This is a genomic window from Clostridium ganghwense (genome assembly GCF_026735165.1).
In the GTDB taxonomy this organism is placed as follows: domain Bacteria; phylum Bacillota; class Clostridia; order Clostridiales; family Clostridiaceae; genus Clostridium_H; species Clostridium_H ganghwense.
The window spans coordinates 1,211,096-1,268,766 of record NZ_JAPQES010000001.1 but is presented as its reverse complement, the minus strand read 5'-3'; the positions used below and the strand labels follow the sequence as shown (position 1 = coordinate 1,268,766).

At 28.5% G+C, this 57,671-nt stretch carries 52 protein-coding genes, 2 pseudogenes and 1 other annotated feature (2 of these 55 running past the window's edge); of the genes and pseudogenes, 44 read left to right on the top strand and 10 right to left on the bottom strand.

Going from position 1 to position 57,671, the window contains the following annotated elements; genetic code table 11:
- Positions 1-179 carry the 3' end of an SNF2 helicase associated domain-containing protein gene (locus OXH55_RS05735; RefSeq protein ID WP_418921829.1) on the top strand. It extends 3,046 nt beyond the left edge of the window, so the window shows 179 of its 3,225 coding nt (coding positions 3,047-3,225); its start codon lies beyond the left edge, outside the window; the stop codon is at positions 177-179.
- Between the two features lie 107 nt (positions 180-286).
- Positions 287-748, top strand: coding sequence for a hypothetical protein (locus tag OXH55_RS05730; protein ID WP_268048710.1), 462 nt, complete (start codon positions 287-289; stop codon positions 746-748).
- Positions 749-776: 28 nt separating this feature from the next.
- Here OXH55_RS05730 and OXH55_RS05725 read toward each other — a convergent pair whose 3' ends face one another.
- From OXH55_RS05725 to OXH55_RS05715, 3 genes are read right to left on the bottom strand one after another with little or no spacing between them, the layout of a single operon-like run.
- Entirely contained in the window at positions 777-2,369 is a 1,593-nt protein-coding gene (locus OXH55_RS05725; protein WP_268048708.1) for a hypothetical protein, read from the bottom strand.
- 21 nt (positions 2,370-2,390) lie between these two features.
- Positions 2,391-3,779: a sensor histidine kinase gene (locus OXH55_RS05720; RefSeq protein ID WP_268048706.1), complete on the bottom strand. Its 1,389-nt coding sequence runs from the start codon at positions 3,777-3,779 to the stop codon at positions 2,391-2,393.
- A 1-nt stretch (position 3,780) separates the two neighbouring features.
- Entirely contained in the window at positions 3,781-4,470 is a 690-nt protein-coding gene (locus OXH55_RS05715) for a response regulator transcription factor (protein ID WP_268048704.1), read from the bottom strand.
- Between the two features lie 459 nt (positions 4,471-4,929).
- Here OXH55_RS05715 and OXH55_RS05710 point away from each other — a divergent pair, with 459 nt between their 5' ends.
- From OXH55_RS05710 to OXH55_RS05650, 14 genes and pseudogenes are all read left to right on the top strand, one after another.
- Positions 4,930-5,409, top strand: coding sequence for a hypothetical protein (locus OXH55_RS05710; protein ID WP_268048702.1), 480 nt, complete (start codon positions 4,930-4,932; stop codon positions 5,407-5,409).
- A gap of 66 nt (positions 5,410-5,475) precedes the next feature.
- Positions 5,476-5,725 (top strand) — a binding site (T-box leader).
- A gap of 53 nt (positions 5,726-5,778) precedes the next feature.
- Positions 5,779-7,710 (top strand): methionine--tRNA ligase, encoded by a 1,932-nt coding sequence (gene metG, locus OXH55_RS05705; RefSeq protein ID WP_268048700.1) that lies wholly within the window; start codon positions 5,779-5,781, stop codon positions 7,708-7,710.
- Positions 7,711-7,832: 122 nt separating this feature from the next.
- Positions 7,833-8,270, top strand: a complete 438-nt coding sequence (locus OXH55_RS05700) for a DUF5684 domain-containing protein (RefSeq protein ID WP_268048699.1) — start codon at positions 7,833-7,835, stop codon at positions 8,268-8,270.
- Positions 8,271-8,498: 228 nt separating this feature from the next.
- Positions 8,499-10,022, top strand: coding sequence for a DUF445 family protein (locus OXH55_RS05695; RefSeq protein ID WP_268048697.1), 1,524 nt, complete (start codon positions 8,499-8,501; stop codon positions 10,020-10,022).
- A 17-nt stretch (positions 10,023-10,039) separates the two neighbouring features.
- A complete protein-coding gene (locus OXH55_RS05690; RefSeq protein WP_268048695.1) occupies positions 10,040-10,807 on the top strand; it encodes a TatD family hydrolase in 768 nt (255 codons plus the stop codon).
- Positions 10,808-11,085: 278 nt separating this feature from the next.
- Positions 11,086-12,123 (top strand): 3D domain-containing protein, encoded by a 1,038-nt coding sequence (locus tag OXH55_RS05685; protein WP_268048693.1) that lies wholly within the window; start codon positions 11,086-11,088, stop codon positions 12,121-12,123.
- A 206-nt stretch (positions 12,124-12,329) separates the two neighbouring features.
- Complete coding sequence (rnmV, locus tag OXH55_RS05680; RefSeq protein WP_268049029.1) at positions 12,330-12,872, top strand: ribonuclease M5; 543 nt, start codon at positions 12,330-12,332, stop codon at positions 12,870-12,872.
- A 1-nt stretch (position 12,873) separates the two neighbouring features.
- Positions 12,874-13,722, top strand: a complete 849-nt coding sequence (gene rsmA, locus OXH55_RS05675) for a 16S rRNA (adenine(1518)-N(6)/adenine(1519)-N(6))-dimethyltransferase RsmA (RefSeq protein ID WP_268048691.1) — start codon at positions 12,874-12,876, stop codon at positions 13,720-13,722.
- A 209-nt stretch (positions 13,723-13,931) separates the two neighbouring features.
- Positions 13,932-14,306: pseudogene (locus tag OXH55_RS20245) on the top strand (DUF7922 domain-containing protein); the annotation flags it as partial.
- Positions 14,307-14,877: 571 nt separating this feature from the next.
- Positions 14,878-14,919 (top strand): annotated as a pseudogene (locus tag OXH55_RS05670) (hypothetical protein).
- A 526-nt stretch (positions 14,920-15,445) separates the two neighbouring features.
- On the top strand, positions 15,446-16,027 hold the full coding sequence (locus OXH55_RS05665; protein ID WP_268048689.1) for a hypothetical protein: 582 nt from the start codon (positions 15,446-15,448) through the stop codon (positions 16,025-16,027).
- A 107-nt stretch (positions 16,028-16,134) separates the two neighbouring features.
- Positions 16,135-16,893 carry a prolipoprotein diacylglyceryl transferase gene (locus OXH55_RS05660; protein ID WP_268048687.1) on the top strand — a complete coding sequence of 253 codons (759 nt, stop codon included), beginning with the start codon at positions 16,135-16,137 and terminating at the stop codon, positions 16,891-16,893.
- Positions 16,894-16,923: 30 nt separating this feature from the next.
- The gene (locus OXH55_RS05655) at positions 16,924-17,748 is read left to right on the top strand and encodes a YhfM domain-containing protein (protein WP_268048685.1); all 825 of its coding nucleotides are present in this window, start codon (positions 16,924-16,926) and stop codon (positions 17,746-17,748) included.
- An 83-nt stretch (positions 17,749-17,831) separates the two neighbouring features.
- The gene (locus OXH55_RS05650) at positions 17,832-18,674 is read left to right on the top strand and encodes an Mrp/NBP35 family ATP-binding protein (protein ID WP_268048683.1); all 843 of its coding nucleotides are present in this window, start codon (positions 17,832-17,834) and stop codon (positions 18,672-18,674) included.
- A 58-nt stretch (positions 18,675-18,732) separates the two neighbouring features.
- On the opposite strand, the gene OXH55_RS05645 is transcribed toward OXH55_RS05650, so the two are convergent.
- On the bottom strand, positions 18,733-18,915 hold the full coding sequence (locus tag OXH55_RS05645; RefSeq protein WP_268048681.1) for a hypothetical protein: 183 nt from the start codon (positions 18,913-18,915) through the stop codon (positions 18,733-18,735).
- 118 nt (positions 18,916-19,033) lie between these two features.
- On the opposite strand from OXH55_RS05645, the gene OXH55_RS05640 reads away from it, so the two are divergent.
- The gene (locus OXH55_RS05640; RefSeq protein WP_268048679.1) at positions 19,034-20,149 is read left to right on the top strand and encodes a sensor domain-containing diguanylate cyclase; all 1,116 of its coding nucleotides are present in this window, start codon (positions 19,034-19,036) and stop codon (positions 20,147-20,149) included.
- A complete protein-coding gene (locus OXH55_RS05635) occupies positions 20,149-20,850 on the top strand; it encodes an MgtC/SapB family protein (protein ID WP_268048677.1) in 702 nt (233 codons plus the stop codon). Before OXH55_RS05640 ends, OXH55_RS05635 begins: the two co-directional genes overlap by 1 nt.
- Before the next feature lie 23 nt (positions 20,851-20,873).
- Here the strand turns inward: OXH55_RS05635 and OXH55_RS05630 are convergent, their stop codons facing one another.
- Together OXH55_RS05630 and OXH55_RS05625 are read right to left on the bottom strand one after the other, a co-directional pair.
- Complete coding sequence (locus tag OXH55_RS05630; RefSeq protein ID WP_268048675.1) at positions 20,874-21,971, bottom strand: toxic anion resistance protein; 1,098 nt, start codon at positions 21,969-21,971, stop codon at positions 20,874-20,876.
- Positions 21,972-21,982: 11 nt separating this feature from the next.
- A complete protein-coding gene (locus OXH55_RS05625; RefSeq protein WP_268048673.1) occupies positions 21,983-24,433 on the bottom strand; it encodes a YceG family protein in 2,451 nt (816 codons plus the stop codon).
- A gap of 220 nt (positions 24,434-24,653) precedes the next feature.
- On the opposite strand from OXH55_RS05625, the gene OXH55_RS05620 reads away from it, so the two are divergent.
- The 26 genes from OXH55_RS05620 (at position 24,654) to OXH55_RS05495 (ending at position 55,054) form a co-directional block, all read left to right on the top strand.
- A complete protein-coding gene (locus OXH55_RS05620; RefSeq protein ID WP_268048671.1) occupies positions 24,654-25,313 on the top strand; it encodes an AIM24 family protein in 660 nt (219 codons plus the stop codon).
- Positions 25,314-25,331: 18 nt separating this feature from the next.
- Positions 25,332-26,207 (top strand): TerD family protein, encoded by an 876-nt coding sequence (locus tag OXH55_RS05615; RefSeq protein WP_268048670.1) that lies wholly within the window; start codon positions 25,332-25,334, stop codon positions 26,205-26,207.
- Between the two features lie 274 nt (positions 26,208-26,481).
- Positions 26,482-28,389 (top strand): diguanylate cyclase domain-containing protein, encoded by a 1,908-nt coding sequence (locus OXH55_RS05610; protein WP_268048669.1) that lies wholly within the window; start codon positions 26,482-26,484, stop codon positions 28,387-28,389.
- Positions 28,390-28,743: 354 nt separating this feature from the next.
- Positions 28,744-28,992: a TM1266 family iron-only hydrogenase system putative regulator gene (locus OXH55_RS05605; protein WP_268048668.1), complete on the top strand. Its 249-nt coding sequence runs from the start codon at positions 28,744-28,746 to the stop codon at positions 28,990-28,992.
- Between the two features lie 3 nt (positions 28,993-28,995).
- On the top strand, positions 28,996-30,042 hold the full coding sequence (hydE, locus tag OXH55_RS05600) for a [FeFe] hydrogenase H-cluster radical SAM maturase HydE (RefSeq protein WP_268048666.1): 1,047 nt from the start codon (positions 28,996-28,998) through the stop codon (positions 30,040-30,042).
- Between the two features lies 1 nt (position 30,043).
- Positions 30,044-31,420, top strand: coding sequence for a [FeFe] hydrogenase H-cluster radical SAM maturase HydG (gene hydG / locus OXH55_RS05595; RefSeq protein WP_268048664.1), 1,377 nt, complete (start codon positions 30,044-30,046; stop codon positions 31,418-31,420).
- 15 nt (positions 31,421-31,435) lie between these two features.
- A complete protein-coding gene (gene hydF, locus OXH55_RS05590) occupies positions 31,436-32,659 on the top strand; it encodes a [FeFe] hydrogenase H-cluster maturation GTPase HydF (RefSeq protein ID WP_268048662.1) in 1,224 nt (407 codons plus the stop codon).
- A 298-nt stretch (positions 32,660-32,957) separates the two neighbouring features.
- Positions 32,958-33,674, top strand: coding sequence for a CoA transferase subunit A (locus OXH55_RS05585; RefSeq protein WP_268048660.1), 717 nt, complete (start codon positions 32,958-32,960; stop codon positions 33,672-33,674).
- A 13-nt stretch (positions 33,675-33,687) separates the two neighbouring features.
- Positions 33,688-34,341 carry a 3-oxoacid CoA-transferase subunit B gene (locus tag OXH55_RS05580; RefSeq protein WP_268048658.1) on the top strand — a complete coding sequence of 218 codons (654 nt, stop codon included), beginning with the start codon at positions 33,688-33,690 and terminating at the stop codon, positions 34,339-34,341.
- 233 nt (positions 34,342-34,574) lie between these two features.
- On the top strand, positions 34,575-35,864 hold the full coding sequence (locus OXH55_RS05575; RefSeq protein ID WP_268048656.1) for an NCS2 family permease: 1,290 nt from the start codon (positions 34,575-34,577) through the stop codon (positions 35,862-35,864).
- Positions 35,865-36,055: 191 nt separating this feature from the next.
- Positions 36,056-36,589, top strand: a complete 534-nt coding sequence (locus tag OXH55_RS05570) for a DUF4358 domain-containing protein (protein WP_268048655.1) — start codon at positions 36,056-36,058, stop codon at positions 36,587-36,589.
- A gap of 79 nt (positions 36,590-36,668) precedes the next feature.
- Positions 36,669-38,090: an MBOAT family O-acyltransferase gene (locus OXH55_RS05565; protein ID WP_268048653.1), complete on the top strand. Its 1,422-nt coding sequence runs from the start codon at positions 36,669-36,671 to the stop codon at positions 38,088-38,090.
- Between the two features lie 14 nt (positions 38,091-38,104).
- Positions 38,105-39,229 (top strand): DHHW family protein, encoded by a 1,125-nt coding sequence (locus tag OXH55_RS05560; RefSeq protein ID WP_268048651.1) that lies wholly within the window; start codon positions 38,105-38,107, stop codon positions 39,227-39,229.
- 131 nt (positions 39,230-39,360) lie between these two features.
- The gene (locus OXH55_RS05555) at positions 39,361-40,590 is read left to right on the top strand and encodes a tetratricopeptide repeat protein (RefSeq protein WP_268048649.1); all 1,230 of its coding nucleotides are present in this window, start codon (positions 39,361-39,363) and stop codon (positions 40,588-40,590) included.
- 20 nt (positions 40,591-40,610) lie between these two features.
- Positions 40,611-41,300, top strand: coding sequence for a response regulator (locus tag OXH55_RS05550; protein ID WP_268048647.1), 690 nt, complete (start codon positions 40,611-40,613; stop codon positions 41,298-41,300).
- Between the two features lie 17 nt (positions 41,301-41,317).
- Positions 41,318-42,703, top strand: a complete 1,386-nt coding sequence (locus OXH55_RS05545) for a sensor histidine kinase (RefSeq protein ID WP_268048645.1) — start codon at positions 41,318-41,320, stop codon at positions 42,701-42,703.
- 121 nt (positions 42,704-42,824) lie between these two features.
- Positions 42,825-44,708, top strand: coding sequence for an MASE3 domain-containing sensor histidine kinase (locus OXH55_RS05540; protein ID WP_268048643.1), 1,884 nt, complete (start codon positions 42,825-42,827; stop codon positions 44,706-44,708).
- Positions 44,709-44,822: 114 nt separating this feature from the next.
- Entirely contained in the window at positions 44,823-45,869 is a 1,047-nt protein-coding gene (locus OXH55_RS05535; RefSeq protein ID WP_268048641.1) for a MerR family transcriptional regulator, read from the top strand.
- A 266-nt stretch (positions 45,870-46,135) separates the two neighbouring features.
- Positions 46,136-48,250, top strand: a complete 2,115-nt coding sequence (locus tag OXH55_RS05530; protein ID WP_268048640.1) for a methyl-accepting chemotaxis protein — start codon at positions 46,136-46,138, stop codon at positions 48,248-48,250.
- Between the two features lie 166 nt (positions 48,251-48,416).
- Positions 48,417-49,586: an HpcH/HpaI aldolase/citrate lyase family protein gene (locus OXH55_RS05525; protein ID WP_268048638.1), complete on the top strand. Its 1,170-nt coding sequence runs from the start codon at positions 48,417-48,419 to the stop codon at positions 49,584-49,586.
- An 11-nt stretch (positions 49,587-49,597) separates the two neighbouring features.
- Complete coding sequence (locus tag OXH55_RS05520; protein ID WP_268048636.1) at positions 49,598-51,019, top strand: phosphoribosyltransferase family protein; 1,422 nt, start codon at positions 49,598-49,600, stop codon at positions 51,017-51,019.
- Between the two features lie 17 nt (positions 51,020-51,036).
- The gene (locus tag OXH55_RS05515; protein ID WP_268048634.1) at positions 51,037-52,152 is read left to right on the top strand and encodes a cysteine protease StiP family protein; all 1,116 of its coding nucleotides are present in this window, start codon (positions 51,037-51,039) and stop codon (positions 52,150-52,152) included.
- Positions 52,149-52,949, top strand: a complete 801-nt coding sequence (locus OXH55_RS05510; RefSeq protein ID WP_268048633.1) for an HAD family hydrolase — start codon at positions 52,149-52,151, stop codon at positions 52,947-52,949. The genes OXH55_RS05515 and OXH55_RS05510 overlap by 4 nt, the downstream gene beginning before the upstream one ends.
- 188 nt (positions 52,950-53,137) lie before the next feature.
- The gene (locus tag OXH55_RS05505; protein ID WP_268048632.1) at positions 53,138-53,719 is read left to right on the top strand and encodes a TerD family protein; all 582 of its coding nucleotides are present in this window, start codon (positions 53,138-53,140) and stop codon (positions 53,717-53,719) included.
- 25 nt (positions 53,720-53,744) lie between these two features.
- The gene (locus OXH55_RS05500) at positions 53,745-54,323 is read left to right on the top strand and encodes a TerD family protein (protein WP_268048631.1); all 579 of its coding nucleotides are present in this window, start codon (positions 53,745-53,747) and stop codon (positions 54,321-54,323) included.
- A 125-nt stretch (positions 54,324-54,448) separates the two neighbouring features.
- The gene (locus OXH55_RS05495; protein WP_268048629.1) at positions 54,449-55,054 is read left to right on the top strand and encodes a TerD family protein; all 606 of its coding nucleotides are present in this window, start codon (positions 54,449-54,451) and stop codon (positions 55,052-55,054) included.
- A 24-nt stretch (positions 55,055-55,078) separates the two neighbouring features.
- On the opposite strand, the gene OXH55_RS05490 is transcribed toward OXH55_RS05495, so the two are convergent.
- The 4 genes from OXH55_RS05490 to OXH55_RS05475 form a co-directional block, all read right to left on the bottom strand.
- Positions 55,079-56,020: a MerR family transcriptional regulator gene (locus OXH55_RS05490; RefSeq protein WP_268048627.1), complete on the bottom strand. Its 942-nt coding sequence runs from the start codon at positions 56,018-56,020 to the stop codon at positions 55,079-55,081.
- Positions 56,021-56,116: 96 nt separating this feature from the next.
- Positions 56,117-56,947, bottom strand: a complete 831-nt coding sequence (locus OXH55_RS05485) for a 4Fe-4S binding protein (protein WP_268048625.1) — start codon at positions 56,945-56,947, stop codon at positions 56,117-56,119.
- Entirely contained in the window at positions 56,940-57,098 is a 159-nt protein-coding gene (locus OXH55_RS05480; protein WP_268048623.1) for a CD1871A family CXXC motif-containing protein, read from the bottom strand. Before OXH55_RS05480 ends, OXH55_RS05485 begins: the two co-directional genes overlap by 8 nt.
- Before the next feature lie 106 nt (positions 57,099-57,204).
- Positions 57,205-57,671, bottom strand: the 3' portion of a protein-coding gene (locus OXH55_RS05475) for a TlpA family protein disulfide reductase (RefSeq protein ID WP_268048621.1). 640 nt of this gene lie beyond the right edge of the window; only the last 467 of its 1,107 coding nucleotides appear in the window; the start codon falls outside the window, past its right edge — the gene reads right to left on this strand; the stop codon is at positions 57,205-57,207.

The following is a 57,671-nucleotide window of genomic DNA, read 5'->3' as shown; positions in this document are numbered from 1 at the left end:
GACAGAAAAAGACTGTTGAGGTTATAAAACTCATATCTAGAGGGACTATTGAAGAGAAGATTTATAAGCTGCAAAAAAAGAAAAAAGAGATAATTAAAAATGTTATGGATTCGGAAATTAAAGAGGAAAGCTTAATATCTCAAATGAATGAAGATGAGATTAAAGAACTTTTTATTTAGTAACCAGAGACCAGTAACCAGGTGCTAGGTAGTAGGTACTAGGTGCTAGGAAGAAGGTAAAACTATCTGTAATAAAATTATAGTGTGTAAAGGAGGCATGGGGAAATATGCTTAATAAATTGATTAGTTTTTTTACTAAAAGGAAAAGAACTATACCTGAACAGAGCTTAGTTTATACAAGGAATAGATTAAAGCACCTACTTTATAATGAAGGTAAGATTTTAGACGTAGAGATAAATGAAAGACTTGTTGAATTGGAAAAAAAGATAGAGTATTTAATAGATAAGGATTATCATATACAAATTTTAGATGAGTTAAATGGAGTACTGCTGGCATTGCTAGAGAGTAGTATTCATAAGAATAAAATACTATCAGGGTCAGTTAATAAGATAAAGAAAGCTTTGGATCAGTATGAAAATTTTATAGATGATATGATAAAAAAGTACGAAGAGGAAGAAAACAAAGAAATTGAAATGACAGAAAAAGTTATAAATGAGGAACTAGATAAGTTCAGTACCATTGTGAAAAGTATGAATGATGATATTAAGAAAGGTAAAGGAAGTATTTAAATACTTTCTTTACCTTTAATATAATATATTATTTTATAAGACTTTTTACTTGGTCATCCCATGTTTTAACATATTTACCTAGAGCCCAATGAGACATTATAACTGTTTCATTGTCTTTTAAAACAATTGTTTTTATAGGTTTTGGACTTAGATTATCATTAACGATATCATATATATAAATTTTAGAATTTGTTAATATCATTACAAAGTTTTTATTTGGAGGAGAATATGCATCTAATGCATCAGGAACCCTATGTTTTATTACATTCCAATTAGGACATAAAGAATCGTATGTTACTAGTTCTTTCGAAGCAATTATAGGAATATCAAAATCCCCAAAGCTTTCTTTGTATGTTTTAGAAGAGTAATTTAAACGACCTCTTAAAATCCATTTTCCATTTTTACGTACCACTCCAAAGCTATCAGGACGAGGAGTAGTTTCTAACTTTTGCTTATCCTCGTAGTTTAGTGAGTTTAAGTAAGTAGCTGCCCCTTGCTTTAATGCTTTAAGTCCTTGTTTTCCCATTATTTTATCTAATGAAATAGCAGAAAAATTATCAAGGTTTAAGGTATCTAATGGTTGAACTTGAAGTAAATCATATTTATATGGCTGAGAAGATTCTTTATAACGTCCACTACCATTTAATTCTAAAGATATATAGTCATTTCCGATAAAAGTGATATCTGCTAAATTATGAAATTGACCATCCTTCTTTATAGTACCTGCTCCAGATTTTAACTCAATAGGTTTTTCAAGTGGATATGGAAAGATATAATCTTTTACCCAATTTTCATCAACTTCTCTTTTAGTATCTATTTTCCAGAAACCATTTTGTCTTGGTGCTAAAATAAAAGGAAGTTCATTTACAGACATTACTGAATCACCACTAAAGTTAATCCAAAGTGTTCTATAAACAGGTTCTTTTACAGGTTCATTTGAAGAACTATAAGGCAATTTATATGAAACTGTTTTATAGGATTTCAAACCAAGCAAAATACCTGAATTAAATTGTTGTAAAATTTCAGATTTAGATAAGGGGTTAGTACTATCTTTTATTACTTTTGAGTGTTTTTCACTTTTACTAGCAGTCTCTTTATCATCATTTAATAACTTATTTAAGTTTGTATCTGCAGAACTAAGCTGAGTATTTTTTGATAAATGAAAAAATACTCCGTCTATATAAGTCATAATTTTAGTCTTATCTAATATTACGAAGGAAGCGAAAAAATTTTCGTTACTAGTAATTGTTACAACCTGAACCTCAGTTTTATCTATATCTAAAGTTTTAGGATTAATAGAATAATTTCCAATAAAATAATTTTGAGTGTTTACAGTTTTTATTTTATATTTAGGGGATTCGCAAATATCCTCATATAAAGTTACTTGATTCTCACTAAAAGAAACTGTTTTGCCTATTTTATCTTTTATTTCATTATTATTCATTGCATAAGAAGGACCAGTGTAATATTTGTTTGTCACCCAAACACCATCAAGAGGCATATCATGATTTTCAGGAGGTAAGATTTTAGCAGCATATGACATGTCACTCTTACTGCACCCAGCAAAACCGAAGGTAAAAATAAATATACACATAAATAAAAGAATTTTAAATTGTTTCATATACTACAGCCTCCTAAATTTTTAAGTATTTAAAGGGAACATAAGCTGTATTTCTGTTCCTTTATTTTCTTCGCTTAAAACTTTTAATGTTCCATTATGAAGAGCAACTATTTCACTGCAGATAGAAAGACCAATACCGTTTTTCGATTTGCTATTTTTACCTTTGTAGAATTTTTCAGTTACTTTTGGCAAATCTTCTACGGGAATACCGCAGCCAGTATCTTTTATGCTTATAAATAGTTTGTTTTCTAATGTAATAGTAGTGATTATTATCTCTCCACCACTAGGAGTAAATTTGAAAGAGTTATCTAAAATGTTCATGAATAATTGCTTAAGTCTGTTGCCGTCTGCATGTATATTTGGAAGCTTATTTTTATGCACCACTGAAAGTTTAATGTTTTCTCTTTCAGATCTTGGGTTTGCTTGTTTTACCATGTAGAATAAAAATTCTTCTAAATCAATCCAATCCTTTTTTAGAGTAATCTTACCAGAAATTAATTTTGAAAAGTCAAGAAGTTCTTCAACTAATAGAGATAGTCTATCTGCTTCATGTTCAATAATTTTAAGGCCGTCTTCAAATTCAGATTTATTCTCAGGATTACATAAGCTCAATGCTACTGCCCACCCTTTAATAGAAGTCAGCGGTGTTCTCAATTCATGAGAAACAGAAGCAATGAATTCATTTTTTAATCTTTCGTTTTTTAGTATTTCTTCAGACATATAATTTAAGGTGTCTGCGAGTTTTCCAAGTTCGTCATCAGATGTTTTTTGTATTTTTTCATTTAATTCACCAGAAGCCATTTTTTCTGCACCTATTGTTATTTTCTGTATTGGCTTGGTTATTTTATTAGATATAAAGATACTTACTATACTTGATAGTACAGTTACACATAAACCTATTAATATTAAAAATAATGAAATTGCATATACATTTTTATCAACTTTTTTTAGTGAGGTAATAAATCTAATTACCCCTTCAACTTTATTTTGGTTTTTTAATGGATAAGCCACTGCCATTATAGTTTCTTTTGAATTTGGAGATTCATAAATATAAGTCCCCAAATTTCCAGATAAAGCCTCTTTAAAGTCTGTTGAGTTTATAGGTGTAGATTGATAATATCCTATAGAGTCCATTAAAATATTACCTGAAAGGTTTAATATTTGAACTTCAGCATGAGTATTTTTCCAAAATACATCTATATCATCAGCTATATTTTCTTCAAGACCAGTTGAAGAAAGATATGTGTTGTAAAAATCAGCAGATAGCTTTATTTGATTTGAAAGAAGTTCTTGGGTATTATTATAAAAATATTTTTTCACAGAAGATATTAAAAATATTTCACAAATCACAACTGTTAATAATATTATTAAGAAGTAGCTTTTAGTTAACCGTGTTTTTATTGACTTCAAACTAACTCTCCTTCCATCTATACCCCATTCCCCAAACGGTTTCTAAATAATTTGGAGAGGATGGGTCATCTTCAAGCTTATTTCTAAGTCTACGAATATTTACATCTACTATTTTAGGATCACCTACAAAATTATATCCCCATGCTAAGTCTAAAAGCTTGTTTCTACTTAAAGCTTTATTTACATTTTGCATAAATATTTTTAAAAGTAGAAATTCTTTTGGAGTTAAATTTAGTTGTACTTCATTTTTATAAGCCACTTTGCAGCTTAAATCTAGTTTGAAAGGACCAGATACTATAATATCTGAATTTTCTTCGCTAGAAGGATTAAGACGTCTTAATAGAGAATTTATTCTTGCAGAAAGTTCTAAAGGATTAAAGGGTTTGACCATATAATCATCAGCACCATATTCTAATCCTTTAACTTTATCCATATCTTGTCCTCGTGCAGTGAGCATTATTATTCCCATGTTAGGATATTCTTTTCTTATTATTTCACACACTTGAAAACCGTCAATACCAGGCAGCATTACATCTAAAAGTATAACGTTAGGATTTTCCATATTTACTTTTTCCAAGCCTTCTTCACCACTAGGAGCTTGAATAACATCAAAGCCCTGTTTATCTAAAACTAACTTTACAAATTTTCTTATGGATTCTTCATCTTCTATAATCAATACTTTATTACTCATACAATCACCTCAAAACTATTGTCCTAAAATTATTTCACATATTGGTTAAAAAAGAATGACAATATGCTATATTGAACATAATACTTCTATAATTTTATATTAATTTTAAAATATTCTAAGTAAATTAGCTTTACTTACGTCCTTTAAATAAATAATAATCTTATTATCAGTTAATTTACAAGTAACAATTGATTCCATATTAATCACTGTAATCCTATTAAGTTAATTTAGGGTTGATTAAATTATAATATAACCTATTATCATTTAATTGCTTATAAATAATTAATTTTTAAAGTAATTTTGATAGAATTTAAATATAAATTAGGATATTTCTTAAGGTGTTAAACAAATAATTGTAAAATATGTAATAAAATAATATAATAGAATAAAGTGTTAATTTTATGGTTAAACTTTTGTTTGAACATATATTTTCATTGTAAAAGAAAGAGGTGCTTAAACTTGAGAGAGAATAATTTAAAAGTTCTAAATAGATTTAGAAAAGTTAGACCAAGTGATTATGAAAAACAAACAATGGATATAGTATTAGATAAATTTATAGAAGGATATACAACAAATAGTCAGTTAGCAGTAGGAGGATTTTGTTTACATAAACAAATCAAGTATTTATTATCTATGCTTGAGAATGAAAAAGAAATACATATAAAGAACAATGAATCATTAGATAAAATAATTAACATCTTACAAGAAGAATTAAAAAGAGAAGATATTATTGAAGAAGAAAGAAAAGATATATATAGGTTGTTAAATCAGATATGTTCTAGCTACAAAGAAAGTCAGCTGCAAAAGGCAAAACATGTAACCTCAAGACTTATAGCTGCAATGGGAATAGCAAGCTCAGTTGCAATTTCTTTGGGAACTGTATTAATACATGAAAAGTATAAAACTAAAAGAGAAAGAGAAAAATGGAATAATTATTAATAATTTAGACAATAATATTGACAGATTAAGTAATATATCATAATATTTTAACTAAGAGTTTGATAAATAAATGCATTGAAGAGAAGAGTAGTAAATGAAAGTGTCTAAAGAGAGCTAGGATAGGTGAAAGCTAGCGGCATAGAAGTTTATGAATATGGCCTTGGAGCAGGTTATCTGAATTATTTAGGGTAACACGGAAGCAGCCGTTATACTGCAGGGTGATAAAATTAACTTTAGTTAAGGAGTCACTTATTGAGGTTTTTGTTGTGAGACAAAGACGAAGTAGAGTGGTAACGCGTAAATTTACGCCTCTAAGCAGTGTAATTTGCTTAGAGGTTTTTTATATATTATTTTAAGGAGGTAATAGGAATGAATAAAGGAACATTTTACATAACTACACCTATTTATTATCCATCTGCTAAATTACATATTGGGAATACATATACTACAGTAGCAGCAGATGCTATAGCAAGATTTAAGAGACTTACAGGATATGATACTTTCTTCTTAACAGGAACAGATGAACACGGACAAAAGATTCAAAGACTTGCAGAAGCAAAGGGTGTTGCTCCAATAGAATACGTTGATGAGATTGTTGCAGGTATAAAAGACTTATGGAACATAATGAATGTAAGCTATGACAAATTTATAAGAACTACTGATGATTATCATGTTAAAACTGTTCAAAAAATATTTAAAAAACTATATGATCAAGGAGATATTTACAAAAGTGAATACGAAGGATTGTATTGTACACCATGTGAATCTTTCTGGACAGAAACTCAGCTTGTAGATGGTAAATGTCCTGATTGTGGAAGACCAGTTGAAAAGACAAAGGAAGAAGCTTATTTCTTTAAAATGTCTAAGTATGCTGATAAACTTATAGAATATATTGAAGCTCACCCAGAGTTTATACAACCAGAATCAAGAAAAAATGAAATGCTTAATAATTTCTTAAGACCAGGACTTCAAGATTTATGTATATCAAGAACTTCTTTTGATTGGGGAGTTCCTGTAACTTTTGATGACAAACATGTTATATATGTATGGATAGATGCACTTTCAAACTATATAACTGCGCTTGGGTATGATCAAGAAAATGATGAATTATATAGTAAATACTGGCCAGCAAATGTACATCTTGTAGGAAAGGATATATTAAGATTCCATACAATTTATTGGCCAATAATGCTTATGGCTTTAGACATACCACTTCCAAAACAAGTATTTGGTCATGGATGGCTTTTAGTTGATGGAGGAAAAATGTCAAAATCAAAAGGTAATGTAGTTGATCCAGCAGTTTTAGTTGATCATTTTGGCACAGATGCTGTTAGATATTATCTTTTACATGAAATACCATTTGGTCAAGATGGAATGTATACAAGTGAAATTTTTATAAAGAAGACTAATTCAGATTTAGCAAATGATCTTGGAAATCTTGTAAATAGAACAATTGCAATGATTAATAAATACTTTGAGGGAACAATTCAAGCACCTACTGTAAAAGAAGAAGTAGATGAAGATTTAATAAGAGTAGCTCTTGAAGCACCATCAAAAGCAGAAAATAGAATGAATGACCTTAAAATACCTGAAGCCCTAGATGAAATCTGGACTGTTGTAAGAAGAAGCAACAAATACATTGATGAAACTATGCCTTGGGTACTTGCTAAGGATGAATCTAAGAAAGAAAGACTTGGAGCTGTTTTATACAACCTAGTTGAAAGTTTAAGAATAGTTTCAGTAATGCTTTCAGCATTCTTACCAGAAACAAGTGAAAAGATAAACAAACAATTAAATGTAGAACTTACATCATGGGATAGTATAGCTTCATTTGATGGAACAAAAGCAGGAACAAAGGTTGAAAAGGGAGAAGCTATATTCCCAAGAATAGATGTTGAAAAGAAATTAGAAGAACTTGCAAAATTACAAGAAGAGCAAAAGAAAACAGTAGAAATACCAGAAATGGAGCCTATAAAACCAGAAATTACTATAGATGATTTTGATAAAATCGATTTAAGAGTGGCAAAAGTACTAGAATGTGAACCAGTTAAAAAAGCTAAGAAACTTCTTAAATTAAAAGTTGATTTAGGTGGAGAGGTAAGACAGGTAGTATCTGGTATAGCTAAATACTATAAACCAGAAGAAATGGTTGGAAAATATATAGTTCTTGTAGCTAACTTAAAACCTGTAAAATTAATGGGAGAATTATCACAAGGAATGATACTTGCTGCATCAGATGATAAAGATAAATTAGTAGTAGTAAATCCAGGTGAATTACCAACAGGAAGTAGAGTAAAATAAAATTTTAAACAGTTATTGATAAAGCCCTATGTTTTTTAAACATAGGGCTTTTAAAGAACAATATTCACTGTAGTAAAGTAACTAAAAGAATAATTTTACAAAAATAATAGTATATTTTAATTATGAGTAATTTTTTGAAAGGATATACTATGGGAAGTTACAATGAAGTAGGAATAGCTAACTTTCGAATTGCACTATTGATTATTACTTATTTTATTCAAGCTTTAACTTATTATAAGTTAGCAGAAAAAGCTAAGCTGGAAAATAGGTGGATAGCGTTTATACCAATACTACAATTCATATTATTTTTTCATATTATTAATAGGAGTGCCTGGTATATTTTATTTGGCTTGTTGGCACTTATACCTTTTGTTGGACCATTAGTATTAGCAGTATTATCAATATATTGGAGTGTTAAATTTTATCAGGCATTTGGAATAGAAACTCTATTAATTGTTATTGCAGTAATTATACCTTTTGTTGGATATATAGTACAGTTGTATATGGCATTTTCTGAATCAGTTGAGTATCAAATTACAAATGAGTATCAAGTATATTAGAGAATATTAAGAAGAAAATAGGAACGTTGACATTCGGTTAATGTTCCTGTTTCATAATTTCTTCCTTTAGTACCCAAGAAAAGCATATACTATGTGAAATGTGTTTCTAATAGTATATGCTTTTGTTCTTTTTCTTTAATTTTTTGGTTTGGTATAGTAAAATGATTAATAGTTAAAATACATGTATAATGTTATAAAATATGCAATAGTCGCAGAAAGGGAGATAATATGATATCAAAGCTTTTGTTTGCAGCAGCAATAGGTGCTGTTATAGGGTACATAACTAACTGGTTAGCTATAAAAATGTTGTTTCGTCCACATACAGAAAAAAGAATTTTGGGTATGAAAATTCCTTTTACTCCAGGACTTATTCCAAAAGAGAAGGATAGAATTGCTAAAAGTGTAGGGGAGGCTATAGGTACTCATCTTTTGACGAGTGAAACTATGGTTAAAGCTCTTAAAACTAATGGAATAGATGAAAAATTTAAAAAGTGGGTTGAAAGAAAAATTATAGAAATTGAGAAAAGCAGAGTTTCTATAGGAGAACAAATAAAAAATATAGTTGGAGATAAATACAAAAGTTTTATTGCATTTATAAAAAGAAAAGTAACAGAAATTGTTCTATTTAGTATTAGAAAAGAAGAGTTTAAAAAAGAGGCTGAAAATGTAATACTAGATAGTATGAAAAAAGAATTTTTAAAGAATCCTAGTAGCATTTTAGAAAGTGAACTTTATAGAAAAATAAGAGAAGATTTAATTAATAAAGCAAAGACATACAAGGAGTCAACTGAATTCAATACTAAAATGCAAAAGATTATTGAAGGTAAGCTTAAAGAACTAGAGAATTTAGATAAGACTCTAGAAGAAGTTTTACCAGCCAGCTTTGTAAGCACAATTAAGGTATACGTGTACAGTAAAAATTATGATATATCTATGTCTATAAAAGATATGCTTAAAGAAGATCATATAAAACAAAAGATAAAAGATGCTATTACAGGAATGGTGAGCTCAAATTTAAATCCAATGGTAGCAATGTTTTTAAATCCTGATATGATTTATGATAAGCTTTCTTCTATTGTTGAAGAGAATTTAGACAAGGAAGATATTCAAAAAGAGGTTGCATTATTTATTAATGAACTAATAGATAAGATTCTTAAAAATAAAGTTTCAGATATCCTTTCAAATGTTTCAGAAGAAGGAAAGGATAGAAATGTAAGACTATTAAGTGATATTGTAATTAATAAAGTTATAGAAAATAATTTTATAGATGAAATTATAGACTCTTTAGAAAATAAAATAAGAAATAGGGAAAGTATACAGGATGTACTTTTAGAAGTAAATATAAATTCAGAAAAGTTAATTAGGAATTTTGTAAGAGATAAATTAGATTATTTAGTAGAAAACAAAGAAGTTGAAGAAAAAATTAGTCTATATGTTAATTCTTCAATCGATAAAGTTTTAGGAATTACTTTAGAAGAGATTTCAAAAGGTAACGAGAAAAAGGTTTCCAAGGTTGCTTCAAATATAGCAGGCATTATATTTGAAAGATTCATTACTAAAAAAGCAGGAGATTTGATTGAAGCTTTTGATATAAAGAAAATAGTAGAAGATAGGATAAATTCTTTTGACGTGGCCTTTGCAGAAGAAATTATATTAGAAATTGCAAGTAAGGAACTAAGTGCCATAACTTGGCTTGGAGCTTTACTTGGATGCATAATGGGATTTGTATCTACATTAATTGCAGCAGTATAGTATAGGAGGAAATAAAAATGATTTTTGATTCACATGCACATTATGACGATGAGAGTTTTAATGAAGATCGAGAGCAAGTTATAAAAGAGCTAAAGGAAAATAATATAGTTGGAGTTTTGAATTGTGGAGCTTCCCTTCAAGGAGCAAGGGATTCAGCTATTCTTGCAGAAAAATATGATATATTTTATGCAGCGGTAGGAATACATCCTGAAAATGCTGATGAGCTTACAGAGGAAGCTGTAGAAGAAATCAAAGAATTGGCTAAAAAGGATAAGGTAAGGGCTATAGGGGAAATTGGACTTGATTATTATTGGGATGAGAATCCACCAAAAGAAGTTCAGAAAGCGGCTTTTAGGAGACAGATGGAGCTTGCAAAAGAATTAGACTTACCAGTTGTTATTCATGACAGAGAGGCACATGGAGATACTTTGAAAATTATAAAAGAATTCCCAGAAGTAATGGGAGTTGTTCACTGTTTTTCAGGCAGTGTTGAATTTGCTCGTGAGTGCTTAAAATTAGGATATTACATAGGTTTTACAGGGGTTGTAACCTTTAAAAATTCTAAGAAAATAGTAGAAGTAGCAAATGAAGTTTCTTTAGATAGGATTTTAGTTGAAACAGATTGTCCATATATGGCACCAACACCATATAGAGGAAAAAGAAACAGATCAGAATATATAAAATACATAATAGAAAAAATATCTGAGATAAAAGGAATTTCTGTGGAAGAAGTACAAGATAAAACAATAGAAAATATTAAAAACTTGCTAAAAATATCTAGGTAGTGTAAAATGTATATAAAATGAATTGGTATAAAAAGGAAAACGATAAAATATATGATATATTTTACCAAGTAATGAATAAAAATTTACAACTTGGTAATTATATATAATAAATGTAAAAAAATACGCATAAAATATTGTGTGTAAGTTTTTACAAAGAGGATGATTATGCATATTATGCATTTTATTTACACAGAATAAGGACAAAAAGTGCTTGATTTGACGAAATATGATATGCACGATATAATGTTTAAGTCACTTTTGTCAAGGAGGTTTACATTATGTTTGAAAAATTTAATAGCGACATAAAGACCTACTTCTCAAATGGACCTAAAGTATTTTTTGTATCTATGCTAATTCTTATGGCTATAGTCATTGGAGTATTCGGCATGGAGAAAAGTGTTAATATTGTAATCGACGGAAAAGAAAAGAGCATAATAACATATACGAGTAAAGTAGAAAACATATTAAAGAAAAATAATATTGCACTGGGTCCTAAGGATATTGTAGAACCAGACTTAAATAGCAGAATAAAATCAGGAGACATTATAAAGATAGAAAGAGCTATTAATATCCAATTACAGGTTGATGGTAAAACAAGAACTGTCGCTACTACAGCAGATAATGTTGGAGAAATGCTATCGGAAGAAGGAATAGTATTATCAAAAGAAGATAAAGTTTTACCAGTAAGAGAAGAAGAAACTAAAAACGGATTAGAAGTAGTAATTACTAGAGTAAATACAAAAGTAGAGAAAAAGGTTGAAACAATTCAATTCGCTACAGAAGTAAAAAAAGATAGCGATATGAAAGAAGGAAGCAAAAAAGTTGTACAAGAAGGTGCAGCTGGACAAAAAGAAACAGAATATAAAATAGTCTATGAAGATGGAAAAGAAGTATCCAGACAAGTAGTAGGAGAAAAAGTAATCAAGAAGCCTAAGAGTAAGGTTATTGCTATGGGAACTTTAAAAACTTTAAATCTTTCTCGTGGTAGTGCGACTTATTCTAAAAAATTAAGGATGAGAGCTACTGCTTATACATCTAGTTATAAAGATACAGGTAAGAGACCTGGAGATAGAGGCTTTGGAATTACTGCGTCTGGAACAAAAACTAAAAGAAACCCTAGTGGATACAGCACAGTGGCTGTTGATCCAAGAGTTATACCACTTGGAACTAAGCTATATATAAAAGGTTATGGATATGCTATAGCTGAGGATACAGGTGGAGCTATAAAAGGTAATAAAATAGACTTATATTTTAATACCGATAGCCAGGTTTACAACTTTGGAGTTAGATACGTAGACGTGTACGTTATAAAATAGAGCGCTTAGCGCTCTTTTTTTGTGAACTAATAAACTATACTTTGATATAATTTATTAGTTATTTAAGAAAAATAAGGTATTAAAAATGAATTAACGAATTGAATAAAATTTTCTTTGGTTTATAATAGAAAGAGAAATAATTGATAAATGATGATTAGCAATTATATATTGATAATTATTAAAAGGTGGAGGCTTTTATTAAAATGATGATAAAGGAAGTTATTGTAGTAGAGGGACGAGATGATATAACAGCGGTTAAAAGAGCAGTAGATGCAGAAATGATTGCTGTTGGAGGTTTCGGTATAAATAAACAAGTAATAGAGAGAATAAAAGAAGCACAAAAAAGACAAGGGGTAATTGTATTTACAGATCCTGATTTTGCAGGGGAAAAGATAAGAAGAATAATATCTAAGAGAGTAAGTGGACTAAAACATGCCTATATAACTAAACAAGAAGGACTTCGTGATGATGATATAGGAGTAGAAAATGCTTCTCCTGAGACTATAATTAGAGCATTAAAAAATGCAAAGTGTGAAGTAAAAGAAAGAAGAGATTTTTTTAATACACAAGATTTATATTATTTTAATCTTACAGGAAATAGTGAGGCTAAGAAAAGAAGAGAAGACCTTGGAAGAGAACTTGGAATAGGATACTGTAATTCTGCACAATTTATAACTAGACTAAATAACTATGGAATAAGCAGAGAAGAGTTTATGACTGCTATTAATAAAATAAGTAAGGAGATGTAGAATGGAAAGAGTAAATACTAAAGAATTAGTAAAGAAATATGATTTTAAATTTACTAAAAGTTTAGGACAAAATTTTTTAATAGATCATAGAGTATTAGATGATATAGTAGAAGGTTCCGAAGTTTCAAAAGAAGATTTTGTAATAGAAATAGGTCCTGGAGTAGGGACTCTTACTAAAGAATTATTAACAAAAGCAAAAAAAGTATGTGCTGTTGAATTGGATTCAGAACTTATACCTATACTTGAAAATGAACTTGGAGAGTTTGAAAATTTTAAGCTTATACATAAAGATGCTTTAAAAGTAGATTTTAATGAAATAATAGGGGATGAAAAAAATGTCAAAGTAGTAGCTAACTTACCGTATTATGTTACTACTCCTATAATAGCTAGAATTTTAAATCAAAATTATAACTTTAAATCTTTAACAATAATGATTCAAAAAGAAGTGGCAGAAAGAATAGATGCGGAGCCTAACTGCAAAGAATATGGTTCTCTTTCTGTACTTGTACAATATTATTGTGATACTAAAATAGTTAGAACAGTTTCTCCAACATCATTTGTACCACAACCTAAGGTAGATTCTATAATTATAAGATTAGATAAGTTAGATAAACCTAGAGTAGAAACTAAGGATAAAGATTTGTTTTTTAAGATAGTAAGACAATCTTTTAATATGAGAAGAAAAACTTTAAGAAATGCAATAAAAAGCATGAAAATTATGGATGCAGAAACAATGGAAAAGGCTTTTGAAAATGCAAACATAGATTCTAAAAGAAGAGGAGAAACTTTATCTCTTCAAGAATTTGCAAATTTGGCTAATGCAGTATATGATCTTACAGTTAATAGTTAAGAATTAATAATAACAGTTTAATAAAAAAATAAAAGTGAAAGTCATAGATTAGATATGGCTTTCACTTTTATTTTTTTATAAATACCCATAACTTCAATATTTTAAAGCATTTATAGAACCGCTTATCTAAACTTTTTTAGAAAAGAGGTCATTTTTTTTAAACATAGCATATATTATAATAATGAATAAGATTGTTGGGGGGAGAATAGGTGGCAGCTAAAAAAAATTATAGCAGGTACTTTATTATATTACAGGAAGATGAGAAGGGATTTTCATCAGATGCTAGTAAATTTCCAACAGGATATGCTAAAATTGAAAAGAAAAGTGAAAAATGCAAAGTATCATATTATGTTCAAAATTTAAAAAAAGATAAAGAACCGTATTATATGATTTTAATATGTGATAAGAAAAGTGAAAAGAAGTTAATAAAATTAGGTGAAATGAACATAGATGATTATGGAAGAGCAGAAATTTCATACGAATATGACATAAATAATATAGCCTATAGTGGTATGTCTATGGACAAAATTAAAGGAGCCGCTGTAGTAAATTTTCAAGATTCAAATATGAAATCCGTTTTAACAGGTTTTATTAGTGGAGTTAGATTGAATGATTGGAAGAATTATTATATGATACAAAATAAAGTACAATCAAGACAAGATACAAGTGATAATGTAGAAACTAATGAAGTAATTGTAGAGGATAAAAAGGTTAAAACTGATAGTACTAATTTGCAGCATGAGAGTAAAAGAGTTAAAGAAAATAAAGTTAAGGATAAGAAAGCTAAAGAAGAAAGCGTTAAAGATGAGAAAGTTAAAGAAGAAATAGTTGAAAATAATAATAGAAAATTAGAAGAAGTGGATGATGTTAATAAAAATAAACCAAAAGATGATATCTTTGATAAATATGAAAATGACATAGAACAATATAAGAACATAAATGACGATACAAGTGAAGGAAATGATAGATCAGATGACATAAATGATATAAATGATATAAATGATAGTGAGAATAATGATGGTATAGATAATGATGATATAGATAATGGTAAAATAGATGAAGTAATTGATAATACATCTAAATTTGAAGAGTATAGAGGAGAAGAAGTAAGAGATAAGCATAAAGAAAAGTATGAGTGTAAATGTAAAGAAAAGTATGAGTGTAAGTGTAAGAAAGATGAGCAGGATTATCCTATAGGAGTACAAGGTGAATTCTTCAAGAACTTAGCTAAAGGACTTGAAGAGGTTTCAGATGTATGTCCTGAAGTAGGAAAATGTAAATGGTATAAAGTTCCTGTAGAAAGCTTAGAAGATATAAATAAAACAACTGATTTAAATAAATATACAGTTGTATATTATCCTATGATTTGCTATTATCCTTATATTAAAAAATATGGGCATTATCTTTTAGGATATAAATGTGATTCAAAAGGTAAAATGAGATATTTAGTATATGCAATACCTGGTACTAAAGTTATGCATGATCAACCATTTGGTGGAACGACAGGTTTTGCAACTTGGGTTTGTAAAGATTACAAAGAGGATAAGATGTATAGCACAGGATATTGGGTAATGTTCTATGACTTTAAAAATTCGAGAGTTATGGTACCCGTTATATAAAAAGTATAAAACTAACTGCTTAAAAATAGGCAGTTAGTTTTAATATTTTTTGATTGTTTTTCATATAGTATTATATATTTGAATATAGAATATGGAGGAATTTTATGAAGATTATAGTAATAAACAAAAGGAAACTACAAGTTATTATTGTTGCTATTATATTGATGACAGTTATTTTTGGAACGGGACAAATACTAGAGGGACATATAAAGTCAGTAAGCTTCATACAAAATAATATTAGTTCTTTAAAGGAATATACGGCTTTAGATGGTGTATTAACTTACAAACTGCCATCAGAGTGGAGTTCAAAAACTCAAAGTTTTCCAGGTAATGAAATAGTATATCATAATGATTTTCAATCTAATGATTTTGTTATAAATGGATTTGTTCAGGTTTGGAACATAAAAAATGATTTAAAGGATTTTTTAATCAAAAGTAAAGAAGTATCTGAAAAGCAAAATATAATAAGAAATTACAAAATGAATGATATAAAAATAAATAATAGGAAAGGATATTCAATAAAGTATAATATGTTAGTTAATAACACTAGTTATACTGTTTATGAATATTTTTTAAAGAATAATAATCAGTTTATTAGAGTTTCTTTTTTTATAAAGAGTGAAAATTTTAAAGAAAGCTTTGTAGCTTTATTTGAAAGTATAGTTAAAACAGTAGAAACTAAGTAACAAATAGGATGAAATGTAATTGATTTAGGTTTTTTTAAGTATTATAATCTTATACAAGGGACAAAGAGAAGCGTAATGCTTCTTTTATTATTTTGGGAGGTAAAATTATGAAACCTGTTTTATTTGAAATTTTTGGATTGAAAATATATGGTTATGGAGCAATGATAGCCATAGGAATAGTTTTTGCCCTTATACTTTTGTCAAAAAGAAGCAAGAAAAAGGGCTATGATGAGGATAAGATATGGGATATGTCTATGTTTACGATAATTTTGGGAGTTTTAGGTGGAAAAATCCTATATATAATAACTGAAATTAAATATATTATAGCTAATCCATCGTCAATTATTAAAGATTTTGGAAGTGGTTTTGTTATATATGGTGCCATAATAGGTGGAATTTTAGGAATAGTTTTATACTGCAAAAAGAAGAAATGGAGTGTATTAGGAATATTAGATTTAGTAATACCAAGCCTACCATTAGCTCAAGGCTTTGGAAGAATAGGATGTTTTTTAGCTGGCTGCTGTTATGGAAGAGAGACTCATCTTCCTATAGGTGTTATATTTAAAGACTCATTATTCGCGCCTCAAGGGATTAGACTCCATCCAACTCAATTATATTCTTCAGCATTTGATTTTTGTTTAGCTTTATTTTTGATATGGTATGATAAAAAAGAAAGACAAGATGGAAAGCTTTTTTCTATGTATGTTATAATTTATAGTATTGGAAGATTTATTGTAGAGTTTTTGAGGAATGACCCAAGAGGAAATGTAGGAATACTGTCAACGTCTCAATTTATTGCTATCTTTACATTAATTATTGGGATTATTATTTTTAATATACAAAGATTAAAAAAAGCAAAGGCATAAAGGTTATTTTAAAGCTTAGGAGGTAAGCTTGTGTTTAAAAAACTAAGGGTTTTATTTATTATAATAGTAATAGCTTTCAGCAGTACCTTGTTGGGGTGTGGACAGATTGATAAGTTGAAAGTAAAAATGGGAATGAAAAATAAAGATTTTGAATACATAAAACAAGGAAAGGTTAATAAAGTAATTATACAAAATGTAAGAGATAAAGGTTTCACTTTTATAGTTACAGATAAAAATTCGATAAAAGAATTATATGATATCTTATCAGAAGCCAAGGAGGTTAATAATAAAATATCTTTGGAACCAGATTATACTTTAGAATTGCATGAAGGCATAAATAAGGTTTATAAATTTAACTATATTGCTGGTTATGATAAAAGTGATGCAGGAAATCTTTATAGCGGTGATAAAATGTACATTGTATCCAAAAGGCTTGATGACGATATTATAAAAATTTTTTGGGATATAAGAATACCAAAACAATTTAAAGAGGTTTATCACAATTCTATGCTTAAAGCTTTAGATGATTATAGTAAAGCCTTAAAAGGCGATGAAAAAATAGGAATTGATATAGATGATGAGGAAGTAGCTAAATTTATTCTGACAATGGATATAGAGGAATTTAAGGAAAAACTAAAAAATAATCAAGAAATAATAAAAAATGATGATAGAGATAAATATGATATTACTATGGATATATGTACAGAAGGTTATAAGTCTGATATATATAAATGCATAATTACTTTTTTTAATAAGAAAACTAAAAAGGAAACTAATTACTATTTTATTAATAAATATGAATTGGGAACATGGAATTTTAATATGAGTAAAGATAAGAAACCAGAAAATTTTTAAAGTGTTTTTGGCATTTGATAAAAACAAGGATAGTGATATAATGTTATTGGTGTATTTTGAATTTAAGCTTAGGAGGAATAGAAATGAGTAGTTGTGATACTTGCCCAAGTAAAGGAACATGTAATGAACAAAGTTGTTCAAAGATGCTTCCAAAATACGGAAAAATAAAAAATATAATTGGTATTATTAGTGGTAAAGGTGGAGTTGGTAAATCTACAGTTACAGGAATACTTGCAGCACAGCTTTCAAAGGCTGGATATAAAGTAGGAGTTTTAGATGCTGATATTACTGGACCTTCAATGCCAAGAGTTTTAGGAATAAGTGATAAAAGAGCACAAGTTATGCAAATGGAAGGAACAGAAGAAGTTAGATTTACACCTGTTGAAACAGAAGGTGGAATAAAGGTAATGTCTTTAAACCTATTAACTGAACAAGAAGATCAGCCAGTTATATGGAGAGGACCTTTAATTACTGGAGTTTTAAACCAAATGTATGCTGATACAATGTGGGGAGAATTAGATTATCTTCTAATTGATATGCCGCCAGGAACAGGAGACATAGCGTTAACTATAATGCAGAGTACTCCAATAACTGGAATGGTTGTAGTTTCAACTCCACAAAATATGGTTTCTATGATAGTTAAAAAAGTTGTTGTAATGATAGAAAAAATGAATGTTAACTTATTAGGTGTTGTAGAAAATATGTCTTACATAAAATGTGGAACTTGTGGAGAAAAACTAAGAGTATTTAGTAAAAAGCCAGCAACAGAGCATGCTGAATATCTAGGTGCATCACTGCTTGCAGAAATGCCTATAAACTTAGATATGATTGAAAGCTTAGAAAATGGAAAAATGGAAAGTTATATCAAAGAATCTAAAGAATATGAGCAGTTATTTGAGAAATTTATGGAACAGTTAAATAAATAAAAAGTACGACATAGGTTACTAGTAACTTATGTCGTGCTTTTTTTTATTTGTGATATAATTAAATAAAAAAGTTATTCATTTTATCATTGGTTATTTCATTTGAGAAGGATAAATTAATATTAACGGTATCACCTACTTTTGAATTTGGAGGAATATGAGATATACATAAATCAATAGTTGTTCCATTATCAAAAACTATAAAAGCATCTGTTTTGTTCATATCTAATATTTTTCCTTGCATAAAAAATCTCCTTTTGAGTTTGTTTATTAAATATTTTTTGCTATATATGTATTAATTATTCGCATATAAGAAGTTATATATTTTTTTGTTAAATATGTATTTGCAAGGAGTGTAAAGATTGGATACAGATTTTATTTTATATTTTGTAATAGGAGTATTAACCATTTTAGTTATAAAAGAATATTATAAAATAAAAAAATTAAGAGAAAAATTGCTAACATTACAAAAAGTTAATGATCATTTCTATTTAATAGGCAATCAAATTAATAAAGTAACGAGTAAGGAAGACTTGTATAGTGTTATGTTGGATACAGCAATTGATTTGATTCCTGAACCTAATAAAGGGAGTGTACTTATTTTAGAAGAAGATGGGAAGTTCCATTTTAAAGTAGTAAGAGGATTTTCAGAAGAACTTAAAAATTTATCTTTAAGTAGAGAAGAAGTATTTTTGCATGAAACTAATAATTTTAGTGATTCTGTAATAATAACAAATTCACCAGAATTTGATGAACAATTTATGGGCTGTAACAATAGAGGTAAATTACAACAAATAGGAGCTTTAGGTATTAAATCTACTTTAAGTACCCCTATATATTTAGATGATGAACTTGTAGGTGTAATAAATATTGATAGTGATGAAGAAGGGACAATTTTTACAAAAGATGATTTAGAGTTAATGAAGCATATAAGAAATCAATTACAATTAGTGTTGAAAAATTTTATAATTCAAGATGAATTAAGATATATGGTAAATCATGATTATTTAACAGGTATATATAATAAAAGGATATTTAATAATATTTTGAAGATAGAACTAGAGGAAATGAAAAAAAATCATACTAAATTATTTCTTGCCACAATTGATATTGATGATTTCAAGAAAATAAATGATAATTATGGACATATGATAGGAGATAAAACTTTACAACACTTTACAAAAGTACTAAGAAAAAATTTAAATAGAAATAATGATATATATGCAAGAGTATCTGGAGACGAGTTTGTTGTTTTATTTAAAGACTCTTCAGATGAAAAGGTGAGAAAAGTACTAAATAATACAAGAAAGATGCTTAATGAAGAAGTAATTGATAATATAGAAGATATAAACGTAAATTTTAGCTATGGAATATGTGAAATAGATTATGATAAAAATTTATGTATAAATGAAATTTTCAATATTGCTGATAAAAATATGTATAAGGACAAAAAAAGAAAAGGGGATATGAGAATGTAATGGATAACTATGAAGTCATTTTAAGGCTTGGACTTGCCATTTTTATTGGAGGACTTCTTGGTTACGAAAGACAATATAAAAATAGACCAGCAGGACTTAGAACGCATATTTTAGTTTGTGTTGGTGCGGCTATAATATCAATGATACAGCTCCATATTACTACTGATACAATAGCACTCATTATTGAGCATCCAGAACTTTCAAATGCACTTAAAGCTGATATGGGAAGATTAGGTGCTCAAGTTATATCAGGAATAGGTTTTTTAGGAGTTGGAACGATAATACGTGAAAAAGGATCAGTTAAAGGGCTTACTACAGCTGCAAGTATTTGGACTGTAGGATGTATTGGGCTTGCAATTGGCATGGGATACTATTTTTTAAGTATTATATCAGCTGTAAGTGTTTTTTTTACAGTGGTTCTTTTAAGAAGGTTTGAATCTAACTTCTTTAAAAAAGTAAATTTAGTAAAATTACAAATAGAATATTACAATAAAGAAGACTTGAATTTAGAATTAACAAGTTATTTTAAAAGTAAAAATATCAAAATAAAAGATGTACAATTTTTGATACATGGAAGAGAAGAAAATACTTTATTTAGAAAGTGTTTATATATAATATTGGTTCCAAGGTATGTTAAAATAGGTAAAGTTATTGAAGAATTAAATAGTTTTGAGAAAATAGTGAAAGTAATAAAAGAATAATGTTGCCAATGGCAACATTATTCTTATTTTTTGATTCTGCTTTCAAAGTCTTTTTGTATTGCTTCAAGACGTTTTGTGCCGTCTATACGTTTTTGTCTTGCTTCATTCTCGATTTGTTTAGTTTCTTCTATACCTTGTATGATAGTTTGCCATGTTTTTTCAAGAGTTTCTATTTGAATAGAACTGCCAGAAGCAAGTTGAGCTGTAAGCTTAGATTGCATTGCAGTATTTTGTGCATTTCTAAGTAATAATTCATTTGTTTTCTCATCTAAAGCAGCCATAGCCTTTGATTGAACAGCTTGCCTTTTAAGAGTTATAGCTTGTATTAAGCTTTGCTTAAATATAGGTATAGTAACTATAAAAGCAGAGTTTATTTTTCTAACTAAATTATAGTTACCTTGCTGTATTAATTTAATTTGAGGCATTGTTTGAAGAGAAACATTTTTAGCAAGTTCTAAATCATAAACTCTTTGTTCTAGCATTTGCAAAAGCTGTGTGCCATTAGATAAATTTAGTTGATCTATTTGTTCTGTTGAAGCTGCAGCTTTGTTTTGAAGCTGAGGAAGAATATTATTCTTAAAATCTTCAACAACTAGGTTTCCAGCACAAATATATTGTTCAAGAAGAGTATAATATTCCATATTTTTGTTGAACATTTCATCTAGATTTTGATTTGAAGTATTTATTTCAGCTTCATATTTTTTTAATTGAATATAAACCTTATCAACTTCTCCGCCCATTGTATGATACTTTTGGAATAGAGCTTCTATAGAATCTTTAGCTTTATTAAAAAGTTTTGCAAAGAATCCTGGCTTTTTATCTTCAAAATCCTTTATATCAAATTTATCCATTATCTTATTAAGCTGTGTTAGAAGTTTCCCAGAATCTTCTACAGAAGTTGTTCGGATTGAACTCAATATTCTATCTGAGAAGCTAGAAATTTCTGTTGCTGTATCTTGACCAAACCCCATTATACTGTCAACGTTTTGTACGTCGATTTGTTTTGCAAGAGCTGTGACTTCTGGTGAGTTTTTTACTTTTAAAGCAATTTCATTGGTTTCTTTTTCTAAATTAATTCCTTCCGCTTGTAAAGCCATCATTTCATTTGTATTATTTAGCATAAAAATCCTCCTTATTTAAAAAGCTTAGACCAAAAAGAATCTGATTTATTTTTATGAATGGAATTTAAATTAGGTATTTCTAAATTAAATTTAATATCTTCCAGCTTATGAGTATCAAAGTATTTTTCATAAATTTTTTGTTCAATATTGTTATAGCCTGTAGGAGTAAAAATCACTATGTCAAATCCTATTAAGTTTAAAAAGGCTAACAGAATAAAGTCTTCATCACTAAAGATACTTTCATTATTATCATAAACTAATATTTTGGGTATTTTGAATGGATAATCAAACTTTTGAATCAATTCTAGTATTTTTTTATCCATAGTTAATATAGTCATTAAAATTTTAAGTCTAAATTCCGTGTTGAGTGAATCTTTGAAAAATGATAATTTAAGTAACTGATTTATTTTATCTATAATAGTATTTTGTAATGAAGTTTTTAAGTAAGAAAATTTATAAAGTTGATTTTTAAATAGACTTTCTTTGTCTACTAATCCATTTTTGTCGAAGCAATATTCTAGAGAATATAAATCATACCTTGAATAAGTAACTTTGGTATAAGGAATTTGAGGTATGAAAAGTAAATTTTCTGCTTCTTTTAGCTCTGCAAATTCTCTCCAGTACATGTTTAAATCATTATGAACACCACTAATTTTGGCAAATAGATTTGGAAGATATACTGTTCCATTTTCAATTTTAAAGTCAGGACGCATTCGTGCTTCTTCCTTCCAAAGAATCTTAAGCTCATCATAGGTCGTTTTTAAGGTTAAAGGATGAGTTTTATATTGTTCAAATTGCCAAGGCTTATAAAGACCATCTTCTTCATTATAAATAACATTTGAGATTTCACTTGAAGCTTTAAAAGCTGTTGTTTCTTGTCTTATTATTATTTCTTCCAAAGGAAATTCTTTTAATGGTAATGTGTTAGGTAAAGTTATAAGCTTTGAATGAACTTGATTCTTATCTATTGCGTCAAAAACTTGATCATTATAAGAATTAATATATAGAACATCGCAGCCTATTTTAGATAGAAATAGTAAAAAGTAAGCTTCATGTTTTTTAATATCTCCATAATACAATATTTTAGGGCTATATATTTCACCTGTAGAATTTTTTAGATAGTCAAATTTCTTAAATAAATTTGGTATAAATTTATATATCCACATAAGTATTTTTAAACTAAAGTTTTTAATTTTAGCTGTATTTATGATAGATTGTGTATTTAAATATATCTCTAAGATAGAACTAAAGCTTTTAATTATAGAAGAATTTATTATTTCTTCTCTCAAATCAGGAAAAGCCTCAGCTTCTACTAATAACGATAATAAAATGTCTTTTTCATTTTTATTAAAGTTAGGTATAGCTTTCCATACATTATTGGTTTTATTTATTAGTTCTGTATTTATATCAATATGAAGATCATTAGTGATTTTTAAATACAAATCTCCAAGAGATTCTAATTTCTTATCTAATTTATATAAATCATTATAATATTCATCTTGCTTTTCTTTAATTCCTATATATCTATAGAAATATACTGGTATTATAGGCATAGGTTTACCAATAAAGCCACTTCTTTTATTTAAAGAACATGAAAAATCTTTAAAAATATCATTAGAAGTTTTAAGAGATGAACTTATAGAATTCATATAATTACTTACATTAAAAGTCTTAACGGAAGTTTTAATTTGTGGTTGAGGTATATTTAAATTTATCTTTTTAGGTAGATTTAAAATCTTAGAATAATGTCCTTCCTTATCAATCAATGAAAAATCACAGTCAGAAGGAGAATTTATATATAGAACATCACAACCTAAACGAGATAAGAAAATTAAGAAATATACTTCATGTTTTTTTATATCACCATAGTAAATGACTTTTGGATTTATAATTTCCGAATTGCTTGAGACTTTTAAATTGAAATTTTGTATTAAACTTGGTATAAAGTCATTTATCCATGTAATTAATTTCAAAGTGAAATTTTTGACTTTAGTTAAATTCAAATTTGGTTCTTTTTTTAGATACAACTCTAATATCTGATGAAAACTTTCTTCAATAGAAGAATTTAATAAGGCACTATCTATATTGGAAATTGAGCCATTTCCTTTTAATATTTTAATTAAAGTTTCTATTTTGGTATTATCAAAAGGTTCTAGGCTGTTTCTACTCCAAGCCATTTGAATTTTTTCTACTAATTTAGAATTATTTTTAAAAGGTATATTAGAAATAAATTTTAAGTATAAGTTGTTTAGCTTAGACAATTTTTCCTCTAATTTATACAGTTCATCATAATATTCTTCTTCGTTTTCTTTAATACCCATACACCTATAAAAATAAACAGGCAGGATTGGACTAGGACCATTCATAAATCCAGTTCTTTTGTTTAAAGGTATTAATATATCATTGAAAATATTATTTGAGTTTTGGAGAGAAGAATTTATAAATTTTCGAATATTAACCATATATCATGCCTACTTTCAAATAATTAATTAGATTAAAATATTGTCTATTATAATATATTAGACAAAAATTTTGCAAATCCTATTAAAAATTTCAAAAATAATGTGAATTTTACATGAACGTTATGGATGATAATTTCACTTATGATATACTAACAATAATAAATTAAGTATTGTTTATAGGCATTTATTCTAAAGATAAATTGTAAGAGGAGAGGATTTAATGTTTAATTTTAGAGTACATCAAGAATTAAGTTGTGTGGCAGAAGGAGATGGACATTTTTTTGCTAGAGTTGGAGCTATGGTAGCTCAACAGGGAAGTTTCACAGCGGAAAAGGTTTTGCTAGATACAAACCAAAATAGAAGTATTTTAAATTCAGTGATTAATCTTGCGGCTAGAAAACTTACAGGAGAGAATATACCTATAATGAAAGTCAGCGGCAGAGGTACATATTATATGGCTAGTCATGCACATCATGTTAGTGTAATAAAGCTACAGCCAGGTCAAAGTATTGGAGTTGAAGGAGAAAATTTACTTGCTTTTACTGAAGGGTGTAAATACGGTGTTAGATTTATAGGAAGTGGAGTTATATCACAAAAAGGAATGTTTACATCAAATCTTACAGCGGTAGGAAACAATCCACAGGTTGCTATAACTACAAATGGAAATCCAATAATACTTGAAACTCCTTGTGTTGTAGACCCAGATGCAGTTATATGTTGGACAGGACCGGATCCAAGCTTCAGAGCAGATGTAAACTGGAAGACATTTATTGGACAAACCTCTGGAGAATCCTATTTCCTTGAATTTAATAGTCCAGGAGAAGTTGTTATAGTTCAGCCTTGTGAAAGAGCTTCAGGGCTTAATCTAGCAATTGATTAATAAAGGAGACAGCACATTATGTTAAATATAGATAATCCTAATATAAGTATCCGTAATTCGGAGCAGCGTAGGTATGGAAGTTTAGTTGTTGAGACATCAATAAGGAAAGAAAAAGGTTTTATTGATTTGTCACAGCCTGTACAAGCTATAGAAAGGCAAATGAGAAGTACAGGTAATATAGTTAATTCTCAAAATAGCAGCGGATATACAAATGTGGTGAATAGTTCAGGAAGTGTAAATCAAGTGGCTGTGAGTGGAGAGAGTACTACTGATAAACCAGCTAAAAATAAAGCTGTAAGAACTAGTATAAATGCTAATAATTCTATGCGACTTCAGCGTGGACAGAAGATAAGTATAAATTCCAAAACTCAAAATCTTTCAAAGCTTGTTGTTGGATTAGATTGGGATGTGAATTTTAATGGAAATACTGAATTTGATTTAGATACATCAATATTTATGGTAGACGGAAACAATAATACAGCAGAAGAAAACTTTATTTTTTATGGTAATCCTAGAAGTAGAGATGGAGGAGTTATTTTAGATAAAGATCATAATTCTTTATTAAAGGATGGATTTGATGGAACTGTTGAGATTAATTTAAATTTAATTCCATCACATATTCAAAAGCTTGCTTTCACTGTAACTATCTACGAGGCAGATAAACGCCATCATAATTTTGCAGCAGTATCTAATGGATATTTTAGGATTATAGATGCTAAAACTAAGAGCGAAATTATAAACTATAATTTCAACCAAGGATTAAAATATGAAACAGCAGTTGTAGTTGCAGAAATTTATAGATATAAAAATGAGTGGAAAATATCGCCTATAGGAAGTGGGTTTAATGGAGGTCTTCAAGCTTTGTGCGATAACTATGGAATAGATACAAAATAGAAGAATAAAAGGAAGAGCAAGAACATAAATATTCTCCACATTCTTGCTCTTTTTTATGTTTATTTTTACTTAAGTTAATTTCTTTAATTTTCTTTTTATTTTTCTTCCTAGCAATTGGTTATTTCATGGAAAAGTTCAAGGAGTTCCAGTTCCAATAATATTTCTTAATAGTGAAATAATAAAGGCATTAAGCAAAGCTTCTATAGGTTTGTGTTAAGAAAAAAGTAAAAATATCGAAAATATTATAAAGGCATGTAATGAGAGGGTGAAAACGATGTCCCTATTTAATTTTATTTTATCTTTATTTCGATCAAAAAAACAAAAAGTATGTTCTAATAGATGTAATGAGTGTAATGAAGTTTGCTGCAATGTAGAAAAAAGAAAATTAGTTAAAAAACAGTTGCAGGAAAAGGAAATAAGAGTAAAATGTGCACAAAAAATTGGAAATCTAGGAAGTTGGGAATGGGATTCTAAATCAAATACACTGAATTTTTCTGATGAAATATATGAAATGTTTGGTATAAATAAAGAAGATTTTGAAGAAGATTTTGAAGACATTATGCAGAATGTAATTCATGCTATGATAGAAGAAATATTGATAAAAAAAGAAGACTCGCAGATAATAATGCCTATAGAGTTTAAAATGGTAAAATCAAACAGAGAAGAAAGATGGATACGAGCAAATGGAACTTCTGTGTATGATGATAATGGAAATAGAATTAAAATGATTGGTGCTATTCAGGATGTTACAGAATGGAAGAATGCTGAGGTAGCACTTCAAGAAAATTTAGAGTTTTTTCAAACACTTATCGATACAATTCCTAATCCAATATTTTATAAAGATGAACATGGAGTTTATAAACATTGTAATACTGCCCTTGCAGAATATCTAGGACTAAAAAAAGAAGAACTTGTTGGTCATACTGTACATGAGGTTTATCCTAAAGAATTTGCGGATATTTATTATAAAGCAGATAACAAGTTAATGAATAGTAGGGGTAAGCAGATATATGAAGCGGGACTTATGCATAACGATGGATCATTCCACGATGTTGTTTTTAACAAAGCGGCTCTTGTGAATCAGCAAGGTAAGGTTAAAGGGTTGGTTGGAGTTGTGGTTGATGTTACAGAACGAAATAAGGTAAAGAAAAGAATGCAAACATTATCAAAATTAAAGGATTCTATGTTGGAAATAAATCAAGCTATTATCGGAATGAACAATATTAATGAATTATTCAATTTAATTTTAGAAAAGGCAATTGCATCTATTGATGAAGCAACTATTGGAGCTGTATTAGTTTTAGATGAGAACAAAAACCTAAGAATTAAAGCACATAAAGGTTATAAGCTTGAAGAGGTGAAAAATTTTAGTATTGGACTAAAAAGATCATTTGCATGGTATGAGACAAAAGGAAACATAGATAAAACAGTTATTATTAATGATATTAACAAAATAGAAAATTTAAATATTTTAGATACTGAAGAAGGAAATACAATAAAATCTACTATTAGTGCACCAATTATAATAGAAGGGCAATTATATGGTTTTATAAATCTTGATAGTGTTCGGAATTACGTATATGACGAAACACATTTAGAAATAATGGAATATATGAGGCATCAAATTGAAATTGCTATTAGTAAGCATAAACTTTATGAAGAAACTATATATTTATCTAGATATGATAAATTAACTAATGTTTATAATAGAAGATATTTTGAAGAATTAATTGATAAATCTATTCATAAATCTAGAATAGATAATAAACAATTTTCATTTGTGGTGTTTGATTTAAATGGATTAAAAGTTGTTAATGATACTTATGGACATTTAGCGGGAGATGAGTTTATAAAAAGCTTTACAAGTAATTTAAGTAAGTGTATTGGAACTTCAGATATTTTAGCAAGACTTGGTGGAGATGAATTTGTAGGAGTTTTTTTTGATACAGATTCACAAGCTTTAATTAAAAAATTTGAAGAGCTAATCATATATTTTGAAGATAATCCTATAGTATTTAAAGAGAATGAGTTTATCTGCAGCTACAGCTATGGTATTGCTAAATTTAACCAAGATGGTGAAAAATATGATGAATTAATGAGAGTTGCTGATGAACGGATGTATAAATACAAACAAAAGATAAAGAATAGTAAGGAGTATCTTAAAAGCACAAATATACTATAAATGCAGGTAATTTATGGATTGACTTATGCATACATTGACATTGCAAATATTAAGGAATACAATATTATTAAATAATAAATTGTACAACAGTTCAAATATTTAGAGAGAAATCTTTAAATATTTGTTCTATACAAAAATGATAACCTAACAGAAAAGAGCAATCTAATCTGAAAGGAAATTAGATATAGAGACACATATACCATGGAGAAAATCCAAGGTTTATTTGTTATACGAATTCTAACTTTCCTTTCTTAGGGAAGTTTTTTTAATTTATAGGAAATTATAAAATTTTATAATTTCCAACCTTAAGCATCCTAATATATACCTTTGTTATTTGCCAAGGAGGAAGAAAATATGAGAAAAATTGCTGTAATTAGTGCTATTTTAGAAGAACCTGCAAAGTGTCAACAACAGTTCAATGAAGTAATAGCTAGTTTTAAGGGAATTATTAGAGGAAGAATGGGGATACCTTTTGAAGAAGGAATATCAGTAATTGCTATAACTGTTATTGGAGATTTAAATGAAATAAACAGTCTTACTGGTAAGCTTGGGAACATTGAAAATGTTTTAGTAAAAACATCTATATCAAAGAAAGAGATATAAACTATGAAAAAGCTAATTGATAAATTATATAGAGAAAACTATTTAGATGAAAAGGAATTACTGGATTTACTTAATAATATAAACAAAGAAAACAAGGATTATCTAATAGATAAAGCTCACCAAACTAGAATGAGAACATATGGTGATAAAGTTTTTATGAGAGGACTAATAGAGTTCACTAATTACTGTAAAATGGATTGTGTTTATTGTGGTATTAGGGCATCAAACAAAAATGCTGATAGATATAGATTGACTATAGAGGAGATTTTATCAGCTTGTGAAATGGGAGATAGACTTGGATACAAGACCTTTGTTCTTCAAGGCGGCGAAGATGCTTTCTATACTGATGATAAAATTGTCGAAATAATCAGAGAAATAAAGAAAGAATTTCCAGACACTGCGATAACTCTTTCTATAGGAGAAAAGTCTTATGAATCCTATAAAAGATATTATGATGCAGGAGCTGACAGATATCTTTTAAGGCATGAAACGGCATCAAAGGAACTATATGAAAGGTTACATCCTAAGGCTAGTTTTGAAAACAGAAGAGAATGTTTGTGGAATTTAAAGAAGATAGGTTATCAAGTAGGGGCTGGCTTTATGGTAGGACTTCCAGGACAGACTAATGAAGATTATGTAAAAGACCTTCATTTTTTAAAGGAACTTCAACCACATATGATAGGGATTGGTCCCTTTATTTCACATAAAGATACACCTTTAGCGCATAAAGAAAATGGAACATTAGAAGAAACTGTAGTAATGCTGGCTCTTATAAGATTATTTTTACCTGATGTTCTGCTGCCCGCAACTACAGCTTTAGGAACTATAGATCCATTAGGAAGAGAAAAAGGATTAAAAGCTGGTGGAAATGTAGTTATGCCTAATTTATCACCAATATCAGTACGAGAGAAATATTCCTTATACAACGGGAAAATATGTACAGGAGACGAGGCTGCCGAGTGCAGAAAGTGTATAGAAGGAAGAATAACCAGAGCTGGTTTTTCTATTGATATGTCAAGAGGGGATAATATAAATTGGAGGAGGAAATAGAATGTTTATTAATCACGAGTATATTGAAAATTTATTAGAAGAGGCTAAAGGAGCAAGTAAGGAAGAGATTCAAAAGGTTCTTAATAAGGCGGAAAAGAAAAAAGGGCTATCACATAAAGATATAGCTATTTTGCTGCAAATAGAGGATGAAGAACAGTTAAAGGAAATGTATAGTATAGCAGGAGATATTAAAAAGTCTATTTACGGAAATAGAATAGTTGTTTTTGCACCACTATATGTTAGTGACTATTGTGTAAATAATTGTGTTTATTGCGGATATAAAAAATGTAATCAATTTGCAAGAAAAAAATTAACAAGAGAAGAAATTCAGCAAGAGGTTAAGATACTTGAAAAGATGGGACATAAAAGATTAGCACTAGAGGCAGGAGAAGACCCTGTAAATTGTGATATAGACTATATTCTAGATGCAATAGATGCAGTATATAAAACAGAAAATGAAAATGGTGTTATTAGAAGAATAAATGTTAATATTGCAGCTACAACTGTTGAAGATTATAGAAAATTAAAGGAAGCTAAGATTGGAACTTATATATTATTCCAAGAAACTTATCACAAGCCTACTTATGAAAAAATGCATCCCAAATGTGTAAAAGGAGATTATGAATATCACCTAACTGCTTTTGACCGTGCTATGGAAGGCGGAATAGATGATGTTGGTGGAGGAGTATTATTTGGACTTTCAGATCCTAAATTTGAAGTATTAGCTTTGATGCTTCACAATGACCATTTAGAAGAAAAGTATGGAGTTGGATTTCACACTATATCTTTTCCAAGACTTAGAAAAGCAGAAGGAATGGATTTAGAGACGTTCCCACATTCAGTAGATGATGATATGTTTAAAAAGATAGTAGCTATTACAAGAATTGCAGTTCCATTTACAGGGATTATTATGTCTACAAGAGAAAGTGCAGAAATGAGAAGAGAACTTTTAAAATATGGAGTTTCTCAAATTAGTGCAGGTTCATGTACTGGTGTTGGTGGATATAAAGAGCATGAAGAAGGAAAGGCTATAAATCAATTTGATTTAGCAGACCACAGAAGTCCACTAGAGGTTTTAAAGCAATTAATTGATGACAAGTATATACCAAGCTATTGTACTGCCTGTTACAGAAAAGGAAGAACTGGAGATAGATTCATGAGGCTTGCAAAATCAGGTCAGATTCAAAATGTTTGTGGACCTAATGCTATGATGACTTTAATGGAATTCATTTTAGATTATGGCGATGAAGAGTTATATAAAAAAGGTGAAGCATTAATTCGTGAGGAAGCAGCAAAAATAGAGAGAGAAGATATAAGAAAATTAGTGTTAGATAATATGGAAAAGCTTAAAAAAGGAGAAAGAGATTTGTACTTATAGGAGTAGGAGGATAAAATGAATAATACACCAAATGCAAATAGAAAACACATAGCACTTTATGGGAAAAGAAATGCAGGTAAGTCTTCGTTGTTGAATGCTATAATTGGTCAAGATATATCCTTGGTATCTTCTGTAAAGGGAACTACTACAGACCCTGTAAGTAAAGCTATGGAGTTAATTCCTCTAGGACCAGTAGTTTTTATAGATACTGCTGGGTTAGATGACATGGGAGAACTTGGAGAACTTAGAGTTAAGAGAAGTCTTAAAATACTTCAGAGAACAGATTTTGCCCTTTATGTTATGGATATAAACGACATAGACGAGGATGCTTATAAAGAAACTGTAAGAAACTTTAAGCAGTATAGTATTCCTTATATAACCGTAGTTAACAAAGTAGATACTGTTTCAAAACATAGATTAGAAGAAGTTAGAAGTAAATTTGATGATGCTATATTGGTATCTGCAAGTAAAGAAGAAAATATTCTATTTTTAAAGGACGAGTTAATTAAGAGAATAGAAGAAGGCGAAAAGGAACTACCTATAGTTGGAGACCTTCTTCCTTATAACAGCAAGGTTATTATGGTTGTTCCTATAGATTCAGAGGCTCCAAAGGGAAGAATAATTCTTCCACAGGTTCAATTAATTAGGGATTGTTTGGATCATGGAATAAAAAGTTATGTGGTAAGAGATACGGAACTAGAGTCAGCTCTTGATGATATCAAAGATGTGGATTTAGTTGTAACTGATTCACAAGCTTTCAAAAGAGTAAGTGAAATTGTACCAAAAGACATAAAACTAACTAGTTTTTCAATCTTGTTTGCTAGGTATAAAGGAGATTTGGATGCGTTTTTAGAAGGAATTTCTAAAATAAATAAGCTTGATGAAAATTCAAGAATACTTATATCTGAAAGCTGTACCCATAATCATTCCCACGAAGATATAGGAAGAGTTAAAATTCCCAAAATGTTAAGACAGCATACAGGCAAGGATTTAAAATTTGAATTTAAAATGGGGCATGATTTCCCAGAAGATTTAGGTGATTATGATCTTGTTATACACTGCGGATCATGTATGTTAAATAGAAAGACTATGTTAATAAGAATAGATATGTGTAGAGAAAAAAATGTTTTCATCACAAATTATGGTGTTTTATTAGCTTATTTAACTGGAATTCTTGAGAGAAGCGTGGAAATCTTTAAGAATGTTGAGAAGCAACATTTAGTAACCAGTGATCAGTAACAAAATTAAAGAAATTAAATTAAAATAAAAATAAACATAAGAAAGAGCAAAAATATAGGAAATATCTATGTTTTTGCTCTTTTTTTATTTAAGTTTAGGCTTTACTTTAGGAAAAAACTTCCTTTACTAGTTACTGGCCTCTGGCCACTGGTTACTAGAATAAAATTACTTCACAATTATTCTCTTACCCAATAGGCATACTTTGTACTATGCTAATCATAAAAATTAATAAGGCTAAAAAATAATTGATTAAGTATACAAAAATTAGTCTAAAAAATAGTTAACAGGGGGAGTTAGAATGGCTGTTATTCAAACTGCAGAACAAGCTGTAGGTAACATCAAGGGCGGTATGGCAGTAATGATTGGTGGATTTCTAGGTGTTGGTGCTCCATTAAAAATGATTGATGAACTTGCTAGTGCAAATGTTAATGACTTAACACTTATAGGGGTAGTAGGATCCTATCCTGGTGGTGGATTAGATATTGGCAAGCTTTCGGCAAACAAACAAATTAAAAAATTTATAGGTTCTCATATAGGTACTGATCCTGAATTTGTAAAGCAATATAATACTGGAGAATTAGAAGTAGAGTTCAATCCTATGGGAACTTGGGTAGAAAGAATTCGTGCTGGTGGAGCAGGATTGGGAGCAGTAGTTACACCAACAGGACTAGGCACTGAAGCAGAAGAAGGACGAGATAAATTAGTTGTAGATGGAAAGGAATATTTAGTATATCCTCCGTTAAAAGCAAATGTAGCAATAATAAAAGGATATAGAGCAGATAAGGTTGGTAACATTGAATATAGAGGAACATCTTTAAATTCAAATCCAGTCATGGCGACTGCTGCCGATTTAGTAATAGCTGAAGTTGATGAAATAGTTGAAATTGGTCAAATTCCTTATAATCATGTTGGAACACCAGGAATATTGGTAGATATAATTGTTCAAGGAAATTCATTTGAAGATAGAAAAAAATATTTTGAAGAATTATGGACTAAAAATAATAAATTAAGATAGGGAGGGGTATTAAGTGAGTGCTAGAGAAATAATTGCTCGTAGGATTGCAAAGGAATTTAAACCTGGAATGGTTGCTAATCTTGGATTTGGAATGCCAACTATGTCTGCAAACTATATTCCAGAAGGAATAGATGTAATTTTACAAACAGAAAATGGGGGATTGTTATTTGGTTCTGCTCCAAAAAAAGGAGAATCGGACCCTGACTTAGGTAATGCAGGAGGAGAACCTATTACAATGCTTCCAGGTTCATCAGCATTTGATTTATCCTTCTCATTTTGTATCATTAGGGGAGGACATGTAGATATGACAGTTTTAGGAGCCCTTGAAGTTGATCAACAAGGAAATATTGCAAACTGGAAAATACCAGGTAAATTTGTTCCAGGTATGGGAGGCGCAATGGATCTTTTAGTTGGAGCAAAAAAAGTAATAGCCGCTTTAGCTCATACAGATAAAAAAGGAAATTCTAAGATACTTAAAAAATGTACTTTACCATTATCAGCAGCTGGTGTAGTTGATCTTATAATAACAGAAAAAGCTGTTATCGAAGTAACAGATAAAGGGCTTGTATTAAAAGAAGTAGCTCCAGGGGTTAGTGTAGATGAAGTGATAAAATTTACTGAAGCAGAGTTAATAGTTCCAGAGAATGTTGGAGTTATGGAGTTATAATTATAATGAGTATATTAGAGGAGTTAAAATCCATTTGGGATTTTAGGTCCTTTGTGCTTTACATACGAACAATAAAAAGAATTAGAATATACATATTAGAAAATTTATGAAATTACGAAATATAAAATTAGAAAAAGATAAAAATGTTCGTAAAATTTCTTGACTTTAAAATGTGAATTTGCTAATATGGACAAGTGCTAAAAATGAAAACAGATATAAAAGGGGAAAAACAAATGGAATCATATTTTAAATTAAAAGAAAATGGAACTAATGTTAAAACAGAAGTTTTAGCAGGAATAACTACTTTTATGACTATGGCTTACATATTAATTGTAAATCCCGCAATATTATCAGCTGCAGGAATGGATTCTGGAGCAGTATTTACAGCTACTGCACTATCAGCGGTTATTGCAACTGCAATAATGGGATTATATGCAAAGCTTCCTTTTGCTCAAGCACCAGGTATGGGACTTAATGCTTTCTTTGCTTTTACAATAGTTAAGCAAATGGGATATAGCTTTGGATTTGCATTAACAGCAGTATTTTTAGAAGGAATAATTTTTATTTTACTTACAGCATTCAATGTTCGTGAAGCAATAGTAGATTCTATTCCTATGAATATAAAAAGAGCAATTTCAGTAGGAATTGGACTTTTCATTGCTTTTATAGGTTTAGATAATGCTAAGGTTATTATACATCAAGAGCACAGTACAATTCTTCAACTTGGTAATGTAACAAGTGGAACTGCACTGCTTGCTATTATCGGAATCGTAATTACTGGAGTATTACTAGCTAAGAATGTAAGAGGAGCATTACTTATAGGTATTGTTGCTACAACAATAATTGGTATTCCTATGGGAATAACTCAAGTGCCAGGTGGAATTATAAGTGCACCACCATCTTTAAGCCCTATATTCTTTAAGTTAGAATTCCATAATATATTTACTTTTGATATGTTTATTGTGTTATTCACACTATTATTTATGGATATGTTTGATACAGTAGGAACTTTAGTAGGGGTTGCTACTAAGGCTAAAATGTTAGATGAAAATGGTAAAGTGCCAAGAGTAAAAAAAGCTTTATTTGCAGATGCTATAGGAACTACTTTAGGAGCTTGCCTTGGAACAAGTACAGTAAGTACTTTTGTAGAAAGTGCATCAGGAGTTGCTGAAGGTGGAAGAACAGGATTAACTGCTCTATCAACAGCAGGAATGTTTGCCATAGCATTATTCTTCGCACCACTATTTACAATGATTCCATCTCCAGCTACTACGCCAGCACTAATCTTAGTTGGATTATTTATGATGGAGCCTATTAAAGAAATAGATTTAATTGATTTTACAGAAGCTATACCAGCTTTCTTCACTATAATAATGATGCCGCTTGCATACAGCATATCAGACGGTATAGTATTTGGAATAGTATCATATATATTCTTAAAAGTTTTAACAGGAAGAGCGAAAGAAGTTACAATACCTACATACATAGTAGGAATATTGTTTATAGCAAAGTTCTTTGTATAAAGATATGTTTTAAAAATGTTGATAAAGCCTGTATCTCATGAATTTGAGATGCAGGTTTTTAAAGTTTTATTTGAAGATTAATAAAAAAGTTTTTGTGTCTTAGATAACTATTTTTTAATTTATTTCGTATATGTATATGAAATAAGAATTTTAACAATAATAATTAGTAGAATTATCTAGGAGGAACGATAATGAAAAGGATTTTAAGTTTAGCGATTGTAGTTTTATCAATTTTTGCATTTGGAGGATGCGCCAAGAAAACACCTAATGTTCCAGTAAAAGATATAGTAGAAAGCATTAAAAATCAAATGACTGAAGATATGAAGGCTGCTGGTGCTCCAGAGGAGAGTTTTAAAGACGGAAAGCTACCTGGATTTATGGAAATAGATTTAACATCAGAAGAGACTGAACCATTTGCTAAACCAGTTAAGGAAAAATATAATATGGAAGACCTTGAAGAAGGTATTGTATTACAGCAAATGATGAGTGTTAAATCAGACTTAATAATAGTACTAAAAGCAAAAGATGAGTCTAAAGTAGAAAATTTAAAAGCGGTATTAGAAAAAGAAAAAGAACAACAAGAAAAAATTTGGTCACAGTATTTACCAGATCAATATGAAAAAGTTAAGAATAATATAATAAAAGTAAAAGGTAATTATTTAATATATATTACTTATGAAAATCCAGAAAAAATAGAAGCTATATTTGATAATGCTTTAAAATAATGGGGAGAGGGCACTGAAAAGTGCCTTTTTGTTTTAATTAGACATAGTAGATTAACAATAAGAATTAGGAAGTGAATGTATGGTATTTAGCAGTTTAGTATTTCTATTTATATTTTTACCAATTACATTGTTGCTATATTTTTTATTTCTAGGAAAAATTAAAAATGTTATTTTATTAATTGCTAGCTTAATTTTTTATGCTTGGGGGGAACCCATTTATATATTTCTAATGATTTTTTCATCTATAGTTGATTATATACATGGACTTTTAATTGAAAAGTATAGATATGAAGACAAAAAAGCAAAACGTGTTGTTTTATCTTCAGTAATTATAAACTTAAGCTTATTATCATTCTTTAAATATGCAGATTTTATTATAGCAAATATTAATCATTTGTTTGGTACAAGTTTTATATCACCTAATTTACCTCTTCCAATTGGAATTTCATTTTATACATTTCAAACAATGTCTTATACAATCGATGTATATCGTGGGGATGCACCAGTACAAAAAAGTCCTATTGCATTGGCTACATATGTTACCTTGTTCCCACAATTAATTGCTGGACCTATTGTACGTTATCAAACAGTTGCAGAGCAAATTAATAACCGAAAGGAAAGTATTGATAAATTTGCTATTGGTGTGAGACGATTTATTATTGGTCTTGGAAAAAAGGTTCTTCTAGCTAATAATATTGGAATGTTGTGGAGTAAAATTCAAAACACAAATATTAATGATTTAACAATATTAACTGCTTGGTTAGGTATATTGGCCTTTTCATTTCAAATTTATTTTGACTTTAGTGGATATTCAGATATGGCTATTGGACTTGGAAAAATGTTTGGATTCGACTTTTTAGAAAATTTTAATTATCCTTATATATCACAAAGTATTTCAGAGTTTTGGCGAAGATGGCATATATCATTAGGATCTTGGTTTAAAGATTATGTTTATATTCCACTTGGCGGAAATAGAGTAAACAAAATAAAGGTATATAGAAACTTATTTATAGTGTGGTTTTTAACAGGTCTTTGGCATGGTGCAAGCTGGAACTTTGTTCTTTGGGGATTGTACTTTGGCGTAATAATAGCAATTGAAAAAGCATGGTTATTAAAGTTCTTAGACGGCATATGGAGACCTATTAGATATATTTACGTTATCTTTTTATTGTTAATAGGATGGATTTTATTTGTATTTGAGAATTTTTCAACAGGTGTGGATTATTTAAAGGTCATGTTTGGGATAAAACAGATAAGTTTATTGAATACACAATTTATCTATTACATATATACTCATTTTATATTGATAATTGTGTTAATTATCGCTTCAACACCTTTTATAAAGAAAAGCCATACAGCATTACTAAAAAGATTAAATTCAACACAAAAAATGATTTATGAAAATATTATGATACCAGTTATTTATTTTGTTATTCTTTTTCTTTCCACAGCATATTTAGTTGATGCAACATATAATCCATTTTTATATTTTAGATTTTAGGGAAGTGATTTAGTATGCATAAGAAATCCAATAAGATAATTATTGTAATGTTTATAACATTTTTAATGAGTATAAATATTTTAAATATATTAACTCCAGATAGAAAGTTTTCAGAAGTAGAAAATCGAGTATTAGTGCAACTGCCAAATCTTAAGTGGAAAAATTTAATATCAGGTAAGTTTACAAAAGAGTTTGAGGAATATACTACTGATCAATTTGTTTTTAGGGATTTTTGGGTAGGAATTAAATCAGATATGGAAAGATTAACATTAAAAAGTGAAAACAAAGGAATTTTCTTTGGTAAGAAGGGATATTTATTAGAAGATTATAAAAAGCCAGATGAAGGTTTAGAGGAGAATGTTAAGAGTGTTAATGTATTTTCCAAGAAGTTGCCTAATGTATCTACTTATTTGATGTTAGCACCAAATTCAGTGAAAGTATATGAAGATAAGCTACCTTTGTTTGCCAGTCCTTATGATCAGCTAAAAACTATAAAATTTGTAAAAGAAAATTTAAATAAGGATATAGAATTTATAGATACATATGACAAATTAAGCAGTAAGAAAAATGAATACATTTATTTTAAAACTGATCATCATTGGACAATGAGGGGGGCTTATTATGCATATCAAGCATTAGCAAAGCAGTTAGAAATTAAGCCCCATAGTATTGAAGATTTTTATACTAAAACAGTTACTGATACTTTTTATGGAACTTTTTATTCAAAGGCGAGTAATATGCATATTTCTCCTGATTCTATTGAAATATTTCAACCTAAAACTGATATAACATATGAGGTATGTTATGCAGATGATAATAAATGTACTAATACATTATACGAATTAAAACATTTAGATACTAAAGATAAGTATTCTGTATTTTTAGATGGAAATCATGCCCTGGTAACGATTAAAACAAGTATAAAAAATAACAAGAAAATAGCTATCTTCAAGGATTCTTATTCTCATTGTTTTATTCCTTTTTTAGCAAATCATTATGAGGAAATTCATGTGATAGATTTAAGGTATTATAAGCTTAATGTTTATGAGTATATTAAAAATCATGATATAAAAGAGAGCTTATTTTTATATAATGTTGCAACATTTTCAACAGATGAAAATATAAAATTCCTAAAATAAACATAACCTTTTCATAACTATTTTTTACTTTAGGATAACTACTTAATAATTTATGAGCTTATATAATTAAAAATAAGAAGTATGCAGCTTAATTTCAATATTTTATAATATAAAGTGAAAGAGGGATTATAATGAATAGAAAATTTGGGGTTATCTCTATAGTATTAACTTTAGGAATTTTTTCTACAGGGTGTGCAAAACTTTCTACTCCAGCAGAAATGATTAAGCCACCTAAACTTGCAGAAGAACAAATTAAGGATAATAGTGATTTGAAAGCTATTGCTAGAAAATTTCTACCAGAAGGTGCAAAACTGTTGGCACCAAATGAGATTGTTAGCAAAAATAGTGTATATGAATTGGATGTAGATAATGATAAAGAAAAGGAAGTTGTGGTATTTTTTAAACTTCAAGAAAAATATGAGAAAGGATTCTTTGTACTAAAAAATAAAAATAATCAATGGACAAAAATCTTTGAAAAGAAAAACGAAGGTAATATGATATCAATGATTGAGCTTATAAATGTACATAATAGTAATGAGAAAAGTCTTATTGTAGGTACTTTAATAAGCGGTCGTGCTGGTTCTGTATATCAAGTATATACATTTAAGAATGGTAAGGTTAGTGAATTAAATTTAGATATGTGGAATAAATTTGAAATTTTAAATACTCCAGATAAAAATAAAGAAAAGGGTTTTGTTTTTGGTGTTGGATTAAAGGAAGCATCAAATATTTATGGAGTTAATGTAATAAGGTTTGATGGAAAGGATTTTTATTTTGATGACGAGTCTTATCCAGAATATTTTAAAGAAGCAATAAGCTATTATAAAGATTTATTAAAAGAAGAGAATAAGGTTCAATTGGTATGGTATTATTTGATAGAATCACAAATTAAAGCTAATTTACCTCAGGAAGCATTAAAATCTATTGAAAAAGTTTTTGAAATAAAAAAGAGTAAAGAAAAACTTTTAGAAATAGAAAATCATAGATTTTATATACTTAAAGGAGAGGCATTAAATAAATTAGGAAGATATAAAGAGGCAGAAAAGATTCTAAGTCAAATATCTATTCATGTATCAAAATTATTAGATTATGAAAAACGTAAAGCACTTAAAAATAATATAGAAAAAAATAATATGAACATAATGACCTTACAAAAACATTTATCAGACATATATTTACAACGAGGAAAGGCACTTGTAGGACAAAATAATAAGACTAAAGCAAAGGAAGACTTTGACAGAGCTTTAAATATACTTGAAAATCTTTCAAAGGAAGGGTATTTTGGACAAGAATCAAATGTTAATATTATTAAAAGTATTATTTTTAATAATGTAAAAAGTGAATTGAATAAAATAAAATAGAGTTTTGGGAGTTGATTTAAATGGGGGAAAGGGTACTTGTAGTTGAAGATGAAAAACACATTAGGAGCTTTATAGTAGTAAATCTTAATATAAACAAATTTGATGTAATAGAAGCCTCTTCAGGTGAAGAGGCTTTAGAAAAATGTAAAAAAGAAAAACCAGATATTGCAGTTTTAGATATTATGCTACCTGGAATAGATGGATATGAAGTGTGTGAAAAGCTAAGAGAACAATTTCCTGATATATGTATAATAATGTTAACTGCAAAGGGACAAGATATGGATAAGATTGTAGGATTAGATTTAGGAGCAGATGACTATATGGTAAAACCTTTTAATCCTATGGAGCTAGTATCTAGAATAAGAGCTATTTTGAGAAGAATAAAAAGACCTCAAAGAAGTAGCACTGTTTCTGATAGTATAAGTTTGGGAAATTTAAAATTAGATAAATATTCTCAAAAAATTTATAAGGATGGTAAAGAGGTAGAACTTACTCATAGAGAATTTGCACTTATTAAAGTTTTTATGGAAAATCAAGATAAAGCCTTTACAAGAGAAGAACTATTGGATTTAGCATGGGGTAAAGATTTTTATGGAGAATATAAAACTGTAGATGTACATGTTAGGAAACTAAGAGAAAAGCTAGAAGAAGATCCTTCAAACCCTCAGTTAATACAAACTGTTTGGGGATATGGATACAGGTTTAAGTAACTTTAGGATGTGTTTGGATGAAAAGTATAAAGAGTAGGCTTTTGGGAAGTCATTTTGTTGTAATATTTTTAACCGTAATAATTTTGGAATTAATTTTATTGGTAAGTATTAAAAATTATTATTATAAAGGTATTGAAGAGATTTTATATAAGCAAGTAAAAATATCTAGTAATTTTTATAGCAAGTATTTAGCAAATAAACCATTGGATACTGCAGCAGATGATTTGATAGAAAGCTTTTCTTATTCTACCAATGCTGAAGTTCAAATAATTGATAAGAATAAGGGGATTTTGTCTGACTCCATAGGAGTTGTACCAGGAACTAAAATAGATTCTTTTGATGTTAATTCAGCACTAAAAGGAAGTACATCTTCATGGAAAGGTAATCAGCCTTATACAAATGAAGTAGTAATGGCTGTATCGGCACCTTTAAAAATTAATGGAAATGTTGTAGGAGTGCTGCGTTTTATAACATCTCTTGAAACTGTTAATTTATTGCTAAAGAAGATTTTAATAATTTCTAGTCTGATTGGAATTTTAGTTGTTTTATCTATAACGATAGTAAGTATAATTATTTCCAATACTATAACGAAACCTTTAAATCAAGTCACTGATGTAGCTAAACAAATGGCACAAGGGGAATTTTCTTTAAGAGCAGAGAAAAAATATGATGATGAGGTTGGAAGCATGGCAGATACCTTAAATTATATGGCACAGGAAATAGTAAAGAATGAAAAAATTAAAAATGAGTTCATATCTTCAATATCTCACGAACTTAGAACGCCTTTGACATCTATAAAAGGGTGGGCATTAACTTTAAAGCTTAAAGAATTTACAGACACTATTAAAAGGGACGAGGGGCTTGATATTATAATAGAAGAAAGTGAACGTCTATCTTGTTTAGTGGAAGAACTCTTAGATTTCTCTAGATTTGAAGCCGGTAAAGTTATTCTTAATATTGAAGTAGTAAATATTAAAGAGCTGCTGCTTAATATATTAAAACAAATGCAGCCGAGAGCTGAGAGAAATGGGATAAAATTAAAACATAATATTATAGAGTTACCTTTTATTAAGGCGGATAAAAATAGACTTAAGCAGGTTTTTATAAATGTAATAGATAATGCTTTGAAATTTACAGATGAGGGTGGCAGTATTAATGTATATACCTCAATTCAAGAAGAGAATTTTGTCCTTATTTATATAGTGGATACTGGATGTGGTATAAAAAATGAAGATTTATCTAATATCAAAAAAAAGTTTTATAAAGGAGATATAAAGAAACCAGGTAATGGTATTGGACTTGCAATTTGTGATGAAATAATAGAGCTACATGGTGGGAAATTATATATAGAAAGTAGTTTTGGTGTGGGTACAACAGTTAAAATAGCAATGAAAATAGAATAATATAATATTTTCATTTCCAATTAGTAGAATATTATACATAATGATATAATATATAGGAAATACTTGATAAAATTAACTTAGTGAAGTATTGTTTAATATTTACTTATTTGGAGGAGATACTATGAAATATAAACTTAATGACCTTATAGATAAGGATAAAGTTCAAAATCTTATGGATGAATTTTATAATTTATTAGGAATTCCACATGCAATTGTAGATAATGAAGGTAACATATTTAGTGCTGCAGGGTGGCAGGATATATGTACAAAATTTCATAGAACAAATCCAGTAAGTGAATATAGGTGCAAGCAAAGTGAGATATCTGCTAAAAATATGTTAGATAAAAGTAAAGAACAAAATATATATAAATGCCCAAATGGACTAATACAAGCATTTACTCCCATTATTGTCGAAGAAGAGCATATTGCGAATTTATTTATTGGACAGTTTTTCTTCGAAGAACCAGATATGGAATATTTCAAAAGACAAGCTGTTAAATTTGGATATGATGTAGAGACATATTTAGAAGCAGTATCTCATGTACCTATTTTTTCTAAGGATAAAATTAAAGCATGTATGCAATATTATTTAAGATTAGCAGATATACTTTCTGATATGGGTTTAAATCAATTAAAACAAAAGAAATCTGAAGAATTATTAAAAAAACATAATGAAAATTTAGAAGATTTAGTGAAAGAGCGTACAAGTAAATTGCTTAAATTAAATAAGAAACTTGAAAAAGATATTTTAAAACGTAAATTTATTGAAAATAAATTAAAAGAAAGCGAAGAGCGATATAGAACATTGTTTGAAACCATGCCTTATGGAGTATGCGTATACAGCAAAAGGAAGATTGTATTTGGAAATACTGCAGCAGCAAAATATTATGGGTTTGATACTTTTAAAGAGATTTTAGGAAAGAGACTATTTGATATAATTTCTCCTCATCCGGATTATGAAGAGGATTTTAATGAAAATGTAAAATTAATAGAAGAAGAAGGGAATATGCCTCTAAGGGAGGAGCAGTATATACGTAAAAATGATAATAAAATTTTAAATGTAGAAACAGTTACTACCAGTATTCCATATGATGGAGAAAAAACAGTTTTAGCAGTTTTTAGAGATATTTCTGAGCGAAAGAATTTAGAGCGTTTAAATAAAAAGGTAGAGGAAAAGACTATTTTATTAGAAGAAACGCTGGAAGGTGATAGGTTAAAAACAGAGTTTTTTGCAAATATATCTCATGAATTAAAAACTCCAATAAATGTAATATTTAGTGCACTACAGATGACTAATTCTATTTTAAAAGATATTCCGTTAATTGAGAACAAATATAATATGAGTAAATATTTAAACATAATGAGTCAAAATTGCTTTAGGTTAATACGATTAGTTAATAACTTGTTAGATATTACAAAAATTGATTCAGGATATTATAAAGTACAATTAACGAATTATAATATTATAAATGTTGTTGAAGATATAGTTTTATCCGTTGTAGAATATGCAAAAAATGCAGGAATAGAACTTGTATTCGATACAGAGATGGAAGAAAAAATATTAGCTTGTGATAGAGATAAAATTGAAAGAATAATATTAAATCTTCTTTCAAATGCTATAAAATTTACTGAACCTGGAGGAAAAATATTTGTTAACATTATGAATAATCAGCACAGTATAATTATTTCAGTAAAGGATACAGGCATTGGTATACCTAAAGAAAAGCAGAAATTGATTTTTGAAAGATTTGTTCAGGTAGATAAATCATTATCAAGGGAACAAGAAGGAAGTGGAATAGGATTATCTTTAGTTAAGTCATTAGTAGAAATGCATGAAGGGCAAATTTATGTAAATAGTGAATATAAAGAGGGAAGTGAGTTTATTATAAAACTTCCTGTTAATTTAGTAGAAGAAGTTGTTAAGAAAGAAGATCGTAATTTAAACCGTGATGGACAAGCTAATATAAACAAAGTAAATATTGAGTTTTCAGATATATATTTATGATATTACTTTTTTAGAAAATTACTATAAAAAAACAATGAAAATAACTTTAAATATAAAATAAACTATTGACCTTGCCCTTAGGGCAGGGTTTATATTTTTATTGGGGGTGGAAATATGAATACAAAAATTGTATGCAATAACTTAAATATTACTATTAAAGCTTTAAGGGTTTATGAACAAGAAGGAATAGTAATTCCTAAAAGAAGAGAAAATGGTTATAGAGATTATAGTGATAAAGATGTAATGAAATTACAGCAAGTTATTTTATTAAGAGAAATGGGATTTTCGCTAAAGGAAATAAAGATATTATTAGATAAAAATAAAGAAAAGCAAAATGATATTATTCATAGTTTTTATTTTCAAATGAAGGTTATAGAAAATAAAATTAATGAATTACAAAATATAAAACTTACATTAAAAGAAAATATAAATCAATTATTAAATGCAGAGGAAAGTAAAGAAGAAGTATGTTTTAACAATATTAGAGAAGCCTTAGAACATAATAAAGCCGAGAGAAAGGCTTGGGTAGATAGATGGAGATTTGATGATTGGGCCCCAAAATACGATAATATTGTAAAAGAGAATCCCAAAGATGAACTAGGAGTATTTAAAAAATATGATGAAGTAATAGAAAAGGTTAGAAAATATATAATTAAATCTTTACCAAAGAAAGTTCTAGATATAGGATGTGGTACTGGAAGTTTATGTGGAGAATTAGATAAAAGTATCTATGTAACGGGGATAGATCAAAGTATAGATATGCTTTTAGAGACTAAAAAGAGATATCCTAATATGATATATAAGCTTGGAAATTTTTTAGATAAACCTGTTGGTAAAGAGGAATTTGATGTGGTAGTAACTACTTATGCTTTTCATCATTTGAATTCAAGAGAAAAAAATATGGCTTTAGATTATATGATTAAATATTTAAAACCTAATGGAAAAATAATAATTGGGGATTTAATGTTTTTAAATGAAGAAGAAAAAGAAAGAAAAAGAGAGGAGTTTTACAATAGAGGAAGGTCAGATTTATGGCAAATCGTAGAGGATGAATATTATTCTAATATTGAAGAATTGAAAGTTTATATAGAGAAAAAAGGATATAAATTGGAGTATGAACATATTAGCAATTTTACTTGGATAGTTACAATTTATAAGTAGAAATTAAAAGCAGGAGATATGCTTATTATGCATTTCCTGCTTTTTTATTGTACAAAGTGCCCAAAATAATTATTAAAATTTATTTAAATACACATAAATAACCAAAGATAGTTGACTATTGGTAAAAAATAGTAGAAAATAATAATATAATAGTAAAAAATATAAAATGTTTTTAAAACATATGTAAACATATAAACAATACAACAAAAAGGACAAGCTGAATTTCTTAAACGTGGTTTTAATATATCATGATTAGGGGGATTTTTATGAAAAGATTAAATTTGAGGTTGAAAAACAGAAAAATAAATAAGAAGGTAAGAAATAGAAAAACAAATATAGCCTCTGATTTAAAAAGAAGAGATAGTATATTAAGAAATATGGTAGTAACTTTTAGTATATTAATTATAGTATCTTTAGCAGCTTCTAGTATAATCAATTTTTTAATAACTAAGAATAAAATAACTGATGAATTTAAAAACTCTACAATGAATATATTAGAGCAGAATAAGAAATATATTGATTTAGTTACAGATAATATTCAATATGTATCAATGCAGATTTTTAATAATAAAGAAGTAAGTGAATTACTATCTACTGATATAACAGATACTTATGAAAAATATTTAGCTTCTCAAAAAATATCTGAAATTTTAAACTCATATACTGCTGCTGGCAGTTCAGATATTATAAAAAGCATATATATATATGGAAAAAATGGAATTAATGTAGCTTCAAATAAAAATAATCTTCAAAATAAAGACAAGCTTAAAGCTATTCAAAGTGAAGAGTTTTATAAAAAAGCAGTAGACGCAAAGGGAAGAGCTATATGGTCAAAACCATACAAAGATATATATTCTGAAGATAATAATTTAATGGTTAGTTTAGCAAGAAGTATAGTATCACTTTCTACTTTTGAAAAATGTGGTTTGTTGCAGATAAACTTTGATGTAGATATATTAAATTCAGCACTTAAAGATACTAAAATAGGTAAAAGTGGGTACATATTTGTAGTAAATAATAATGGAGTAATTATGTCACATAAGAATCCAAAATTAATTGGAACTAAGTTAAATGAAACTTATTATGGTGATATAGCTAATTCTAAAGAAGGAACTTTTGAATATAAAAACAATAATAAAAATATGTTTGGAGTTTATACAACATCAAGCACTACTGGATGGAAGTTTATAGGAGTAGTTCCTAAAGGTGAACTTTATTCAACAGCTGTAGATATTGGAATTATATCTTTAATAGTAATTGTAATTTGCATATTATTATCTATATTGGTTTCAATTTTCACATCAGTAAGAATCACAATACCAATTAAAGAAATTATTGGTATAACTAATAAACTTTCAGAAGGAGATTTTACAGTTAAATCTAAGAAACATAAACTAAGTGAATTGAATGAACTAGGGCATAATTTTAATAATATGGTGAATAAGTTAAATAATATGGTTTCAAGTACAGCACAATTATCATCACAAACAAACTCTTCTTCAGAGGAACTTTATGATTTATCAGAAAATATTAAATCCTCCTCTACAGAAATTGCAGCAGTGGTTAAAGAGATAGCTTTGGGTTCTACTAGTCAAACGGAAGAAGTATTGAAATGTGCTGAATTTACCAATAATTTTAATAATCAAATGGTACATACCATAGATTCAATAAATAAGGTAAATGATGCTACACAAGATGCTATTGATGTGTTAAAAGATAGTAAAAACACAATAAATACTTTAAAACAGACTTCATATAATAATTCAGAAACTATGTCTAAGTTTACAGAAATTATTTCACAATTAGATAATAATACAAAAAGTGTGTTAACTATATTGAATAAAATTAATGATATAGCTAAGCAAACTAATTTATTATCTTTGAATGCATCTATTGAGGCAGCAAGAGCAGGGGAAGCGGGAAAAGGTTTTGCTGTTGTTGCAAATGAAGTTAAAAAATTAGCTGAACAATCTCAAAGTGCATCTACTCAAATTAGAGAAATATTAAACAATATTAATGAATCTATAGGACTATCATTAAATATGTCAGTAGAAGTAAAAGATGCTTTTAATGCAGAGGTAGAACAAGTTAGTTCAACTATAAATACTTTTGAAGTTATAGATGATTCCATAGACAATATAGAGAAATCAATGCAGGATATTATGGAAGATATAAATGTAATTAATAAAGATAAAGAAATTTTGAATAACTCAATAAATAATATAGCTGCTATTTCAGAAGAAAATACTGCATCTACAGAAGAAGTTACAGCTTCCATACAACAAGAAGCAGAACTAAACGAAAAAATGTATTCATTAGCTAAAGAATTAAATGATAAATCAGCAAGTCTAGAAAGTGTTTTGGAGAAAATTAAATTTTAGTAACGATTAACCCCTGCATTTTTATGTAGGGGTTAATTAATGTTTATAGCTAGTTTCTATTATGGATTATATTTCTAGCGTATTAAAAGATTAATAAATTGTTAAAACGATTGACTACTAATAGCTGATAGTAGAGAATTAGATATATAGGAAAGGAGGGGGGATTATGAGATTTTTTGACGACTTAACTTATATTGAAAACAAAAAAGTATTTTACACAGAGCCAAACTATATTACAAATAATACTGATAAGAAGTATTTATCTTATGCATTAGGGGCAACACTTTATATGCCAGCTTTAAGAGAGGATATTTTAGAATTAGTTTTAGAAAATAAATATAAAAGGCTAACTTCTATGGTTTTATGTATGGAGGATTCAATAGCTGAAGATCAAGTAGAAGAAGCAGAGCAAAACATAATAAGAGTTTGTAGACAAATAAATGCGGCTATAAAGGAAGAAAAATGTAGAGAAGAAAATTTACCTTTAATTTTTATTAGAGTAAGAAATATAGAACAGTTTAAAAGATTACTAGAATATAAAGAGCTATTTCAACCTTTAACAGGTTTTTGTTTCCCTAAATTTGATTGTAGTAACGGAGAAGAATATTTAAAAATTTTAAAAGAATTTAATGAAGAAATGCCCCATATTTTGTATGGTATGCCTATTTTAGAATCGAAGGCTGTAATTTATAAAGAAACTAGGCTTGAAGAATTATTAGAAATAAAGAAAATAATAGATAGATATAAGGAATATGTATTGAACATTCGACTTGGAGGAACTGATCTTTTAGGGCTTTATTCTATAAGAAGACATATAGATAATAGCATATATGATATTAGGGTAATAAGTGATTGTATTTCAGATATAGTGAATATATTTTCAAGAGCTGAAGATGAGTACGTTATATCGGGACCTGTTTGGGAGTACTTCAATCCTAATCCAGATAATAGAATATTAAAACCACAGCTAAGACAAAGTCCTTTTAGAGATCACTTAGGTAAAAGTGGCATTGAAAAAAGGCAACATTATTTAGAAAAATGTATAGATGGTCTTATAAAAGAAGTGGTTTTAGATAAAGCAAATAGCCTCATTGGAAAAACTATAATTCATCCAAGTCATATTTCAATTGTAAATGCTTTATATGTTGTTACAAAAGAAGAGTATGAAGATGCTCTTGCTATTATAGAAGCACTGGGAAAAGGTGCATATAAAAGCAGTTACAGCAATAAAATGAATGAAATCAATCCTCATACTAATTGGGCAAATAAAATTTTAAAAAGAGCTTATGTATATGGCGTATTTAACGAAAATAAAAACTATGTTGATCTATTCTAAAGGAGGACAGAATGAAGAAGACACTAAAGGTTTTAGATAAAGTTGCTGTAGATGTACAAATTTCTGAAAATATATTTGATTTTGAATTAGAAGACTTATTTTTAATGGCTGCTAGAAAAAACCCTAAAAGAGCCTTTTTATTTGTAAGCAAGCTTTTAGGAAAACATATACCTGTAAATCCTAAAAAATCTATTTTAACAGGAAGACTTATAGGATTGATTATAGCAGAAAAAACAGGCGAATTTATTGGTGAAGATTATAATATTGTTGCAAAGGCTTTAGGGAATGATTCATTAATAAATAAAGCTTTGAGTTATGCAGATGAAAAATTAATCGATTTAAAGAAACCTACTCTTTTTGTAGGATTTGCAGAAACTGCTACAGCTCTTGGAAATAGCGTGTTTGCTCAGTTTAAAGGAGAGAATATTGAATATATTCATACTACTAGAGATGATTTAGAACAATGTATTTCTGCTTTTGACTTTGAAGAAGAACATTCTCATGCAACTAGTCATTTTTGCTATCCTATGGAAGGTGAATTTTTATCTAGATTTGAGAGAATAGTTTTAGTGGATGATGAGATAACTACAGGTAAAACAGCTTTAAACCTTATAAAATCTATTGATAAAAAATATCCTAACAAAGAGTATATAGTAGCTTCAATTTTGGATTGGAGAAGTGAAGAATGCATTAAAAAATATAAAGAGTTAGAAGAAAAACTAGGAATAAAGATAAAGGTTGTATCACTATTAGATGGACAAGCTATTTGTAATAGTCCTTCTATAGAAGAGATGCATATACAGTATGAGAATAATAGTAATACAAAAATAAAATATATTTATGAAGAATATTATGAGAATGGCCTATTGGTATCACAATCAGAAAAAAACATTTGTGAAGGAAATGAAGCAGATGTATCTGTAAAAAATTATCTTTTTAAAGTAAATAATTGTAGAGAATTTACTAGAAGTTTGACCAATGGAGAGAACAAAGTTTATAACTATTTAGATTTTAGTGGAAGATTTGGGCTTTCGTATAAGGAGCTAAGGAGAACAGAAGAAAATTTATTTGATATAACAAATACAATGAAGCCTTTTGAAAAAGAATTACTTGTTTTAGGTACAGAGGAATTTATGTATATTCCTATGGTAATGGCTTCTATGGTTGAAGGGGCAGTATATCAATCTACAACAAGAAGTCCAATTTATGTTGGAAAAGATGAGGATTATGGAATAAAATATGCGGCTAAATTTAAAAATCCTTTTGATAAAGATGTTATAAACTATGTTTATAACATCGGAAAAGATATGTATAAAGAGGTTGTATTTGTAACGGAAAGAGAAATCGATATGGAAAGCAAAAAAGACATGATAAATTTATTTTATAGCGTAGGAATTCACAAGATAAATTTTGTTTATTTTACTAAAAACTAAAGAAGGAGAATTAGTGAATGAGGTTTAGACATATAAAAGAACCGTCTTCTATGGGAAGTTACTCTAGTGATGATGTTATATTTCTTTTAAAGAACATTTCTGACTTAATAAAGGAGCAAAGCAACGAAGAGAGAGAATTTATAATGCAAAATGGCGGACATTATTCAGAAATGCTGCCAATAGAGTATTTTCCAACAGAAGAGTATATGGAGATATTTTATAAAACTTTAGCTTCTACAAAGGAGAAGGTAGCAAAGGCAGCAGCTATTGTAGGGGAACTTATATATAGACAAAAAGGTGAAAATGCAGTTATTGTATCTTTGGCAAGAGCAGGAACCCCTATAGGGATTTTGATAAAGAGATATCTAGAATGGAAGTATAAAAAGAAATTTTCGCATTATAGTATATCTATAATAAGAGGAAAAGGGATCGACGAAAATGCTCTAAAGTATATATTAAATAGACACAATCCACAAGACATACAGTTTGTTGATGGATGGACAGGCAAGGGAGCTATAAATGAAGTATTAAATAAGGCTACTTCTGATTTTTATGATAAATATGGAATTAGAATAAGTGAAAAATTAGCGGTTTTAGCAGATCCAGCTCATTGTGTAGAATTGTACGGAACTAGGGAGGATTTTTTAATTCCTTCTGCATGCTTAAATTCAACGGTTTCGGGACTGGTTAGTAGAACGGTATTAAGAGATGATATTATTGGAGAAAATGATTTTCATGGTGCAAAATATTATAAAGAGTGGCTTGATAAAGATGTATCAGGAGCGTTTATAGATACTATAACAGAACGTTTTTCTAATATAGCAATCATGGAAAAAGATATTGAAAATATCGAAGGCAAAGTTTACAACAAGGGAATTAAAGAAGTAACTGAAATAAAAGAAAAATACAATATTAGGGATATTAATTTAGTTAAGCCAGGGGTAGGAGAGACTACTAGAGTGCTTTTAAGACGTGTACCTTGGAAAATACTTGTTGATGATATTAATAATCCAAATTTAAAGCATATTTTAATACTTGCAGAAGATAAAAAGGTTCCAGTAGAAGTGTATAAAGACATGAGTTATTCCTGTTGTGGTCTTATAAAATCTAAAGCAAAGGAGAGTGTAAAATGATTTTCGCTTCTGATTTAGATAGAACATTAATTTATACAAAAAAATTAATTAAAGAAGAGGATAATGACATTGTACTAGTGGAACGATATTTAGGGAAAGAACTTAGTTTCATGAAAAAAAATGTAATTGAAAAATTAAAAAAAGTTAGAGAAAAGGCTTTGTTTATTCCTGTAACGACTAGAACTATAGAACAGTACAATAGGATTTTTATAATGAATGATACTATAAAACCTACCTACGCTATTGTAAGCAATGGTGGAAATATATTAGTAAATGGTAAAGTGGATAGTGAATGGAGAAATATTATAAAAAAAGCAGTAGATAGAATTACAAATCGTAAATTTGTAGAAAAAAAATTTTTAAATAGTTTTAAGGATACTTCATGGATTGATAAGATGGTCTTAAGAGATGGATTGTTTTTTAGTGTTCATTTTAAAGATAAAGAATTAATTGATAAAGAAGAATTTAATAGTTTTAAGAGCTGGGCTGAGGTCAATAAATGGAATGTATCCTTACAAGGAAGAAAGTTATATATAGTTCCATCACCAGTTAATAAGTGGGATGCTCTCCTTTATGTAAAGAAAAAGGAAAAAAAGATGAAAATTGTATCAGCAGGAGATTCTTTTTTAGATTATCCAATATTGATTAATGCTGATTATTCAATATGTGCATCTCATGGAGAATTAAAAAAAATGTTAGAAGATAAAACCTTAAAACAGGACCATATTTCTTTGACTGAAGGAAGAGGAATTAATGCTTCAGAAGAGATATTGGAAAGCGTGGAAAAGTTGGTTTAGATGTTTGCGTTTTTTGTCAGAATATTTGATTTTTACTAATATAATATATTATAATAGTGGTATAATGTAATATATTGTTAGTTGAAAATTAAATATAAAATTTTAAATATAAACTTTCTTTTAGAAAAAATTCTAAAGGAAAGTTTAAGTATATATTCACCAAATTAATAAGAAGGAAGGTAATTAATATGGCAGTTAGTTTAACAAAAGGACAAAAAGTGGATTTAACAAAGACAAATCCAGGTTTGACAAAAGCAATAGTTGGATTAGGATGGGATACAAATAAATATGATGGTGGTAATGATTTTGACTTAGATACAGCTGCTTTTTTAGTTGGTGGAGATGGAAAAGTAATATCTGATAGCGATTTCGTTTTTTATAATAATCTAAAAGATCCTTCAGGTTCAGTAACACATCTTGGAGATAATCGTACAGGAGAAGGAGAAGGGGACGATGAGCAAATAAAAATAGAACTAAATAAAGTTCCAGAGCAAATACAAAAAATTGCTTTTACAGTAACCATTCATGAAGCACAAACAAGAGGACAAAATTTTGGTCAAGTTTCAAATGCTTTTATTAGAATTTTTAATGAAGAAACTAACGAAGAATTAATAAGATATGATTTAAGTGAAGATTATAGTATAGAAACAGCAATAGTAGTTGGTGAACTATATCGTCACAATGGAGAATGGAAATTTACTGCAGTAGGAAGCGGATTCCAAGGCGGACTTGCTGCACTTTGTGGAAACTTTGGAATAAATATTGGATAGATAAGAAAATTAGGGGGGAGTTAACGTGGCTATTAATTTATCAAAAGGACAAAAAATCAATTTAACAAAAGAAGTTCCAGGATTAAAGGAAGCAATTATTGGATTAGGATGGGATACCAATAAGTATTCAGGCGGATATGATTTTGACTTAGATGCTTCTGCTTTTCTAGTTGGAGAAAATGGAAGAGTAAATGATGATTTGGATTTTGTATTTTATAATAATTTAAATCATCCTAGTGGATCAGTAACACATACTGGAGATAATAGAACAGGAGATGGGGATGGAGATGATGAGGAAATTATCATTGACTTTTCTAAAATTCCTGATAATATTGGAAAAATAGCAATAACAGTAACTATTCACGAAGCAGTACAAAGAAGCCAAAATTTTGGACAAGTTTCTAATGCTTTTGTAAGATTAGTTGATAAAGAAACAGGTGCAGAAGTTTTAAGATATGACTTATCAGAAGATTTTTCTATTGAAACAGCATTAGTATTCTGTGAAATATATCGTCATAATGGAGAATGGAAATTTAGTGCAGTAGGAAGTGGATTCCAAGGTGGACTTGCTGCCCTTTGTCAAAACTACGGATTAGAAGTTTAAGAATAAGGCGCAAGATACAAGGTACTAGGCGACCAGTTAATAAGTATCATGTGCTAGGGATTTAATCTAGAACCTAGTACTTAGTACCTACGACCTAGTACCTGAAAGCGATGGGAGGAAAAATAATGGCTATTAATTTACAAAAAGGTCAAAGAATAAGCTTAACAAAGGATAATAATGGGTTATCTAAAATAATGGTTGGTCTTGGATGGGATCCAGCAGAACATAAAGGTAAGGGGTTACTTGGAAGTTTATTTGGTGGAAGTTCTCCAGAAATAGATTGTGATGCTTCAGTATTTATGCTAGATGCAAATGATAAAATAAGATCTAAAGATGAGATAGTTTATTTCGGAAACTTAACTCATAAGAGTCAAAGTGTTTGTCATATGGGAGACAACCTTACTGGTGATGGTGACGGAGATGATGAACAAATTAGAGTTGAACTTGCAAAAGTTCCACAAGATATAGCTAAATTAGTGTTTGTTGTAAATATATATGACTGTATAAAACGTAATCAGCATTTTGGAATGATAAAGAATGCTTTTATAAGAATTGTAAATCTTTCTAATAATCAAGAAATGCTTAGATATAATCTAACTGATGATTATGCAAATAAAACAGCTCTTTTGGTGGGTGAAATATATAGACATGGTAGCGAATGGAAGTTTGCAGCAGTAGGACAAGGCGATAGTTCTAAAAATATCGCAGAAATGGTGAATAGATACAAATAATGAGGAAAGTGCTTTGCACTTTCCTCAAAGATTTTGCATAAATTCTTTAAATGTTAAACCAGTTTTATTTTTAACTTCTTTATCAACGTCCTTGTTTATTTCTTCGACTATTTCTCTATATTTTTTGTAGTCTTCATTTAATATAGATAAATAGTTATCAAAAGAACCATTGTTAATTCCAATAGTATTACACATGTCTTGGCTTTTATCCATATTTTCTTTGAAGGTTTTTCGCAGTAATTCATTTTCTTGGAGGTTACTTATAAATGAAAGAATTTGTTTTTTGAATTCTTCTTTGGTATCAATATTACCACTTAATAAAATCTTTGTTTTATCTAATTGTCTTTTTCTATAGCTATCCATATTATTATTATTATTATTATTCAATTGTTTAATAAAAGGATGATTTTCATCTAGTTCACTTAAATCATCTAAAAATTCCACAAGCTTTAACCAGGCTTCTTTTTTTTCATCACTATCTACTGTAACCTTTAAGAACGGCTCATAATTTGTAACAAATAGTTTTCCAAAATCACCTGGAAATATTCTAAGTAAAGTATTTGATATATACTCCTTTTTTTCATCTATTGAAAGTTCTAAAGTTTCTTTTAATCTTTTTACCTGTTTACCTACAGATTTATAGTCCTTTGAATCTTTTTCCATAAGGGTGTTAATAATAAGTTTACTTTTTTCTAAATTGTCTATATTTTTATTTATTCTATCTAAAGCTTCTTTCATAACCTCTGAAATATTCTTTTTTCCTTCAACAACATTTTTTATATCACTAACAGGAATGTCTATAGCTCTTAAAGCCCCAATTAAATTAAGCTTTACAATATCATCCTCAGTGTATTTTCTGTAGTTGTTTTCAAGGTTTTTTGAAGGGTAAATCAATCCTTCATTTTCATAATACTTAATTGCCTTTTTGGTTAAACCTGTTTTTTCTGATGCAATCTTAATATTCATAGTAACACCTCCGTTATTAAGTAAAAGCTTTCATTTGCCTTTAACTTAACTATAATGGTGCCTGTAAGGTATAAGTCAATAACTTTTTCAAAAATATTAGAAACGAAAACCTTTTTTAATAGCTTTAGTAGGGCAAGCTTTTACGCAGTCTCCACATCTTATACACTCTGCACTATTAGGCTTTTTATAAACTTCTATATCTAACTTGCATTTTTTCACACAAGCTTTACAGTTTGTACACTTATCTTTATCTACTTCAAACTTATAAAAACTTATACCATTGAATAAAGAGTAAAAAGCGCCTAAAGGACATATATATCTGCAAAATGGTCTATATATAAATATAGAGCTTAGAATCATAATAAACAGAAGGAACATTTTCCATCCAAATAAAAATCCAATAGTATTTCTTAAAGGTTCATTTAATAATACTAAAGGTATTCCACCTTCTAAAGTACCAGCCGGGCATATATATTCACAAAAATAAGGTGGACTTATTCCAAATTCATTTACTAAGAACATAGGTAAAAGTATTACAAATACAATTAAAATAACATATTTTAAGTATTTTAATATATTGTTTGTTTTTTTATTAACTTTAATCTTACGAGATGGTATTTTATAAAGTAAGTCCTGAATTAGTCCAAATGGACACAACCATCCGCAAATAAATCTACCAAATAGTATTCCCATTAAAGATATAAAACCTGCTATATACAATGAAAAATCATATTTTATAGTTCCTATAACTGCCTGCATAGAACCTATTGGACAGGAACCCATAGCTCCTGGACAGGAATAACAATTTAGCCCTGGAACACAAACCTTTTTTATATTTCCCTTAAATATATTACCTTCAAAAAACCCCTTAATATTGGCATTTGTAATTATAGCAGTAATTATTTGCGTTATTCTTCTTTTATCCAATGCCTATACACTCCAAACATATATTTATTGCTTTCTTTAATACTACCCGAACTTCATTTCTATAGACTCCTGCTGCTATAAAACTCATACTCATTAATAAAATTCCGTACTTCAATAATCTTTCTTGTAATTTTATTTTTCCATCAGCCATAAGATACCCTCCCTTTTATCTTAAGCTTGTTTTGCTATATCTACTCCTAATAAGTAAATTTACAGGTAATAACGATTCCGAATAGTATTACCTGTAAACTATTTAATTATTTTAAAGTGTTTAATCTTTCTTGTATTTCCTTCTTATATGTTTCCTTACTATTTCCACCTACTATAGGTTTACCAATAATATTTCCTTTACTGTCAACAAACACAGTAGTTGGAACGCCTGGTATGTCTTTTAAGAATCCATTTAGTAATTTTTCATCAGGAACTATATTAGTAAACTTGGCTCCTTTTTTATCTAATATTTTTTTTGCTAATGCTTGGTTTTCATCATCATCATATGTATCTGATACAATACCTACTAGATTTATATTTTCATTTTTTACTTCTTCATAAAGCTTTTGAAGATCTTGCATTTCTGCAATACAAGGTCCACAGTAAGTAGCCCATATATTTACCATTGTAAGCTTATTATCTTTGAAGATATTGCTGTCTATTTCTTTTCCATCTAAAGTTTTTGTTTTAAACTCTATATTTTTGTGTTTCATCATTTTTGCCTCTTTATCTA

Coding starts and splice junctions, on each gene's coding strand:
- OXH55_RS05730 (WP_268048710.1), top strand. CDS start 287: ATGCTTAATAAATTGATTAGTTTTTTTACTAAAAGGAAAAGAACTATA.
- OXH55_RS05725 (WP_268048708.1), bottom strand. CDS start 2,369: ATGAAACAATTTAAAATTCTTTTATTTATGTGTATATTTATTTTTACC.
- OXH55_RS05715 (WP_268048704.1), bottom strand. CDS start 4,470: ATGAGTAATAAAGTATTGATTATAGAAGATGAAGAATCCATAAGAAAA.
- metG (WP_268048700.1), top strand. CDS start 5,779: ATGAATAAAGGAACATTTTACATAACTACACCTATTTATTATCCATCT.
- OXH55_RS05700 (WP_268048699.1), top strand. CDS start 7,833: ATGAGTAATTTTTTGAAAGGATATACTATGGGAAGTTACAATGAAGTA.
- OXH55_RS05695 (WP_268048697.1), top strand. CDS start 8,499: ATGATATCAAAGCTTTTGTTTGCAGCAGCAATAGGTGCTGTTATAGGG.
- OXH55_RS05690 (WP_268048695.1), top strand. CDS start 10,040: ATGATTTTTGATTCACATGCACATTATGACGATGAGAGTTTTAATGAA.
- OXH55_RS05685 (WP_268048693.1), top strand. CDS start 11,086: ATGTTTGAAAAATTTAATAGCGACATAAAGACCTACTTCTCAAATGGA.
- rnmV (WP_268049029.1), top strand. CDS start 12,330: ATGATAAAGGAAGTTATTGTAGTAGAGGGACGAGATGATATAACAGCG.
- rsmA (WP_268048691.1), top strand. CDS start 12,874: ATGGAAAGAGTAAATACTAAAGAATTAGTAAAGAAATATGATTTTAAA.
- OXH55_RS05665 (WP_268048689.1), top strand. CDS start 15,446: ATGAAGATTATAGTAATAAACAAAAGGAAACTACAAGTTATTATTGTT.
- OXH55_RS05660 (WP_268048687.1), top strand. CDS start 16,135: ATGAAACCTGTTTTATTTGAAATTTTTGGATTGAAAATATATGGTTAT.
- OXH55_RS05650 (WP_268048683.1), top strand. CDS start 17,832: ATGAGTAGTTGTGATACTTGCCCAAGTAAAGGAACATGTAATGAACAA.
- OXH55_RS05645 (WP_268048681.1), bottom strand. CDS start 18,915: ATGCAAGGAAAAATATTAGATATGAACAAAACAGATGCTTTTATAGTT.
- OXH55_RS05635 (WP_268048677.1), top strand. CDS start 20,149: ATGGATAACTATGAAGTCATTTTAAGGCTTGGACTTGCCATTTTTATT.
- OXH55_RS05630 (WP_268048675.1), bottom strand. CDS start 21,971: ATGCTAAATAATACAAATGAAATGATGGCTTTACAAGCGGAAGGAATT.
- OXH55_RS05625 (WP_268048673.1), bottom strand. CDS start 24,433: ATGGTTAATATTCGAAAATTTATAAATTCTTCTCTCCAAAACTCAAAT.
- OXH55_RS05620 (WP_268048671.1), top strand. CDS start 24,654: ATGTTTAATTTTAGAGTACATCAAGAATTAAGTTGTGTGGCAGAAGGA.
- OXH55_RS05615 (WP_268048670.1), top strand. CDS start 25,332: ATGTTAAATATAGATAATCCTAATATAAGTATCCGTAATTCGGAGCAG.
- OXH55_RS05610 (WP_268048669.1), top strand. CDS start 26,482: ATGTCCCTATTTAATTTTATTTTATCTTTATTTCGATCAAAAAAACAA.
- OXH55_RS05605 (WP_268048668.1), top strand. CDS start 28,744: ATGAGAAAAATTGCTGTAATTAGTGCTATTTTAGAAGAACCTGCAAAG.
- hydE (WP_268048666.1), top strand. CDS start 28,996: ATGAAAAAGCTAATTGATAAATTATATAGAGAAAACTATTTAGATGAA.
- hydG (WP_268048664.1), top strand. CDS start 30,044: ATGTTTATTAATCACGAGTATATTGAAAATTTATTAGAAGAGGCTAAA.
- hydF (WP_268048662.1), top strand. CDS start 31,436: ATGAATAATACACCAAATGCAAATAGAAAACACATAGCACTTTATGGG.
- OXH55_RS05585 (WP_268048660.1), top strand. CDS start 32,958: ATGGCTGTTATTCAAACTGCAGAACAAGCTGTAGGTAACATCAAGGGC.
- OXH55_RS05575 (WP_268048656.1), top strand. CDS start 34,575: ATGGAATCATATTTTAAATTAAAAGAAAATGGAACTAATGTTAAAACA.
- OXH55_RS05570 (WP_268048655.1), top strand. CDS start 36,056: ATGAAAAGGATTTTAAGTTTAGCGATTGTAGTTTTATCAATTTTTGCA.
- OXH55_RS05565 (WP_268048653.1), top strand. CDS start 36,669: ATGGTATTTAGCAGTTTAGTATTTCTATTTATATTTTTACCAATTACA.
- OXH55_RS05560 (WP_268048651.1), top strand. CDS start 38,105: ATGCATAAGAAATCCAATAAGATAATTATTGTAATGTTTATAACATTT.
- OXH55_RS05555 (WP_268048649.1), top strand. CDS start 39,361: ATGAATAGAAAATTTGGGGTTATCTCTATAGTATTAACTTTAGGAATT.
- OXH55_RS05550 (WP_268048647.1), top strand. CDS start 40,611: ATGGGGGAAAGGGTACTTGTAGTTGAAGATGAAAAACACATTAGGAGC.
- OXH55_RS05545 (WP_268048645.1), top strand. CDS start 41,318: ATGAAAAGTATAAAGAGTAGGCTTTTGGGAAGTCATTTTGTTGTAATA.
- OXH55_RS05540 (WP_268048643.1), top strand. CDS start 42,825: ATGAAATATAAACTTAATGACCTTATAGATAAGGATAAAGTTCAAAAT.
- OXH55_RS05535 (WP_268048641.1), top strand. CDS start 44,823: ATGAATACAAAAATTGTATGCAATAACTTAAATATTACTATTAAAGCT.
- OXH55_RS05530 (WP_268048640.1), top strand. CDS start 46,136: ATGAAAAGATTAAATTTGAGGTTGAAAAACAGAAAAATAAATAAGAAG.
- OXH55_RS05525 (WP_268048638.1), top strand. CDS start 48,417: ATGAGATTTTTTGACGACTTAACTTATATTGAAAACAAAAAAGTATTT.
- OXH55_RS05520 (WP_268048636.1), top strand. CDS start 49,598: ATGAAGAAGACACTAAAGGTTTTAGATAAAGTTGCTGTAGATGTACAA.
- OXH55_RS05515 (WP_268048634.1), top strand. CDS start 51,037: ATGAGGTTTAGACATATAAAAGAACCGTCTTCTATGGGAAGTTACTCT.
- OXH55_RS05510 (WP_268048633.1), top strand. CDS start 52,149: ATGATTTTCGCTTCTGATTTAGATAGAACATTAATTTATACAAAAAAA.
- OXH55_RS05505 (WP_268048632.1), top strand. CDS start 53,138: ATGGCAGTTAGTTTAACAAAAGGACAAAAAGTGGATTTAACAAAGACA.
- OXH55_RS05495 (WP_268048629.1), top strand. CDS start 54,449: ATGGCTATTAATTTACAAAAAGGTCAAAGAATAAGCTTAACAAAGGAT.
- OXH55_RS05490 (WP_268048627.1), bottom strand. CDS start 56,020: ATGAATATTAAGATTGCATCAGAAAAAACAGGTTTAACCAAAAAGGCA.
- OXH55_RS05480 (WP_268048623.1), bottom strand. CDS start 57,098: ATGGCTGATGGAAAAATAAAATTACAAGAAAGATTATTGAAGTACGGA.